The organism is Streptomyces sp. NBC_01463, from assembly GCA_036227345.1.
GTDB lineage: Bacteria > Actinomycetota > Actinomycetes > Streptomycetales > Streptomycetaceae > Streptomyces.
The window spans coordinates 4547846-4605516 of record CP109468.1 but is presented as its reverse complement, the minus strand read 5'-3'; the positions used below and the strand labels follow the sequence as shown (position 1 = coordinate 4605516).

Genomic DNA, 57671 nt, shown 5'->3' with positions numbered 1-57671 from the left:
GAGCTGGACGACCCGTCGTACGGCGAGCTCGCCCTCGTGGACCCACGGCTTGGCGACGATCCGGCCGACGCCGAGCATCGCCGCCTCGGGGTGGTTGATGATCGGTGTGGAACCGTCGACGCCGAACACCCCGTAGTTGTTCAGCGTGAACGTGCCGCCGGTCAGCTCCGCCGGCTTCAGCGTCCCGGTCCTCGCCGCTTCGGTCAGCCGGGCGATCTCCGCCCCGATCGACTCCACGTTGCGCACCTGCGCATCCCGCACGACGGGGACGACGAGCCCGCGCTCGGTCTGGGCCGCGAAGCCGAGATGGACCTCCGGCAGCCGCACGATCTCGCGCGCTTCCACGTCCACCGTGGAGTTGAGCTCGGGATAGCGGGCCAGGGCCGCCGTACAGATACGGGCGAGCAGGGCCAGCACCGACACCTTGGGACCGGCACCGGAACCGGAACCACCCACGCTGTTCATCGCGGCCCGGGCCGCCATCAGCTCGGTGGCATCGGCGTCCACCCAGCACGTGGCGTCGGGGATCTCCCGTCGGCTGCGCGACAGCTTGTCCGCGACCGCTCCCCGCACCCCGCGCAATGGAATCCGTTCCCCGGCAGGACGCACCGAAGACCCACCCGTCACAGGCGACACGGACGTCACGGGCGACGCAGGCGCAGCGGGAGCAGCGGTGACGGAAGCAGCCGTGGCGGAACCGGCCGCGGCAGTGGCGACAGCGACGGCAGGAGCCGACGTTGCCGACCGGATGGCGGACTCGACATCCGCCCGCAGGATCAGGCCGTCGGGCCCGGACCCGGCGAGCTGTCGCAGATCGAGATCGTGCTGCCGCGCCAGCTTGCGCACCAGCGGGGAGACGACAGCGACCGGCCCCTGCCTCCCGTCCGAAACCCGCGCGACCGCAACCCGCGCAGCCGGAGCAGGAGTCGGGTCAGGCGCAGAAACAGGACCAGGACCAGGACTAGTGACAGGGCCCGGGCTATGACTAGGAGCAGGCGCGCCGGGAGACGCGGAAAGGCCCTCGGGCCGGACCCGCCGACGCCGCACCGGCGGCGCCCCGGTCCCGTATCCCACGAGTACGTTCCCGGACCCGGACGGCTCCGCGCCGTCAGCACCCGGGCCCGTACGGGCACCGGAACCGGAACCGGAACCGGCATCAGCACTCGCCCCCGACCCCGACGCCTCCGCCGACCCGACAGCGACGGTCAACAGGGGTGCCCCGACAGGAAGTTCCGCCCCCTCCTCGCCGAACCGCGCGGTCACCACGCCCCCGTACGGGCACGGCACCTCCACCATCGCCTTGGCCGTCTCGACCTCGACGACCGGCTGGTCGATGGCGACGACATCGCCGATCTCCACCAGCCAGCGCACGATCTCCGCCTCGGTCAGCCCCTCACCGAGATCAGGAAGCCTGAATTCGAGTACCTGCGGCATCAGTGCTCCGCCTCCCACTGCAGTCGGGCGACGGCGTCGAGCACCCGGTCCACACCCGGCAGATGGTGGCGCTCCTGCATCGGCGGCGGATAGGGGATGTCGAATCCGGCGACGCGCAGCACCGGTGCCTCCAGGTGGTGGAAGCAGCGCTCCGTGATCCGGGCGGCGATCTCGCCACCCGGCCCGCCGAAGCCGGTGGACTCGTGGACGACGACCGCGCGGCCGGTACGCCGCACGGACGCGGCAACGGTCTCGTCGTCGAACGGCACCAGCGACCGCAGGTCGACTACTTCGAGGTCCCAGCCCTCCTCGACGGCGGCCTCCGCCGCCTCCATGCAGACCGGCAGGGACGGCCCGTACGTGATGAGCGTCGCGCTGCGGCCCTGACGGCGCACGACGGCCCGCCCGATGGGCTCCACGGCGGCGGGTGCCTGCGGCGACCAGTCCGCCTTCGACCAGTAGAGCCGCTTGGGCTCCAGGAAGACCACAGGGTCGTCGGAGGCGATCGAGGCCCTCAGCAGCCCGTAGGCGTCGTCGACGGTGGCGGGTGTGACGACATGGAGACCCGGGGTCGCCATGTAGTACGCCTCCGAGGAGTCGCTGTGGTGCTCGACACCGCCGATTCCGCCGCCGTACGGCACCCGGACGGTGATGGGCAGCGGCATCGCGCCCCCGGTCCGGTTCCGCATCTTGGCGACATGGCTGATGAGCTGCTCGAACGCCGGATAGGCGAAGGCGTCGAACTGCATCTCCACCACGGGCCGCAGCCCGTACATCGCCATGCCCACGGCCGCCCCGAGGATGCCGGCCTCGGCCAGCGGGGTGTCCGTGCACCGCTCGTCGCCGAACTCCTTCGCCAGGCCGTCGGTGATCCTGAAGACCCCGCCGAGTGTCCCGACGTCCTCACCGAGGACGTGCACGGAAGGGTCGTCGGCCATCGAGTCGCGCAGCGCGCGCCCGAGTGCCTGGGCCATCGTGGCGGGCTTGGCCTTCGCCGTCCGCTCTCCGGCCGTGGCCGCTGCGGTGGTCATCGCCCTGCACCCCTGTCGTCCGTGCCGTGCTGGTCGTGCTGGTCGTTCTCCGCGTCCAGCTCGACGCGCAGGCGGGCCGCCTGCTCGCGCAGCTGTGTCGTCTGCTCCGCGTACACATGGGCGAAGAGGTCCATCGGGTCGAGCACCGGGTCCGCGTTCATCCGGTCCCGCAGCCCGGCCGCCATCTGCTCCGCGGCCACCCGCGCCTCCTCGATGCCTTCGTCGCCGAGCAGCCCGCGCCCGGTCAGCTCCCGCTCCAGGATCCGCACCGGGTCGTGGTCCCGCCAGGCCTCTACCTCGCTGTCCCCGCGGTAGCGCGTCGCGTCGTCGGCGTTCGTGTGCGCGTCCATCCGGTAGGTCACGGCCTCCACGAGCGTCGGACCGCCGCCGCTGCGGGCACGCGCCACCGCCTCGGAGAGCACCTGGTGCACTGCTGCCGCGTCGTTGCCGTCGACCAGCCGGCCGGGCATTCCGTACCCCACGGCCTTGTGGGCCAGGGACGGTGCCGCGGTCTGCTTGGCCAGGGGTACGGAGATGGCGAAGCCGTTGTTCTGGACGAGGAAGACGACAGGGGCCCGCCAGACGGCCGCGAAATTGAGCGCCTCGTGGAAGTCGCCCTCGCTGGTGCCGCCGTCGCCGACCATGGCGAGCGCGACCACGTCGTCGCCCTTGAGCCGCGCCGCGTGGGCCAGGCCCACGGCGTGCGGCAGCTGGGTGGCGAGCGGGGTGCACAGGGGCGCGATGCGGTGCTCGCGCGGGTCGTAGCCGGTGTGCCGGTCGCCGCGCAGCAGGGTGAGCGCCTCGACCGGGTCCAGGCCCCGGGCCACGGCCGCGAGCGTGTCGCGGTAGCTCGGGAAGAGCCAGTCCCGCTCCTCCAGCACCAGGGCGGCCGCGACCTCGCAGGCCTCCTGCCCGGTACTCGACGGGTAGACGGCGAGCCTGCCCTGCTTGGTGAGGGCGGTCGCCTGCGCGTTGTACCGCCGGCCGCGCACGAGCTCGGCGTAGAGCCGCAGCAGCAGCTCGGGGTCTGCGTCGGCCACGGCGTCCGTACCGAGCACGCGGTACGGCTCGGGGTCCGGGAGCAGCGGCGCGGGATCGGTGAGCGGCTTCCAGGCCGGGGGCGGCGTGGGCCGGTAGGCGGCCGCGCCGGGCAGCTCTTGGACCGTCATGACAAGCACCTCCTGGCATCGAGGGGTATCGAGCGGCGTCTGGCGGCATCAGGGGTACCCGATGCCGAGGGGTGTCGAAATATGTCGAAATGTCGAAAGCCGTGCGAGCCGCGGATGTGGTGCGTCTCACCTACCGATTGTTCGGTCGCGAGCGCATTTTGGCTACAGGCACCGCCAGCCTGTGGACAAACGGTTCTCCACAGCCTGGGATGGGAACAGGTCGTCCAGGACGGGGAGGCACGGGAACATGGCAGCTGAACAAATGGCCGACGGGGCCGAGGAGCCCGGCCAGGTTCCGCCGGCACGCCCGCTCGACTCCATCGATCGCGCCATCCTCCGGTTGCTCCAGACGGACGGCCGCGCCTCGATACGGTCGGTGGCCGACCGGGTCCATGTCTCGCGCGCCAACGCGTACGCCCGGATCAACCGGCTCATCGACGACGGCGTGATCCGCGGCTTCAGCGCCCGGGTGAACCATGAGCGTGCGGGGCAGGGAGCCTCCGCGTACATCACGCTCAAGATCGTCCAGAATTCCTGGCGCACCGTGCGCGAGCAGCTTCAGGCGCTGCCGGGGGCCACGCACATCGCGCTGGTCAGCGGTGATTTCGACGTACTGCTGCTGGTGCACACACCGGACAACCGCTCACTGCGCGAGCTGGTCCTGACCAGGATCCAGGCCATTCCGGAGGTGCTGTCCACGCGCACCCTGCTGGTGTTCGAGGAGACGGACCTGGCCCCGGGCCCGGAACGCCCCACGGAACTCACCTGAGCCCGGGCACCCCGGCGGGCAGCCGCCGGGTCAGCGGCTCGACTTCATGCCCTCGAAAGCCAGCTGCACGACGGTGTCGGCGAGCCGCTCCCCCTCCGCGCCGCCGTCGGGCAGCGGCCGGAACCACTCCACGAGCGAGTTGACCATCCCGAAGAGCAGCCGCGTCGCCAGCCGTATGTCCACGTCGGAGCGGAGATCGCCGTCCGCCACCGCCGCCTTCAGCAGATCGGCCACGCGCTGGTCGAACTCGCGCCGCCGCTCCAGGGCCCAGCGCTCGGTCTTCGTGTTGCCCCGTACGCGCAGCAGCAGCGTGACATAGGGCAGTTCGGCTATCAGCACCTCGACGGTGCGACGGGTGACGTACTCGACCCGCGCGATCGCGCGGCCCCGCGTCGCGCCCGACTCGTCGAGGATGCCGAAGAGCCCGTCCAGGGCCCGGGTGACCGCACGCCGCAGCAGTTCTTCCTTGCCGGCGACGTGGTGGTAGATGGACGACTTGGAGATGCCCGCCGCCTTCGACAGGTGCTCCATGGACGTGCCGTCGTAGCCGCGCTCGTTGAAGACACGGACGGCGACCGTGAGCAGAGTCTCCGGGGTGTACGTGTCCCGCTTGGCCGTGGTCATGCCCGCGATCCTCCCCTACGAGTTGTCCACAGGTTTCGTGGGCCCCCTTGTCCCGACCGATCGTTCGGTTACTCTAACTCTGTCCGCCCGTCCCTGCCCAGCTCGATGAGGAGTTGGTCCGTCATGGCCGCCGAGCTCTCCCCGCACCTGCTGTCCGAGAAGCACCGCCCCACGCTGGACCGGACCCTCGAAGCGATCCGCACGCGGGAGTACTGGTCCCCGCACCCCGAGCACCCGAAGGCGTACGGCGAGGGCGGCGCCCCCGGCAGCCTGGGCGCGGCCGAGGGCAAGGCCGCCTTCGACGCCGTGCTGCGCACCCGCCTCGACCTGGACCAGCCGGGCACGGACGGCTGGACGGGCGGTGAGATCTCGCCCTACGGTCCGGAGCTGGCCGTCGAGTATCCGCACGCCGACCTGGATGTCCTGCTCCCCGCGATGCGCGCGGGAATCCCCGCCTGGCGCGAGGCCGGACCGGAGACCAGGGCCCTGGTCTGTCTGGAGATCCTGGCGCGGATCAGCGCCCGCACCCATGAGTTCGGCCACGCGGTGATGCACACCAGCGGACAGGCCTTCATGATGGCGTTCCAGGCCGGCGGCCCGCACGCCCAGGACCGCGGTCTGGAGGCGGTGGCGTATGCGTACGAGGAGCAGATCCGCGCCCCCCGCACCGCCGACTGGTCCAAGCCGCAGGGCAAGCGCGACCCGCTCGACCTGCACAAGACGTTCACCGCGTCCGGACGCGGCATCTCGCTGTTGATCGGCTGCAACACCTTCCCCACGTGGAACGGCTACCCGGGCCTCTTCGCCTCCCTCGCCACCGGCAATCCGGTCCTGGTCAAGCCGCACCCCCGGGCCGTGCTCCCGCTGGCCCTCACCGTCCAGGTGGCGCGCGAGGTGCTCGCCGAGGCCGGCTTCGATGCCAACCTGGTCGCTCTGGCCGTCGAGCGGCCGGGCGAGGGCATCGCCAAGACCCTGGCGCTCCGCCCCGAGATCAGGATCATCGACTACACCGGCTCCACGGAGTTCGGCGACTGGCTGGAGGCCAACGCCCGCCAGGCGCAGGTCTATACGGAGAAGGCCGGGGTCAACACGATCGTCCTCGACTCGACCGACGACTACCGCGGCATGCTCGCCAACATCGCGTTCTCGCTCTCGCTCTACAGCGGCCAGATGTGCACCACCCCGCAGAACCTGCTGATCCCCCGCAACGGCATCACCACGGACACGGGCGACAAGACGTACGACGACGTGGTCACCGACATCGCCGCCGCGGTCACCGGCCTCCTGGGCGACGACGCCCGTGCGAACGGCCTGCTGGGCGCCCTGGTCAACCCGGAGGTGAAGGCCCGCCTGGAGGAGGCCGCGCAGCTGGGCGACGTGGCGCTGCCTTCCCGGGAAGTGACCAACCCCGACTTCCCCGACGCGGTCGTCCGTACCCCGCTGATCGTCAAGCTCGACGGCACCAAGCCGGACGACGACTCCCCCTGCCTCTCGGAGTGCTTCGGCCCGGTCTCGTTCGCGGTCGCGGTCGACTCGACGGCGGACGCGCTGGAGCTGCTGCGCCGCACCGTCCGCGACAAGGGAGCGATGACGGTGGGCGCTTACACGACCTCACCGGAGGTGGAGCGCGCGATGGAGGACGTCTGCCTGGACGAGTCGGCCCAGCTCTCGCTGAACCTGACCGGCGGGGTGTACGTCAACCAGACGGCGGCGTTCTCCGACTTCCACGGCTCAGGAGGCAACCCGGCAGCGAACGCCGCCCTGTGCGACGGCGCCTTCGTCTCGAACCGCTTCCGCACCCTGGAAGTCCGCCGCCAACGCTGACCCCGGCACCAACCGACGGGCCCTCCCCATCCGGGCCCTTTCCGCTGTGGGCCCCTCCGATCCAGGCCCTTCCCGACCCAAGCCCCTCCGGCTGTCGGCCCTACCCGATCCAGGCCCCTCCCGCTGTGGGCCCTAACCGACCCAGGCCCCTCCCGCTGTGGGCCCTACCCGATCCAGGCCCCTCCCGCTGTGGGCCCTAACCGACCCAGGCCCCTCCCGGTGTGGGGCCCTAACCCCAGTCCCCTCCCCTCCCCTCCCCTCCCGGCCCTCATCCGGCCCCTTCGTCCCACCCAGCCCCTCCGGCGTTTGAGGAGCGGGGTCCGGGGCGGAGCCCCGGTTACGGGAAGGGGCGGGTAGGGGAAAAAGCCCCGCCGCAGGCGACCCCACCCACCCCCTCCCGCACACCCAGCCGCGACCGCAACCAGTCCCCGGACCACCCCGGTCCGGGCTCCGGACCACCCCGGTCCAGGGACTCGGACCACCCCGGTCCGGGCAACAGCCCAGGGTCAGGCCTACGCCCCGCCCCCAGAAATCTCCGCATACCGCTGCACCCACGCATGCATCGCAATCGCCGCAGCAGCCCCCGCATTGATCGACCGCGTCGACCCGAACTGCGCGATCGAGCACACCATCGAGGCGTGCTTACGGGCCTCTTCGGTCAGCCCCGGCCCCTCCTGCCCGAAGAGCAGCACGCAGCGCCGAGGCAGCTCCGTCCGCTCCAGCGGCACGGCACCCGGCAGATTGTCGATACCGATGATCGGCAGCCCCTCGGCCTCCGCCCAGGCGGTCAGATCGGCGGTGTCCGGGTGGTGCCGGACATGCTGATACCGGTCGGTGACCATCGCTCCGCGACGGTTCCAGCGCCGCCGCCCCACGATGTGCACCTCCTTGGCGAGGAAGGCGTTCGCGGTACGGACGACGGAGCCGATGTTGAAGTCGTGGCCCCAGTTCTCCACCGCCACATGAAAGTCGTGCCGCCGCAGATCGAGATCGGCGACGATCGCCTCACGGGTCCAGTAGCGGTAGCCATCACCGACATTGCGCCGGTCGCCATGGGCAAGCAGCTCGGGGTCGTACCGCTCTCCGACGGGCCAGGGAAGCGGATGCGGCCCGACCCCGATCTCCGTCCCGAACCCCTCGTCGTACTGAGCCGGCTCACCCATCTGGGCCGGCTCATCCACACCGTCGGCACCACCGACAGCGCCAGGGCCACCCGCACCACTGACACCACCGGCACTGTCCGCACCACTCGCACTACCCATCTCGCTGCTCACCCGACGAGCGTATGGCCCCCGTCGCCACTGTGCTGCGGTGCCTCCCGCCGGTCCGCACCGTCCCGTGGCCCCGGCACCTCGCCACGCCGCCCCTTCCCGTTCCGGCGCCGCACCAGCAGGTCCCGCCCGAGAGCCGCCCGGCCTCCGAGCCACACCAGGAAGACGGTCGGCAGGAAGACGGCATCCGCCGCGATCATGGCCATCGAGAAGAAGGGGAGCCCCAGCAGCAGGGCGATACCGGCGTGCTCGCAGATCATCACGACGAGCAGCACGTTCTTGACGCGCCGGTTGAACAGCGTGAACGGGAAGGCGACCTGCACGATGACCGTGGCGTAGGTCAGCACCATCACCATCACCCCGCTGGAGGCGAGGATGTCGGAGAGCGCCGGCCAGGGCGTGAAGTAGTGGAGCTTGAGCGGGTAGTACAGCGCCGTGCCGTCCTGCCACCGGGAGCCCTGGATCTTGTACCAGCCCGCGGTCGAGTAGATCAGGCAGACCTCGGCCATGATCACGACGAGCGTCGCGTTGTGGGCGAGGTTGGCGACGACATCGAGCAGGGTGCGCGGCTCGCTCTGCGGTGCGTACCGGCTCACGGCCCACCAGACGCCGTGGCCGATCCACAGGATCCAGAAGAAGACCGGCAGCCAGGAGGTCCCGCCCAGGTTGTCCGTCACCGTGGCCCCGAGAAGAACCGCGCCGAACGCCACCCACAGCAGCGGACCGGCCAGGTCACCCGCCCGCGGTTCGCCGTCGACCGGGCGCCGGGCACGGCGAGCGTCCAGGGACCAGACCTGCCCGCACCGGGTGAGCACCAGGTAGATCGCCATGAGGTGGATGACGTTGTCGCCGCCGTCGCCCATGAAGATGCTGCGGTTCTGCAGCGAGAGAACACCGGCCATGAACAGCACGGACATGGCACGGGTGTGCCAGCCGACCATCAGCAGCGCGGCGGAGACCAGCGCCAGCCCGTACACGAACTCGAACCAGACCGAGCTGTCCGACCACATGAGCGTGGTGAAGGCCTGATTGCCGGAGATGAGCTGGTGCGCCATGTCCCAGCGCCACGGAGCATCGGGGCCGTACATCTCGTGCCGGTGCGGAAACTCGCGCAGCAGGAAGAGCAGGTACGTGGCGGAGAAGCCGATCCGGATGACGGCGCTCTGGTACGGGCCCAGGGCCGAGGCCGTGATGCGCTGAATGCCGCGGGGGAGCCCGCGCTCGGAACCGGACCGGCGAGAGGAACCAGGCCTGCGGTCGAGGCCGGGGCTGCGTCCGGGACCGGGCTTGCTGTCGGGGCCGGGCGTGCTCACTGGTCCGCCTCCTCGGAGGCGGCCGAGCCCTTCGGGAGGTCGGCCGCGGTGACGGTCCACCAGGGCAGAACCCGGTAGGACGGCTTGGTGCTGATCTTCTCGCCGCTCCACGCGGGAGCCGCTACGGACCTGATCTCGGACCTGACCTGAATCCTCAGTACGGTGCCGCCGTAGTCGTGCTCACTGAGGCGCAGCATCACGATGCGCCGGATGTACTGCTCGGAGAGCCGGCCGCGCATGCCGTTGGCGCGGTTCTCGTTGTCGTGCGAGCCGAGGTAGAAGTCCCATCCCCGGCGGAGTTCGTTCTGCTGGACGTGGCTGGGCAGCAGATTGCCGCGTATCGCCTCACCGTCCTCGCCCGAGAGGCTCATCCAGGGCGTGGTCCGACGGCTGCCGGGGCCGGCTATCTCGGCCCGCACGTGCACGGCGATGTTCTGCTGGAGCGGATTGGGAGCGAACAGCTTCCAGTTCTGCTCGAACTCGGGGTAGACCCATTGGTCGACCGCCTCGCCGTACTGCTTGGTCAGCGTGTTGGAGGGGGCGACGTGCAGGAACACCATGCCGAGCTGGACACAGGCGAACAGCCCGATCACCGACAGCGCCACGGATGCGGCGACCTGATACGGAAACGAGAGCCCGGCCATACCGACCCGGGGCTCAGGGGCCGGCTCAGGGGGTGGCTCCGGGCCGGAATCGGGAACTGAACCGGGACAGGAGCCGAGACCGAGGCCTCGACCGGAGCCGCGCTCGGAGTCGTGCCCGGGACCCGCATCAGCACCCGGGTCCGCCACATCGGCACGCACATCAGCCTCGGCAAAGGTGCGCGTCTCGGGAACGGTCTGCGCCTCGGGAACGGTCTGCCGCTCAGGAACCTCACGCGGCTCGGAACCCTTCCGTGGCTCGGAATCCTTCCGTGGCTCGGAATCCGTACGCGGATCAGGGTCGGCCGCGCCGTCACCCCCACCGCCGGCGCCACCGCTGACGCCCCCGCCGACGTCCTTGCCGTCGTACGAATCCATCCCGCCCCGATCCCCGTCGATCCCGGTCAGTTATCCACAGGGTTGACACCCTACGGGCCGCAGACTCACCATTGAAGACATTGAACCGAACGATCGGTCGGTAGGGAGTCCGGGATGGCGGCAGTGACTGCGGGCCAGACAGCGCAGGCGACAGCGGGCAGTACCGATGGGGCGGACGAGGCCCTGGAGGCGGCCTTCGACGCCGCGGTGGCGGCCGACGAGCGCATCGAGCCACGTGACTGGATGCCCGATGCCTACCGCGCCTCGCTGGTCAGGCAAATGGCCCAGCACGCCCACTCCGAGATCATCGGCATGCAGCCGGAGGCCAACTGGATCAGCCGCGCGCCCTCGCTGCGCCGCAAGGCCATCCTGATGGCCAAGGTGCAGGACGAGGCGGGCCACGGGCTGTATCTGTACAGCGCGGCGGAGACCCTCGGCACCGGCCGCGAGGAGCTGCTCGACAAGCTGCACGCGGGACGCCAGCGGTATTCATCGATCTTCAACTACCCGACGCTGACCTGGGCTGACGTCGGCGCCATCGGCTGGCTCGTGGACGGCGCCGCGATCACCAACCAGGTCCCTCTCTGCCGCTGCTCCTACGGCCCCTACGCCCGGGCCATGGTCCGCATCTGCAAGGAGGAGTCCTTCCACCAGCGCCAGGGGTACGAGCTCCTGCTGGCCCTCAGCGCCGGCACCCAGGCGCAGCACGAGATGGCACAGGACGCGGTGAACCGGTGGTGGTGGCCGTCCCTGATGATGTTCGGCCCGCCCGACGACGCCTCGTCCCATTCGGCGCAGTCGATGACCTGGAAGATCAAGCGGCACTCCAACGACGAGCTGCGGCAGCGCTTCGTGGACATCTGCGTCCCGCAGGCCGAGGTCCTGGGCCTCACCCTCCCCGACCCGGACCTCCGGTGGAACGAGGAGCGCGGTCAGCACGACTTCGGGGCGATCGACTGGACGGAGTTCCAGGAGGTCCTGAAGGGCAACGGGCCGTGCAACGAGCAGCGCCTCACCCAGCGCCGCCGGGCCCATGAGGAAGGCGCCTGGGTGCGGGAAGCCGCCGCCGCGTACGCACAGAAGCACACGGACGTACCGGATGCACCGAACGGGGAGGCGACAGCATGAGCAGCTCGACCGACTGGCCGCTGTGGGAGGTGTTCGTGCGCTCACGGCGCGGGCTGTCCCACACCCACGCCGGCAGCCTGCACGCACCGGACGCCGAAATGGCCCTGCGCAACGCCCGCGATCTGTACACCCGCAGGTCCGAGGGCGTCTCGCTCTGGGTGGTGCCCTCCAGCCAGATCACGGCGTCGTCGCCGGACGAGAAGGACACGTTCTTCGAGCCGGCCGGCGACAAGCCCTACCGGCACCCCACCTTCTACGCGATCCCGGACGGGGTGAAGCACCTGTGACCGCGGCCCTCGCCCTCGGCGACGACGCGCTGGTGCTGTCGCACCGGCTGGGGGAGTGGGCGGGCCATGCGCCCGTGCTGGAGGAGGAGGTGGCCCTCGCCAACATCGCCCTGGACCTGCTCGGCCAGGCGCGGGTGCTGCTGTCCCTGGTGGGTGACGAGGACGAGCTGGCGTACCTGCGCGAGGAGCGCGCCTTCCGCAACGTCCAGCTGGTCGAGCAGCCGAACGGCGACTTCGCCCACACCATCGCCCGTCAGCTGTACTTCTCCGTGCACCAGCACGGGCTGTACGAACAGCTGGCGGCCGGTGACGGCGAGTTCGCCGGGCTGGCGGCGAAGGCGGTCAAGGAGGTCGCCTACCACCGGGACCACGCCGAGCAGTGGACCCTGCGCCTCGGCGACGGCACGGAGGAGAGCCACGCACGCATGCAGCGCGGCGTGGACGCCCTGTGGCGTTTCACCGGCGAGCTGTTCCAGCCCGTCGAGGGCGTGGAGGTGGACTGGCAGGCACTGCACAGCCGCTGGCTGGACTCCGTCACCACCGTGCTGGAACGGGCGACGCTGACCGTACCGACAGGACCGCAGACCGGCGCCTGGACGGCGGGCGCGGGCCGGCAGGGCATCCACACGGAACCTTTCGGCCGCATGGTCGCCGAGATGCAGCACCTGCACCGCAGTCATCCGGGGGCGTCATGGTGACCTGGACACCGCTCGAGGAGGAGCTGCGGAGTCTCGCGGGCTCCGTCCCCGATCCGGAGCTTCCCGTGCTGACCCTGGAGGAGCTGGGCGTGCTCCGGGGCGTCGAGGTGCTGGCACCGGGCCGCGTCACGGTCCGGCTCACCCCGACCTACACCGGCTGCCCGGCGATAGAGGCCATGTCTACGGACATCGAGCGCGTGCTCCACGACCACGGCATGACCGAGGTCTCCGTGGTCACCGTCCTCGCCCCCGCCTGGTCCACGGACGACATCAGCGCGGAAGGGCGTCGCAAGCTCGCCGAGTTCGGCATCGCACCCCCGAGGCCGCACGCCGCCGGGTCCCCCGCCGACGGACCCGTGCCGCTCACCCTGTCGGTGCGCTGCCCGCACTGCGGCTCCACCGACACGGAGCTGCTGAGCCGGTTCTCCTCGACCGCCTGCAAGGCGTTGCGTCGGTGTGTGTCGTGTCGCGAACCGTTCGACCACTTCAAGGAGTTGTAGATGTTCCATCCGCTCCGGGTCAGCGCGATCGAGCGGCTCACGGACGATTCGGTGGCTGTCACCTTCGCCGTGCCGTCCGAACTGCGCGAGACCTTCCGCCACAAACCCGGTCAGCACCTCAATGTCCGCTACACCGTGGACGGCGAGGAGATCCGGCGCTCGTACTCGATCTGCGCACCGGCGACCGAACGGCCGGCCGACCCGTCGCTGAAGGTGGGCATCCGTCTCGTCGACGGCGGCGCGTTCTCCACGTACGCGCTCAAGGAACTGTCGGTCGGCGACCAGGTCGAGGCGATGCCCCCGATGGGGCGCTTCGTGCTCGCACCGCGTGCCGGGCGGTTCGCGGCGATCGTCGGGGGCAGCGGCATCACCCCGGTGCTGTCCATCGCGGCGACGCTGCTGGCCCGGGAACCCGAGGCCTCGTTCTGCCTGATCCGGAGCGACCGGACCGCGGCGTCCACGATGTTCCTGGACGAGGTGGCCGACCTGAAGGACCGCTACCCGGACCGGTTCCAGCTGGTCACCGCGCTTTCCCGGGAGGAACAGCAGGCGGGTCTCCCGTCGGGCCGGCTGGATCGCGAAAGGCTCACCGGACTCCTGCCGGCCCTGCTGCCGGTGGCCGAGGTCGAGGGCTGGTACCTGTGCGGTCCGCTCGGTCTGGTCCGGGCCGCCGAGGGCGCGCTGCACGGCCTGGGCGTCGACCGGACCCGCATCCACCAGGAGATCTTCCACGTCGAGGACGTCCCGGAGGCCGCCGCCCGGGCTCGCGTCGAGGCGTCCGCGCACAGCACGCTCACCGCGACCCTGGACGGCCGCTCGGGCACCTGGCCGGTGCAGGAGGGCGAGTCGCTGCTGGAGACGGTGCTGCGCAGCCGCTCGGACGCGCCGTACGCCTGCAAGGGCGGGGTGTGCGGGACCTGCCGGGCCTTCCTGGTCTCGGGCGAGGTGCGGATGGACCGCAACTTCGCCCTGGAGCCGGAGGAGACGGAAGGAGGCTATGTGCTGGCCTGTCAGTCCCATCCGGTGACCGGAGAAGTGGAGCTCGACTTCGACCGCTGACCCGCGGTGCGGCCGGACTGTTCCCTTCTTGTAGAACCTGTTCTATCTTGACGATCCGTCAGGTCCGGGTACGGGCGCAGCGGTTCGCGGGAGGCCAGGACAGTGGACTTCACCTTCACCGAGGAACAGCAGGCAGCCGCAGAGGCGGCACGAGCGGTTTTCTCGGGCGTCGCCCCTGATGCGGTGCCCAGTCCGGCGCTCGTGCCGGGGGCGGTGGCCGACGACATCGACCGGCCGCTGTGGGCCGGTCTCGCCGCCGGTGACCTGCTGAGCCTGACACTGGCGCCGGAGCACGGGGGCGCGGGCCTCGACATGGTCGCGCTCTGCCTGGTGCTCCGCGAGTCCGCCAAGGTACTCGCCCGGGTTCCCCTGCTGGAGACGTGCGCGGTCGCGATGACGCTCCAGCGTTACGGGGACCGGGCTCTGGCGGCAGAGCTCCTGCCGGGCGTCGGACGGGGAGAACTGGTCCTCACGGTCGGGGCCAACGGCCGCACCGGCCATGACCCCGCCGAACTCGCCGTCACCGCAAGGCCGGACGGCACCACCACCAGCGGCACCACCAGCGGCAACGCCGGTAGCGGGAACGGTGACGGGACCGGCGGCGGGTCGCACTGGGTGCTCGACGGGGTGCAGTCGGGAGTGCCGTGGGCTCAGGCCGCGGACTGGATCGCGGTGCCCGCCCACACCGGGGACGGCCGGGCCGTCCTGGCCCTGGTACGCCGCGGCCACGACGGCGTCACCATCGCCGAGCAGGTCTCCACCAACGGCGAACTCTTCGGCGAGGTACGGCTCGACGGGGTACGGATCGAGAGCAGCGAGCTGATCGAGGCTGCCGACGCCTGGGAATGGCTGCACTCCCTGCTCACCACCGGAACGTGCGCCCTCGCGCTGGGGCTCGGTGAGGCCGTACTGGCCATGACGAGCGAGTACACCGGCAAGCGCGAACAGTTCGGCTTCCCTGTGGCGACCTTCCAGTCCGTCGCCGTACAGGCCGCCGACCGCTACATCGATCTGCGGGCCATGGAGGTGACCCTCTGGCAGGCGGCCTGGCGGATCGCAGTCGGCGGTGCGGGCGCGCTGCCGCCGGCGGGTGATGTCGCGGTGGCGAAGATCTGGGCGTCCGACGGGGTCCGCCGGGTCGTGCAGACGGCACAGCACCTGCACGGCGGCTTCGGCGCGGACACCGACTACCCCCTGCACCGCTTCCACGCCTGGGCGAAGCAGATCGAGCTCTCCCTAGGCCCGGCGGCAGCCCACGAAGAGGCTCTGGGCGACCTGCTGGCCGCCCACCCCCTCGGCTGAGGAACCCTTCTGAAGAAGCGGGCCCGGCTGAAGAAACCGGGCTGAAGACCGGACCGAAGAAACCGGGCTGAAGAAGAGCGAGGTCTCAGACGACGAACGCGGGGTCACCGCTGTCGCTGACCATCGGGCGCCCCGCACCGTCCCAGGCGAGCATGCCGCCGTCGATGTTCACGGCGTCGATGCCCTGCTGCACCAGGTACTGGGTGACCTGGGCGGACCGGCCGCCGACCCGGCACATCACGTGCACGCGCCGGCCGTCCTCCACCGCCTCGGCCAGCTCGCCGAACCGGCCGACGAAGTCACTCATCGGGATGTGCAGGGCGCCGTCGACATGCCCGGCCGCCCATTCGTCGGCCTCCCGGACGTCCAGCACGAAGCCGTCCGCCGGCACCGCCGTGGCGTCGACCGCGGGAAGCTGGGCGAAATTCATGGGTCATGCCTTCTCTCGTCAATGCGCACCGAAGTCTCCGGAAACGCTACTGCACCAGACCGGCCAGCTCGGCCTCACGCTGCGAGACCTCGCCCAGCAACTGCTCGGCGATCTCCTCCAGCAGGTGATCGGGGTCGTCCGGCGCCATCCGCAGCATGGCGCCGATCGCGCTCTGCTCCAGCTCCTGGGCGAGCACCGTCAGCAGTTCCTTGCGCTGGGTCAGCCAGTTCAGCCGGGCGTAGAGCTCGTCGGCCTCGCTGAGCTCCGCCTCGGGCAGGGCGGGTCCGGCCGCCCACTCCTGCGCCAGTTCCCTGAGCAGCGCCTCGTCCCCGCGCCCGTACGCACCGTTGACCCGGGTGATGAACTCGTCCCGGCGGGCCCGCTCCGTCTCGTCCTGAGCCAGATCCGGGTGGGCCTTGCGTGCCAGCTCGCGGTAGAGCTTGCGCGCCTCCTCGGTCGGCCGGACACGCTTCGGCGGCCGGACCGGCTGCTCGGTCAGCATGGCCGATGCCTCGGGGGACAGCCCGTCGGAGTCGATCCAGTCATGGAACAACTCGTCGACGCCCGGCATGGGCATCACCATCGACCGTGCGTCCTGCGCCTTGCGCAGGTCCTCGGGATCGCCCGTCATGGCGGCCCGCGCCTCGGCGATCTGCGCGTCGAGCTCGTCCAGCCGTGCGTACATGGGGCCCAGCCGCTGGTGGTGCAGCCGGGAGAAGTTCTCGACCTCGACCCGGAAGGTCTCCACCGCGATCTCGAACTCGATCAGAGCCTGCTCGGCCACCCGCACCGCATGCGCCAACCGCGCCTCGGGACGCGCCTCGCCTGAGGCGGAGCCGGAGCCGGATGCAGAGCCGACGCCGGAGCCGACGCCGGAGCCGTCCGCTCCCGCAGCACCGTCGGCAGGTTCAGCCGCCCCGGAAACATCCGCAGCGTCCGTGGCGTCCTCGGCCGCCCCGGCAGGGGCCTCCGAGTGCGCCTCGGCCGGGGAGCCGGGCTGCTCGTCCTGCCGGTCGTCGTCCTGCCGGTCATCGTCGTTCCGGGTGGTCGGCACCCCGGCGGCTTCGTGGGTCACCCGTCCAGCGTATGGCCACGGCCCGCCTGCCGAGGACGCGCGGTCGGCGGAACGGGGCCTCACACCCCCAGCTCGGCGGCTATCCGCCCTGCCCCGATGGCCTGCACCAGCTCCGCGTGGTCCGCCTCGGTCCGGTCGGCGTACGTCACCGCGAACGACGCCACCGCCTCGTCCAGCTCGTCGTTCTTTCCGCAGTAGCCCGCGATCAGCCGCGGGTCGGCGCTGTGTGCGTGGGCGCGCGCCAGCAGGGCACCGGTCATCCGGCCGTAGTCGTCGACCTGGTCGGCCGCGAGTGCCGCCGGGTCGACGCTGCCCTTGCGGTTCCTGAACTGCCGCACCTGGAACGGCCGCCCGTCCACGGTCGCCCAGCCCAGCAGGATGTCGCTGACGACCTGCATCCGCTTCTGCCCGAGCACCACCCGGCGGCCCTCGTGCTCCACCTCCGGCACGCCGAAGCCCACGGCGGGCAGATAGGGCGCCAGCACCGACGGCCTGGCCTCCTTCACCTGGAGGACCAGCGGCTCACCCCGGTGATCCAGCAGCAGAACCACGTACGACCGGGTTCCCACGCTCCCCGTGCCGACCACCCGGAACGCCACGTCATGGATCGCGTACCGGGCCAGCAACGGCACCCGGTCCTCGGAAACGGTCCCCAGATAGTCACCGAGCCCCGCCGCCACGGCTGCGGCCTCCTGGTCCGGCACCCGGCGCAGCACCGGCGGCGCGTCGACGAAGCGGCGCCCGCCGTCCGCGGAGTCCTCCGTCGACTTCGCGGCGAAGCGGGCGCTCGTGTTGTTGCGCGCCTTCTCCGACACCCGCTCCAGCGTGCCGAGCAGATCCCGCGCGTCCGTGTGCGAGACCAGTTCCTCGTCGGCGATGGCGTTCCACGCGTCGAGCGCGGGGAGCTTCGCCAGCAGCCGCATCGTCCGCCGGTACGCGCCCACCGTGTCGTAGGCGCCCCTGCGGCAGGTGTCCTCGTCCGCCCCGGCCTCGCGGCCCGCGAGCACCAGCGAGGTGGCCAGCCGCTTGAGGTCCCACTCCCACGGGCCCGCCACGGTCTCGTCGAAGTCGTTCAGGTCGATGACCAGGCTGCCCCGCGCATCGCCGTACAGCCCGAAATTCGCCGCGTGCGCGTCGCCGCAGAGCTGCGCGGCCACCCCGGTGACGGGCGTCCCCACCAGGTCATGGGCCATCAGCCCGGCCGAACCCCGCAGAAAGGCGAACGGCGTGGCCGCCATCCGGCCCACCCGTATCGGCGTCAGACCCGGCACCCGGCCCTGGTTCGACTCCTCGACCGCCCGCACCGCGTCGGGCCGGCCCGACGGAAGCACCAGAGAGCCGTGCGACGAGCGTGGCACGCGCTCGCGCAGCGCCTTGCCCGCGTCTCTCAACGACGACGGCCCGCTCCGGTCCGCCCCGCCCCCGCGGGGGGCGAACCCGGGCACGGCCGGAATGCGCGGACCGTCCTCGACCGCCCGCTGTACCGGCACGGTCACTTCGCTCTCGCTCATGGCGCGCAGCCTCCCCCGACCTCGCCCGGCACCACCGTCCGGCGTCCCGGTCCAACATCAACTGCCGATGACGGTACCGCCGTCCGCCGATATCCGTCTGCCCCTGTGGACAACTGAACAGCCGACCGGAACACCTGTGGAAAACGCCCGCCCCCGCACTCCCGCCGAGGCCGACACCCAGCCGACGCCTCCAGCCGAGGGGCTGCGTAATCGCCTGGTCAGACGGCCACGGCCTCCTCGATCTCCTCTTCCGTCTCCTCTTCCGTTTCCGTCCCCGCCCCGGCCTGTTCTCCGCGCCGCCGCTCCCCCGCAGCCGGTGCGGTGGCCGCCACGGCCACCCGCCGCTTCCGCTCGGCCAGCCCCGCCAGCGCCATCGCGAGGATGCCCACCACGAACCAGAGCGCGAGCACCAGCAGATGTCCGCCGAGGGCGTGCCCGCCGAAGTACACATGGCTGCGGACACCTTCGACGAAGCCCGCTCCGTTCCAGAACGCGTGCAGTGCGCCGAAGAACCCCGGCTGCAGCTCGGGCCGGAAGATGCCACCGGAGCTGGTGAAGTTCAGCATGACGAACAGCACCATGACGCCGAGCGTGGTCCACCGCTTGAGGAAGGTGTGCAGCCCGACACCGATCAGCAGAATGCCTGCCGCGTAGAGCCACGCCATCGCCCACAGGCCCCCGAGTCCGCGGTCCACGAGGCCGAAGAGCGGACCGGCGAACACTGCCCCGATCACGCTCACCACGAGCGAGGCGGCAACGGCCAGCGCCGCCCGGATCCGCAGGGGCAGCACCGCGCCCGCTCCGCCGATCACGGCGACGGACGCGTACGAGCCGATGCTCACCGCGACCAGCAGGAAGAAAATCCCCTGCCCGGTCGGGTCACCGTCAGCGGTGGGTGCCGTGTTCGTGACCTTCAGCGGCGCGCCCTGTCCCGCCGCCACCTCGGTGAAGACCTTCTCCACCACGGTCGCGCTGGTGTCGGAGGACGCGGTGGCCACCAGCAGTTCGGGGCTCCGGCCCGGCACATAGGCGCCATAGCTGTCCTGCGTCCTCAGGTGGTCGACCGCCGCGGCCCGGTCCGGGACCGTACGGACGCTCAGCGCCCCGTCCCCCTTGTCCTGGAGGGTCTGGGCCAGCACCTGCGCACTCGGCCCCGAACCGACCACGTCCACCCGCAGATCGTGCGGCTCCGGGGCGTGGAACGCCCCGAGATAGGCGAGCCCCATGCCCACACACATCAGCAGTGGCGTGACGAGATGGCTCAGCACATGACGCAGGGCGGCGGCATGGGAGCCGGCAGCGGCACTCGGGCCTGTGGACATCGGAACTCTCCAGACGAACGGCAGGTGGTTGGCTTTTACAACTCACATTCCGTTGTACTATACAACTGAACTCGAGGAAGGCGGCTCATGCCAGGCACCCCCGGAGAACGCGAGGAGTCGCTGGACGTCATCCAGCGCGAACTGACCGCCTTCGCCCGCCGGGCGCGCGCCGCCGCGGCCAGACTCCATCCCGAGCTGCCCCTGGTGTCGTACACCCTGCTGGCACACATCGACGACCGGCACGGCTGCCGGGCCACGGATCTGGCGGCGCACTACATGCTCGACAAGTCCACGGTCAGCCGACAGCTCGGCACCCTGGAGAAACTGGGCCTGGTCGAGCGCCACCCGGATCCGGACGATCACCGCATCCAGGTGCTTCACCCCACCGAGGCCGGCACACAGGCACTGGCCTCGACCCAGGCCAGCCGGCGTGCCGCCTACCAGGAGCGGCTCGCGGAATGGACGGCCGACGACCTGGCACGGTTCGCCACGTACCTGCTCCGCTACAACTCGGCCGGGGACCCCGCAGGCCCGCAGCAGCCAGCGGACTGACCCACAGCCCTCCGCGCGCCCCCGCGCAGCGCCACGACCGGGCCCGCCCTAGCAGTCGCCGAGGTCGTTCCTCAGATGGGTCTCCGCCCAGCTCCCCAGCTCCTTGAGCGCGGGCTCCATCGCGGCACCGGCCTGCGTCAGGCGGTACGACACCCGCAGCGGCGGTCCCTCATCGACCTCACGGACCACCAGCCCCGCCCCCGCCAGCTCGGTCAGCCGGTCGGAGAGCATGCGCTCACTGATGCCCGGAATGGCCCGCCGCAGATCGGCGAAGTGCACTGGCTGCTGCATCAGTACGGAGACGATCGGCCCGGTCCAGCGCTTACCGAACAGCTCGAAGACGCGGCTGATGCCCACGTCCACCCGCTTGCACGCCTGCTCGCTGTGATCCGCCATACGCCCAGGGTACTGCGTCGACGTGAGGGACTTACTATTCGTAAGCCACTATGTTATTACTAGGTACACACGAAAAATTGGCCCGCCGCACCGGCCCGCCCCTCACCGAACCGTGGAGACCCCCATGGCCACACTCCTGCACCTCGACTCCGCCGTATTCCCCCAGGGTTCCGCGTCCCGCGAGGTCACCGCCGCCTTCGTGCAGACCTGGCGCGAGCAGCACCCCGACGGTCAGGTCGTCTACCGCGACCTCGCCGCCGAGCCCCTGCCGCACCTCAACGCGGAGTCCGTCGCCGCCGGCGTCGAGCACCCGCTGCGCGCCGAGCTCGCCGCGGAACTCGCCGCCGCGGACGCGGTCCTGATCGGGGCCCCGATGTACAACTTCACGATTCCGTCGACGCTGAAGGCCTGGCTCGACCACGTGATCATCGTCGGCCACAACGTCGGCCCCGAGAGCCCGGTGGCCGGCACCCTGATCACCGTCGTCGCCAGCCGGGGCGGCTCGTACGCCGCGGGCACCCCGCGTGAGGACGCCGAGTTCGTCCAGAACTACCTGGAGAAGCTGCTGACGTCCATGTTCGCCGCCGAGGTCGACTTCATCGTGCCGGAGCTCACCCTGGCCCACACCAACCCGCAGATGGCCGAGCTCATCCCGCTCGCCGACACCTCCCGCGCCAAGGCGCTCACGGACGCCGCGGAGAAGGCCAAGGCGCTCGCGTCCCGCCTCGCCGCCTGAGTACTGGCGCAGAGCACAGAGCGCCCCACAGAGGCGCGGTACGCAGGGCGCAGAGCCCCACACGGGCGCACGGCGCAGAAGACGAGGAAGGGGCGGGGTCCGCGGACCCCGCCCCTTCCTCGCGCCTCACACAGTCGCCGTATCTCACACAGCTTCCCGTTCCGGACGTTTCACGTGAAACCGAACCCCCGGAACCGGGCTGCCCCGCCCCCGGAACCGCCCGGCCCGGCAAGAACCGGACCCAACTGAAGAAGCCCCACAGACCAGAGGTCTGTGGGGCTTCTCTCTTGTGCGCGAGGGGGGATTTGAACCCCCACGTCCCTAAGGACACTGGCACCTGAAGCCAGCGCGTCTGCCGTTCCGCCACTCGCGCATGAGTGGTGTTTCCAAGCTCTCCCTTGTGGTGCGAGCGCCTGGCGACAAACGGAAGATTAGCACGCTGGACAGGGTGGATTCACATCCGTTTGTTTCGCCGAACGTCCGGAGGGAACCGGGAACCCGGAGCAGCCGCCCCCCACTCCTCCTGAGTGCACCCAAGGTGCGGGACACTGTCAGGAGGCCGCCTCTACGATCCGTGTGAGGGGGGACACTCATCCACTCTGCAGACAAGGGGAACCAGCCGATTTCCCGACGCGTGGATACGATCAGTAAGCAGTACAGGGCCGACGACACCGGAGGAGGTGCCCCATGGGAGTCATGAAGCGTTTCGAGCAGCGTCTCGAAGGTCTGGTCAACGGCACCTTCGCCAAGGTCTTCAAGTCCGAGGTCCAGCCGGTCGAGATCGCGGGTGCCCTCCAGCGGGAGTGCGACAACAACGCCACCATCTGGAACCGCGAGCGGACCGTCGTCCCCAACGACTTCATCGTCGAGCTCAGCGCCCCCGACTACGAGCGCCTGAGCCCGTACTCGGGCCAGCTGGGCGACGAGCTCTCCGGCCTGGTCAGGGACTACGCCAAGCAGCAGCGGTACACCTTCATGGGCCCCATCAAGGTCCACCTGGAGAAGGCGGACGACCTCGACACCGGTCTCTACCGTGTGCGCAGCCGCACCCTGGCGTCGAGTTCGTCACAGCAGGAGCCGCCCGGCCAGCACGCCCAGCAGGGCTTCCCGAACCACCAGGGGCAGCAGGCGGCACCGCCCGCCCGTCCCGGCCAGGGACGGCCCCAGGCGCCCGGCGGCTACGGGTACCCGCCCAGCTCCCCGCCGCCCATGCCCGCGGCCCCGCCGCCGGGCGCCGGGCATGCCGGAGCGCAGGGCCCCGGCCGGCGCCCGCCGGCCACCCCCAGCCCCCTGCCGAACACGCAGGTGCGACGCTGGATCGAGATCAATGGCACCCGTCATCAGATCTCCCGCCCCACGCTGGTGATGGGACGCAGCACCGACGCCGACGTGCGCATCGACGACCCCGGTGTGTCCCGTCGGCACTGTGAGATCAGGACCGGAACGCCCTCGACGATCCAGGATCTCGGGTCCACCAACGGCATCGTGGTAGACGGGCAGCACACAACCCGCGCTACGCTCCGCGACGGCTCGCGGATTGTCGTGGGCAGTACCACCATCGTTTACCGGCAAGCCGAAGGGTGAAGCGGGGGCAATGTCAGAGCTGACCCTGACGGTCATGCGGCTAGGTTTCCTGGCTGTTCTGTGGCTGTTCGTGATCGTGGCCGTCCAGGTCATTCGAAGTGACCTGTTCGGAACGCGCGTCACGCAGCGCGGCTCACGCCGCACTGCTGCCGACGCGCGGCCTCCACAGGCGCGCCAGACCGCTGCGGCACCGCCGCAGCAACGCCAGCAGCCCGGTCGCCAGCGCCGCGGGGCGCCGACCAAGCTGGTCGTGTCCGAAGGGACGCTCACCGGCACCACGGTGGCGCTCCAGGGCCAGACCATCACCCTGGGCCGGGCCCATGACTCAACGATCGTGCTGGACGACGACTACGCGTCCAGCAGGCATGCCAGGATCTACCCCGACCGTGACGGCCAGTGGATCGTCGAGGATCTCGGGTCCACCAACGGCACGTATCTGGACCGGACCCGTCTCACCACCCCGACGCCTGTTCCGCTGGGCGCGCCGATCCGGATCGGCAAGACCGTCATCGAGCTGCGGAAGTAGTACGACAATGAGCGAGCGGAGCGAGCGAGCCGCGGCGGTCCGGGCAACGGACCCGGCCAGGCTCCCGACCGGAGGGTGGGCAGTGTGGCTCGAGACCGGCTGTACCCCGAACCGACGGGCGAGGTGCGCATGAGTCTGTCCCTGCGCTTCGCCGCCGGATCGCACAAGGGCATGATCCGGGAGGGCAACGAGGACTCCGGCTACGCCGGTCCGCGCCTTCTCGCCATCGCCGACGGCATGGGCGGCCAGGCGGCCGGCGAGGTCGCCAGCTCCGAGGTGATCTCCACGCTCGTCCAGCTCGACGACGACGTGCCGGGCTCCGACATCCTCACCTCGCTCGGTACGGCGGTCCAGCGGGCCAACGACCAGCTGCGCATGATGGTCGAGGAGGACCCCCAGCTGGAGGGCATGGGCACCACGCTCACCGCTCTCCTCTGGACCGGTCAGCGGCTCGGCCTGGTCCACGTCGGCGACTCGCGCGCGTACCTGCTGAGGGACGGCGTCCTGACGCAGATCACGCAGGACCACACCTGGGTCCAGCGGCTGGTCGACGAGGGCCGGATCACCGAGGAGGAGGCGACCACCCACCCGCAGCGCTCCCTGCTGATGCGCGCGCTGGGCAGTGGCGACCACGTCGAACCCGACCTCTCCATCCGTGAGGTCCGGGCCGGCGACCGGTACATGATCTGCTCCGACGGCCTCTCCGGCGTCGTCTCCCACCAGACGATGGAGGAGACGCTCGCCAGCTACCAGGGCCCGCAGGAGACCATCCAGGAGCTGATCCAGCTCGCTCTGCGCGGCGGCGGTCCGGACAACATCACCTGCATCGTCGCCGACGTCCTCGACGTCGACAGCAACGACACCCTGGCCGGACAGCTCAACGACACCCCGGTCATCGTCGGCGCGGTCGCGGAGAACCAGGCCGCCCAGCAGAACGACGGCGGCGCCATGGAGACCCCGGCCGGACGCGCGGCCGGCCTCGGCCGCCCCGTCCCGCCGCCCTCGGGCGGCTTCGGCCCTCCCGGCAGCGGTGACGACGTCGGCTACGGCGGCATGCCGGACGGGTCCTTCGGGGCCTATTCCGACGACGACTTCGTCAAGCCCGGCGGCGGCCGCAAGTGGCTCAAGCGGTCGCTGTACATCGTGCTCGCCCTGGCCGTCATCGGCGGCGGGCTGTACGGCGGCTACCGCTGGACCCAGACCCAGTTCTACGTCGGCGCGAAGAACGACAACGTCGCGCTGTACCGGGGCATCAGCCAGGACCTCGCATGGGTGTCGCTCTCGAAGGTCGAGAAGGACCACCCCGAGATCGAACTCAAGTACCTCCCGCCCTACCAGCGCGAGAAGGTCGAGGCGACGATCGCCGAGGGCAGCCTGGCGCACGCCCAGGCGAAGATCACCGAACTCTCCGCACAGGCCACCGCCTGCAAGAAGGACGCCCAGCGCCGCGCAGCCGAGAAGAACGCCCCCAGCGACGAGGGCCAGGCCGGCGGTACGGACGCGGACGCCACCAAGACGTCCTCGACGTCCGGCACCACCAAGACCAAGCAGACTTCAGCGACTCCCACTCCTGGTCCCAGCCTCTCGGAGGAAGAGAAGAAGCTGGTCCCGCAGTGCGGTAAGCAGTAAAGCCGTAGGGGGCCTTCAGCACCATGAGCGTTGTCACCAACACGACCACGATCGGCGCGATCGACGCACCGAGCCGGCGCAACACCGAACTGATGATGATGGTCTTCGCCATCGCCATCTCGGTGTTCGCCTACGCCAACGTGGGACTTGCCATGGACGGCAAGATCCCCTCGGGCATGTTCGGCTACGGGGCGGGACTCATCCTGCTCGGCGGCGTCGCCCACCTCGTGGTGCGCAAGTTCGCGCCCTACGCCGACCCGCTGCTGCTGCCACTGGCCACCCTGCTCAACGGGCTGGGCCTGGTACTGATCTGGCGGCTGGACCAGTCTCCGAGGCTGATCCAGCGTGCGGAGTACCTGTACGGGGCGTACAGCCCGGACGCGCCCAAGCAGCTTCTCTACTCGGCGATCGGCGTCGCTCTCTTCGTCGCCGTGCTGATGGTCCTCAAGGACCACCGCATCCTGCAGCGGTACACCTACATCTCGATGGCTGCGGCCCTGGTCCTGCTGGTCATCCCGATGTTCTTCCCCGCGGTGAACGGCGCGAAGATCTGGATCAGCCTCGGCCCGTTCTCCATCCAGCCGGGTGAGTTCGCCAAGATCCTCATCGCGATCTTCTTCTCCGGGTACCTCATGGTGAAGCGCGACGCACTGGCCCTGGCCAGCCGCCGCTTCATGGGGCTGTACCTCCCGCGCGGCCGCGACCTGGGCCCGATCATCACCATCTGGGCCCTCTCGATCCTGATCCTGGTCTTCGAGACCGACCTCGGTACGTCGCTGCTGTTCTTCGGTCTCTTCGTCGTCATGCTGTACGTCGCCACCGAGCGCACCAGCTGGATCGTGTTCGGTCTGGCGATGTCCGCGGTCGGCGCGGTGAGCGTCGCGTCCTTCGAACCGCACGTGCAGGACCGCGTCAACGCCTGGCTCGACCCGTTCTCCAAGGCGACGATGGAGCAGAGCGACCAGATCGCCCAGTCCCTGATGTCCTTCGGCTCCGGCGGCACGCTCGGCACCGGACTCGGCCAGGGCCACTCGGACCTGATCATGTTCGCCGCCAACGCCGACTTCATCCTTTCCACCGTCGGCGAGGAGCTGGGGCTGGCCGGAATGATGGCCGTCCTGCTGATCTACGGTCTGATCGTCGAGCGGGGCGTGCGCACCGCGCTCGCCGCCCGCGACCCCTTCGGCAAGCTCCTGGCGATCGGCCTCTCCGGCGCCTTCGCGATCCAGGTCTTCGTGGTGGCCGGCGGAGTCATGGGCCTCATCCCGCTGAGCGGTATGACCATGCCGTTCCTGGCCTACGGTGGTTCGTCCGTGTTGGCCAACTGGGCGCTGATCGCCATTCTGATCCGGATCAGCGACACCGCCCGCCGCCCCGCCCCGGCCCCCGCTCCCTCCTCCGACGCCGAGATGACCCAGGTGGTCCGACCGTGAACAAGCCCCTGCGCCGGATCGCGATCTTCTGCGGCGTCCTGATCTTCGCCCTGCTCGCACGGACCAACTACCTGCAGTACGTGAAGGCCGACGAGCTCAACACCCGCGACGAGAACCGCCGCGTCCGCATCGAGCGGTACGCCCACGAGCGCGGCAACATCATCGTGGACGGCGGCAAGTCCATCACCGGATCCACCGAGACCACGAGCAGCGACTTCAAGTACAAGCGGGTCTGGCAGGACGGCCCCATGTGGGCCCCCGTCACCGGCTACTCCTCGCAGGCCTTCGACGCCTCGCAGCTGGAGAAGATCGAGGACGGCATCCTCACCGGCAACGACGACCAGCTCTTCTTCGACCGCACGATGTCGATGTTCACGGGCGAGAAGAAGCAGGGCGGCAACGTCGTCACCACCCTCAACAGCGCCGCCCAGAAGGCCGCCTTCGAGGGGCTCGGCAACAAGAAGGGCGCCGTCGCCGCGCTCGACCCGCAGACCGGCGCCATCCTGGCGCTCGCCAGCACCCCGTCGTACGACCCCTCGACCTTCGCGGGCAACTCCGACAAGGACTCCAAGGCCTGGCAGAAGCTCCAGAAGGACAAGGACAAGCCGATGCTCAACCGGGCGTTGCGCGAGACCTACCCGCCCGGTTCGACCTTCAAGATCGTCACCGCGGCCGCCGCCCTGGAGAACGGGCTCTACACCGACATCGACGCCAAGACGAAGTCGCCGGTGCCCTTCCGCCTGCCCCAGACCACCCAGGACCTGCCGAACGAGGGCAGCATCCAGTGTGAGAACGTCCCGCTCCGGGAAGCGCTGCGGATTTCCTGCAACACCGTCTTCGGCAAGATCAGCGATGACCTCGGCAACCAGAAGATGATCGACCAAGCCAATAAGTTCGGCTTCAACAAGGACGTCTTCACCCCGGTCCGCGCCACCGAGAGCGTCTACCCCAAGGACAACCCGCCGCAGAACGCGATGGCCGGCATCGGCCAGGCGTCCAACCGCGCCACCCCGCTCCAGATGGCCATGGTGGCCTCCGCGGTCGCCAACGACGGCAAGCTGATGCAGCCGTACATGGTCGCCAAGCGGCAGTCGCCCGGTCTGGACGACATCTACACCCACGAGCCGGAGCAGCTCAGCCAGCCCCTGTCGGCCGAGAACGCCCAGAAGCTCCAGGAAATGATGAAGACCGTCGTCGAGTCGGGAACGGGCAGCAACGCCAAGATCCAGGGCGTCACCGTCGGCGGCAAGACGGGTACGGCCCAGCACGGTCTCGGCAACAGTGAGAACCCGTACGCCTGGTTCATCTCGTACGCGAAGACCGACAGCGGCTCCCCCGTCGCCGTCGCCGTGGTCGTCGAGGACAGCAAGGCCACCCGCGACGACATCTCCGGTGGCGGCCTGGCGGCCCCCATCGCGAAGAGGGTCATGCAGGCGGTCATCGACAGCAAGAAGTGACGCCCGTCACGCCGGACGCCATATCCGCACGTTGGGATACCGGTCGGATATCAGGTACGGGCTGCGGGCTGATCACGTAGTGCGCGGCCGGTAGCGTATGCGCGAACAGCACACCGCCGGACCGCACACCGGTGCGGTCAGGACTGACGGAGAGGGCTGGAACAGTTATGGAAGAGCCGCGTCGCCTCGGCGGCCGGTACGAGCTGGGCTCGGTGCTCGGCCGTGGTGGCATGGCCGAGGTCTACCTCGCTCACGACACCCGGCTCGGCCGCACCGTAGCTGTGAAGACGCTCCGGGCGGACCTCGCCCGCGACCCGTCCTTCCAGGCCCGGTTCCGCCGTGAGGCCCAGTCCGCCGCCTCGCTCAACCATCCGGCGATCGTCGCGGTCTACGACACCGGTGAGGACTACGTCGACGGGGTCTCGATCCCGTACATCGTCATGGAGTACGTCGACGGGTCGACGCTCAGGGAACTGCTTCACTCCGGCCGCAGACTGCTGCCCGAGCGCACCCTGGAAATGACCGTGGGGATCCTCCAGGCGCTGGAGTACTCGCACCGCGCCCAGATCGTCCACCGCGACATCAAGCCGGCGAACGTCATGCTGACGCGCACCGGCCAGGTCAAGGTCATGGACTTCGGCATCGCCCGCGCCATGGGCGACTCCGGCATGACGATGACCCAGACCGCGGCCGTCATCGGCACCGCCCAGTACCTCTCCCCGGAGCAGGCCAAGGGCGAGCAGGTCGACGCGCGCTCCGACCTGTACTCCACCGGCTGCCTGCTCTACGAGCTGCTGGCCGTCAGACCGCCGTTCGTCGGGGACTCGCCCGTCGCGGTGGCCTACCAGCACGTACGGGAAGAGCCTCAGCCGCCCAGCAACTTCGACCCCGAGATCACGCCCGAGATGGACGCGATCGTGCTGAAGGCGCTCACCAAGGACCCCGACTACCGCTACCAGTCGGCCGACGAGATGCGCGCCGACATCGAGGCCTGCCTCGACGGCCAGCCGGTCGCGGCGACCGCGGCGATGGGTGCGGCCGGTTACGGCGGCTACGGCGGTTACGACAACGACCAGCCCACCACCGCCCTGCGCGCCACGGACCAGAACGGCGAGCGGACGTCGATGCTGCCGCCGGTCAACCCGGACGACGGCGGCTACGGCTACGACGACCGCCCCGACCGCCGGCGCCAGAAGAAGAGCAACACCTCGACGATCCTGCTGGTCATCGCGGGCATCCTGGTGCTGATCGGCGCGATCCTCATCGGCAAGGCCGTCTTCGGCGGCGACGGCGACAGCGGCGACGGCACGTTCAAGGCGCCGAACATGGTCGGTTCGACCTTCAAGGAAGCCCAGCAGCTCGCGGACAACACCAACACCGTGGTCAAGCAGGGTCCCAAGGAAGAGTGCGAGGACCAGCCCGCGGGCAAGATCTGCCGGCAGAACCCGACGAAGGACCAGCAGGTCTCGGAGGGCGACACCATCACGGTCTTCGTCTCCAGCGGCGCGCCGAAGATCGAGGTGCCGGACGTCACGGAGAAGTCCGAGGAGAGCGCCCGCAAGAACCTCGAGGACAAGGGCTTCACGGTCACGGTCACCTCGGTCGAGTCCGCCGACGCCGATCCCGGCACGGTCCTGAAGCAGTCCCCGAAGGGCGGCGCCAAGGCCGAGAAGAACTCCGAGGTGAAGCTCTCGGTCGCGACCGAGAAGCTGCTCTCCATGCCGCCGGTGACCGGCCGCTCGTTCGACGACGCGGTCGCCCAGCTCAACGGGAACGGCTTCACCAACATCGGCAAGAGCGAGGTCGACTCCGAGAAGCCGGCGGGCGAAGTGGTCGATCAGAACCCGGCAGCCGGCGAGAAGGTGGGCAAGGACACCGCGATCGTCCTCAAGGTGTCCAAGGGCCCGACGCAGCCCGCGACGGTGCCCGTCCCCGAGGTCAGGGGCGGGAAGGTCTCCGACGCCAAGGCGAAGCTGACCCAGGCCGGCTTCACGCAGATCAAGTTCGCCGACGGCAGCTCGCCCGACGACAACGCCACCGTCGTCAACATCGACCCGCAGCCGAACACCCAGGCCGACCCGGCCACCACCGTCATCACACTCACGACGATGGGCGGCAACGGGAACGGCGGACTCCTGGGCGGCGGGAACGGCCAGTAGGACGCACGGTCCAGTACACACAGGGCCCCGGTCACCTCAACGGTGACCGGGGCCCTGTGTCTGTCTGCGACCGGGTCAGCGCAGCTCCGCCGGCTTCGTACGGTCGCGGTCGACCTTCTCCGTACGCACCAGTTCGCCCCACACGATGTAGCGGTACTTCGACGTGAAGACGGGGGTGCACGTCGTCAGCGTGATGTAGCGGCCGGCCTTCTTCGCGCCGGAGCCCTTCGGCACCGCCTGGAGCACGTCGACGTTGTACTTCGACGTCTCGGGAAGCTCCTTGAAGACCTTGTAGACGTACCAGGTGTCCTTGGTCTCGAAGACGACCGCGTCCCCGGTCCGCACCTTGTCGATGTTGTGGAACTTGGCCCCGTGGCCGTCGCGGTGGGCGGCCAGGGTGAAGTTGCCGGTCTTGTCCGAGGGCAGCGCAGATTTCACCGGATCGGTGTAGTAGCCGGCGATGCCGTCGTTGAGATTCTCGGTGTCGGTGCCCTTCTTCACGAGCACCTCGCCGTTCCTCATCGACGGAACGTGGAGGAAGCCGATGCCGTCCTTGGTGTCCAGGGCGCCGGGGCCGCCCGCCCAGCGGTCGCGGACGGTGTGGCTCTGCGCGGTGGCCTCGCGGTCGGCGAGCACGTTCGTCCACCAGAGGGAGTAGACGACGAACAGGCCGAGCACCAGACCTGCGGTGATCAGGAGTTCGCCGAAGACGCTGACGGCGGTCGCGACGGGATGGCGGCCCCTGGGTCGCACCGGGGGCGCGGACTCGCCGGTCTGCTCTTGGTCCTCGGTCCTCGCTGCCACCGCACCGTCCCTGTCGTGATGTCGTTCGGCCCGCTCACTCCACGAGCGCGTCGGGTTTCCCCTTGCTGCGCGGCCGTTCGTCGACCATCTTGCCCCAGACGATCAAACGGTACGTACTCGTGAATTCGGGCGTACAGGTCGTCAGGGTGATGTACCGCCCGGGCTTCTTGAAGCCGGACTGCGGCGGCACCTCGCCGATGACCGACACGTTGGACGGCGAGGTCTGAGGCAGGACGCTCGTCATCTCGTACGTGTAGTAGGCGTCCTGGGTCTCGACCACGACCTTGTCGCCGGGGTTCAGCCGGTTGATGTAGCGGAACGGCTCGCCGTGCGTGTTGCGATGACCGGCCAGCGCGAAGTTGCCCTGCTTGTCCGACGGCATCGCCGTGCGCAGCGGTTCCTCCCCGTAATGGCCGACCATCCCGCGGTCGAGCACCTTCTCCTTGCTGATGCCCTCGGCGATCGGCGTGACGACGTCGAGCTTCGGGATGTGGATGATGGCGAAACCCTGGCCCGGTGCGAACACTCCGGGGCTGCGTTTGCCGTGGGCCCAGTCGTCCTGGATCTTGTGCGTCTCCTTGCCGGCGATCTGTTCGGCACGCACGTTCGTCCACCACAGCTGGTACGTGACGAACAGCAGCATCAGCACGCCGAGCGAGATGAACAGCTCACCGACCACCCGGCTGACGACGACCGCGGGGCTGTCCTTGGCCGCCTTGGCCGCACGGCGCGCCTCGACCCGCGACATCGGCTTCGCCGGGGCCGCCGCGCCGTCCGCTCCTGCCGCCCCGGTCACCGGCTGCGCGTCCCCGCGCCGGTGGCCGCGGCCCTTCGCCGCACGACGCCGCTCGGCCCGGCCACCGGTGGCCGCGGACCCGGGATCGGTATCCCGCTCCGGCTCCGGCTCCGGCTGCGAGTCCGGGCGGACCGTCGTCACCGGCAGGACGGCCGTGACCGCTTCGTCGGCGACGACTATTCGCCGGGGCTCCGCCTTCCGCAGCGCGACGGTCTCCTCATGGCGGGGCATCGGAACAGCGGGCGCCGTGGGAACCGGCTCTGCCGGCACGGCGGCGGGCGGGGACTGCGCGGGCGAGCGCCGCACGGACTCCTGGTGGCCGTACCAGTCCCGCTCGTACCCTTCGGGGTCGTACCACTCGCTCGGCTGGCCCTGGCCCGCCTGTGGCCCCTGTGACGCCTGCGTCGGGGTCCCTGCGGCGACGGGCTCGGCCGCCCCGCCGCCGTCCGCGGCAGACTGCTCCGCGGGGATGTTGTCCGCCCGGAACCAGGGGGACGCGTGCCGCCCCGGCAGCGGATCGTTCAGTGGGTCCACCAACTGGTCGACCGCCGCCTCGAACGCGCCTGAGGCCTCGTACGCACCGGGGTCGTACGGGCCGTCCTGTCCGGCGTCGGATCCGTGGCGGGGTGGGGTCACGCGACGGCCTTGCCCACCACCGGCGCGAGTCCCGCCGACCTCTCGACGGCGCCGGTGTCACCGCACTGTGCCAGCCAGTTCGCCAGCATCAGATGGCCGTGTTCGGTGAGCACCGACTCCGGATGGAACTGCACTCCCTCGACCGCCAGCTCCCGGTGGCGCAGCCCCATGATGATGCCGTCGGCCGTCCGCGCGGTGACCTCCAGCTCATCGGGGACCGTGTCCGGTTCGGCGGCGAGCGAGTGGTAGCGGGTCGCGGTGAACGGGGAGGGCAGGCCGGCGAACACGCCCCCGCCCTCGTGGATCACCGGGGAGGTCTTGCCGTGCAGCAGCTCGGGGGCGCGGTCCACCACACCGCCGTACGCCACCGCCATCGACTGCATGCCCAGACAGACGCCGAAGACCGGGACACCGGTCGCCGCGCAGTGCCGCACCATGTCGACGCAGACACCCGCGTGCTCGGGGGTGCCGGGGCCCGGCGAGAGCAGGACGCCGTTGAAGCCGTCCTGCGCGTGGGCCGTGGTCACCTCGTCGTTGCGCAGCACCTCGCACTCGGCGCCCAGCTGGTAGAGGTACTGCACGAGGTTGAAGACGAAGCTGTCGTAGTTGTCGACGACCAGGATGCGGGCGCTCACCGGACGGCCCCCATCGCGCTCGTGCCGTCGCCGTCCACCGTCACATCGCCGAACGGAAGCAGCGGCTCCGCCCACGGGAAGACGTACTGGAACAGCACGTAGACGACCGCCAGGGCGAGCACGAGCGAAATGACCCCACGCACCCAGACGTTGCCCGGCAGATGCCGCCAGATCCAGCCGTACATGCTGACCCCTCCATTCGGTACGGGACCAGACTAAAGGGCCCGGGCATCGCCGTGGGTCAGCTGTGGAAAGCCGCGGGCCCACGGCGGGTCAGCTGCGGAGGGCCGCCGGCCTGCCGTCGGTCACCGGCTGCGTCGCGTCCAGGTGCGCCCAGGCGATCAGCCGGTGGCTGCTGCCCCATTCCGGCTCGCAGGTGGTCAGCGTCAGATAGCGGCCGGGCCCGTCGAAACCGGACTTGCGGGGGACCGGGTCGATGACCCCGACATCGCTCGGCACGGTGCGGTACGGCTTCTTGTCGATGCGGTACGTGAACCACGTCGTCCCGTCCGTCACCAGCACCGCGTCGCCGGGGCGCAGTTTCGGGAAGTCCTTGAACGGGTCTCCGTAGGTGCGGCGGTGCCCGGCCACCGCGAAGTTGCCCGTCTCGCCGGGGCCGGCCGTGCCGCGGTAGTGGCCCAGCCCCTTCTGCAAGGTCTTGACCTCGGTGTTCTCCAGGACGGGCCGCTCCCAGCTCTTGCCGAAGCGGGGTATGTACAGCATCGCGAACGGCTTTCCGTCGCGGAGGGCCTTGTGGTCCGGGGCTTTCGGGTCGGGCGTCTCCGGTGACGCCGACGGGGCGGGCGCCGGTGCGGGTGCGGGCGTGACCACCGCTCCCTGGGCCCACTGCTTCTGCAGGGCGTCGATCTGGCCCTCGGTCGCACCCGCGGCCTTCACTCCCGTCCAGAACAGGACGTACACCACAAAGAGAACGATCAGGGCGCCGACGGTGATGCACAGCTCGCTGAACGTCCTGACGATCAGTCGCACCGACACCGGTCGGCCTCCCCGCAGCTGCTCGCTACTTCACCGGCTCCGCATAGTGGAGATCCACTGTGCCCGAGTAGCCGGGAAGAGTCACCGCCTCGTGCTCGTCGACTTTCCAGCCGAGCCCGTAGGCCTTCACGTAGAGCAGGTAGTTCTGGATCGCCGGGGAGGCGTTGAGCGCGCGCTCCAGCTTCCCCGGGTCGCCCACGGCGGTGATCTTGTACGGCGGTGAGTAGACGCGCCCCTGGAGGATCAGGGTGTTGCCGACGCAGCGCACCGCGCTGGTGGAGATCAGCCGCTGGTCCATGACCTTGACGCCACGGGCGCCGCCCTGCCACAGGGCGTTCACCACGGCCTGGAGGTCCTGCTGGTGAATGACCAGGTCATTGGGTTGCGGATCGGGGTAGCCGGGGCTCGCGGTGGCGTTCTGCGGGGCATCGTCGAGGGTGACGGACACGGCCCGGCCCGAGAGCTTCGAGGTGCCGGCGGCCCGCTCCAGCGCCTTCAGCCGGGCGTCCTCCGCCTTGGTGCTGCCGTCGTCGCGCTGGGCGAGGGTGTCGATGTCCTGGCGCACGGAGGCGGCGGACTCGTCCAGAGCGGCGTTCTTCTCGCTGCGCTGCTGAATGAGATCGGAGAGTTTCAGCAGCGAGGAGTCCGTACGGATATTGGTGCCCTTGGCGGTGTTCGCACTGGTCACGAAGATGAGTCCGGCCAGGGCGAAAACGGCAGCCGTGAGCACTTTGGCCGGATGCCGGAAGGTGCGCCGGACCGGCCCTGGGGGAGAGTCGGCAGAATTGCTCAACGTACCCTTATCTCCTTCGGCGCCACGGAAGCACTACGCTAACGGACGCCCGGGGGAGGCAGCATTCCCCCTCGCGCCCAGCCCCGGCGCCAGCCACAGTTCCCTGCGCGGTCACGCAGCGCATCGACAGGAGAGTTCCTCGTGCCGAAGTCACGTATCCGCAAGAAGGCCGACTTCACGCCCCCTCCGGCGAAGCAGGCAACCAACATAAAGCTGACCAACCGCAGTTGGGTCGCGCCGGTGATGCTGGCGCTGTTCCTGATCGGTCTGGCCTGGATCGTCGTGTTCTACGTGACCGACGGCGACCTGCCGATCGATTCGCTGGGGAACTGGAACATCGTCGTCGGCTTCGGCTTCATCGCCGGCGGCTTCGGTGTCTCGACCCAGTGGAAGTAGCTCCGCGGACCGTCTAGCACCACAGCGGGCACCCGTCCCGCAACCCTTGCCCTGAGTTACCCACAGCGTTATCCACAGGCGGGGGAAAAGGTCAGACGATCTGTGGATAACTCCTCGGCCGTTGACGCCGGTGTGACTGCAGCCACCCTCGACGCGGGCGGCACGCCCCTTGTCCTCGCTGGAAAAACCCAGCTCAGTGACAAGGGGCACAGTTGTACCCGCTGCATGCACAAGATCGCGTGCACGCTGTGGACAACTTCGATCACAAACGGTCGATAACGGCCCCGGTGGCTTCGTGCGCAGCCGTATCCGCGTCGGCATCCGCATCCGCCTATCGAGCCGCGGAGCCGTTTACGTCAGCGAGGCCGTTCTCGCGACGACGATCAGGATCACCACGAGCAGCACCGCGGCACAGGTGCCGAACTGCACCAGATTCCGCCGCTCCCGTGGCGCGTGCACCATGCCGATCCCGATCAGCGCACCGGCGACCAGCCCGCCCACATGGGCCTGCCAGGCGATGCCGCCCCAGGGGTTGAAGGTGATGACCAGGTTGAGCGCGAGGAGCGTGAAGACCGGGCGCATGTCGTAGTTCAGCCGGCGCATCAGGACGACGGTGGCGCCCAGCAGACCGAAGATGGCACCCGAAGCACCCAGCGAGGGCTGGTTCTCCGCGGCGAGCCAGTAGGTCAGGGCGCCGCCCGCCAGCCCGGAGATCAGATAGAGCGCGAGATAGCGGGCGCGGCCGAGCGCCGCCTCCAGCGGACCGCCCAGCCACCACAGTCCCAGCATGTTGAAGGCGATGTGCCACACCTCCTGGTGCAGGAACATCGACGTCACCAGCCGGTACCACTGGCCTTCGGCGATGCCCTCGGGCGGACCGCCGTAGTAGAAGTTGGCCCGGCCCAGCAGCACCAGGTCGTCGACCAGGGCCTTGTTGGCCAGCACCGCGACGAACACCGCGAGGTTGATCCCCAGCAGGATCTTGGTGACCAGCCGGGGATCGGCCGCGACGGTGCCGCCGGCGACCGTGCGCGGACTGTTCGCCGCCGGGTGGTGTCCCGTACCCGACCCCTCGCGCACGCAGTCGGGGCACTGGAAGCCGACCGAGGCGCTGACCATGCAGTCGGGGCAGATCGGGCGCTCGCAGCGGGTGCAGCGAACCGCCGTCTCACGGCCCGGGTGGCGGTAACAGCTGACCGGACCGTCGACGGACGGGCTCGGGTCCTGGCCGCCGGGCGGCTGCTGGTCCATCGGTCCCATCACTCCCGGCCCCTCGGTCCTCGTCGTCGCGGCGGCGCGCACGCCACCGCCCTGCGCATCCGCTCTCTCATCAAGTACGGACGGGCAGGGCGGTTGGTTCCCGAACGGAAGGACCGGAGAGTGACCGGCCGGTGACGAAAGGCGATCAGCGCTTCTCGACGACGACCGACTCGATGACCACGTCGTCCAGCGGGCGGTCGGTGCGCGCGTTGGTCGGGATGGCCGCGATGGCGTCGATCACCTTCTGGCTCGCCGGGTCCACCACCTCGCCGAAGATGGTGTGCTTGCCGGTCAGCCATGCGGTCGGCGACACGGTCAGGAAGAACTGCGAGCCGTTGGTGCCCGGGCCCGCGTTGGCCATGGCCAGCAGGTACGGCTTGGTGAAGGCGAGGTCGGGGTGGAACTCGTCACCGAACTCGTACCCCGGACCCCCGGTGCCGTTGCCCAGCGGGTCGCCGCCCTGGATCATGAAGCCGCTGATGACCCGGTGGAAGACGGTGCCGTCGTACAGCCGGTCCGTGGACTTGGCCCCGGTCGCGGGGTGGGTCCACTCGCGCTCACCGGTGGCGAGCTCGACGAAGTTCCTGACCGTCTTCGGCGCGTGGTTCGGCAGGAGCCGGATCTCGATGTCGCCCTGGTTGGTCTTCAAGGTGGCGTAAAGCTGCTCGGCCACGATCTGCCTTCCGTAAGTCTGGTCTGACGTCCACCGATCCTCGCACGGTCCACCCCGCCCGGCGCCCGGCCCGGCCGCGCCGCACGGAGCCTTCGCACCCCTGCGCCCCCTCGCACGCCGTCCGCCTGCGGCTTCCCATACTTCGCGCCGAACGGGGCACAAGAACAAATGCGGCCAAGTGTGTGACCAATCGGCGCGTGGCGGACCGAACCGTGGCATTGTCATCGGGAGGCTCCCCTTGCACCTGCTTGTCCCACGGCATCCTGCATGACTCGAATGACCCGGATGCCCGTCCCACGTGCCCCACAGGCCCCCTGCAGGCATGATCTCGAATTGGGTGGAAAGGCGGAGTACCTACCCGCCACCAAGGAGGAGGATCCCGTGACCCGCATCGACAGCGTGCGCGCCGCAACCGACTCGGCGAAGGACAGCGTGCAGCACGCCGCGGTAGTGGTGGCGCCCTACGCCGACTCGGCCAAGGAGCAGGCCGCTCACTACGCGAACGAGGCACGCACGCTGCTCGCGCCGAAGGTGTCGAAGGCAGCGCAGCAGGCCCGAGTCCAGTACGACGCGCACCTCGCACCACGACTCGAACTCGCCCTCGCACACGTGCCCCCCAAGGTCGACGAGGCGGCACAGCGCGCCGCGCGGGGCACCCGTAAGGCCGCCAAGAGCGCCGCGGACTACACCGTGCCCCGCTTCGAGCACGCCCTCGCCGCCGCCCAGCCCGTGGCCGAGGAGGCCACAGCCCGCAGTTCGGCCGCGCTGGCCGCCCTGCGCGGACAGGTCACGGCGAAGGAGATCAGGAAGCTCACCAAGAAGCACGACCGGCGGGCCAGGGCCGGCCGGGCGTTCAAGGGTCTGGCCGTGGCCGGCCTCCTGGCGGGCGGCGCGTATGCCGTCTGGCGCTGGTGGGACAAGCAGGCCAACCCCGACTGGCTGGTCGAGCCCCCCGCCCCCACCGAGGTCGACGACCGCGCCCCGCTGACCTCGGTCGACGGCAGCGGCGAGCCGATCCTGGACCCTGAGGTCCAGGCGAAGCAGGCCGACGCCGAGGCGGACGGCCGGGACACCGTGGACGGCAAGGACCTGGACGACCGTCCCTGACCTGCCGCCGGACCCGCTCACGAAAAATGCCCTCTGATCTGCGTTCGCGCAGATCAGAGGGCATTTCGTATGTGGAGCCTAGGAGATTCGAACTCCTGACATCTGCCTTGCAAAGGCAGCGCTCTACCAACTGAGCTAAGGCCCCGAGAAGCAGGCAGCACCCGACGCTCGGCGTCGTGGGCCACCGCCGCAGACCAGAGTACCGGGTCACCCCCTGATTCCTCCAAAAAGATGGGGGCTCCCGGTCGGCAACCACGCTCCGTAAGATGCTCGTCGAGGTTCGCAGCAGCGAAGCCGCAGCGAAGGGGAGACGCCATGGATGCAGCGCAGCAAGAGGCAACGGCGAGAGCCAGGGATCTTCAGCGCAGTTGGTACGGGGAGCCGTTGGGCGCGCTCTTCCGCCGGCTGATCGATGATCTCGGTCTGAACCAGGCCCGGCTCGCCGCGGTGCTCGGGCTGTCCGCCCCCATGCTCTCCCAGCTCATGAGCGGTCAGCGGGCGAAGATCGGCAACCCCGCGGTCGTCCAGCGCGTCCAGGCGCTCCAGGAACTCGCCAGTCAGGTCGCGGACGGCAGCGTCAGCGCGGGAGAGGCCACCGACCGCATGGAAGAGATCAAGAAGTCCCAGGGCGGCTCCGTGCTCACCGGCACCGGCCAGACCACGACGACCGGCGGCGCCCCCACCGTGCGCCGTGTGGTCCGCGAGATCCAGTCGCTGCTGCGGTCCGTCGCGGCCGCCGGTGACATCATCGATGCCGCGGACTCCCTCGCCCCGACCCACCCGGAACTGGCAGAGTTCCTCAGGGTCTACGGCGCAGGGCGCACCGCGGACGCCGTGGCGCACTACGAGGGCCACCAGAACTAGACGCCGGACCGGACGGCGGCGGCAGTGGCAGCAGAACGCACGGACCGAGACGGGAACGGGGAGCGGGCGCAGCACAATGGGTGAGGTCTTCGCTGGTCGGTACGAACTGATCGATCCGATCGGACGTGGTGGGGTCGGTGCTGTCTGGCGTGCCTGGGATCACCGGCGCCGCCGTTATGTGGCGGCCAAGGTCCTCCAGCAGAGCGACGCGCACACGCTGCTGCGCTTCGTGCGGGAGCAGGCCCTGCGGATCGAGCATCCGCACGTGCTCGCCCCGGCGAGCTGGGCGGCGGACGACGACAAGGTCCTGTTCACGATGGACCTGGTCAGCGGTGGCTCGCTGGCCCATGTCATCGGTGACTACGGCCCGTTGCCCCCCAGGTTCGTCTGCACGCTCCTCGACCAGCTGCTGTCCGGGCTGTCGACGGTGCACGCCGAAGGGGTCGTCCACCGGGACATCAAGCCGGCGAACATCCTGATGGAGGCCACCGGAACGGGACGGCCGCACCTGCGGCTCTCCGACTTCGGGATCTCCATGCGCAAGGGCGAGCCGCGCCTCACCGAGACGAACTACGTGGTGGGGACGCCGGGTTACTTCGCCCCCGAGCAGATGATGGGCGCGGAGCCGGACTTCCCCGCCGACCTCTTCGCGGTCGGCCTCGTCGCCCTCTATCTGCTCCAAGGCCAGAAGCCCGACTCCCAGGCGCTCGTCGAGCACTTCGCCTCGTACGGGACGCCGAGCGCCCCGCAGGGCATCCCCGAACCGCTGTGGCAGGTCCTCGCGGGGCTGTTGCAGCCGGACCCGCAGGCCCGCTTCCGTACGGCCACGGGCGCGCGCAAGGCCCTCACCGCCGCCGTCGAGATGCTGCCCGAACCCGGGATCGACGACGAGCCGGTGGAGGTCTTCGACCAAATCGGCCCGCTGCCCGCCGGGTTCGGCCCCACGGGCCCCGAGCAGGCCTCCCGGACCTCCCACACCTCCGAGGCCCCTCAGACCCCCCAGGCATCCCCTCAGGCCTCTCAGGCACCTCAGGCAACGGGGCAGCAGCCGTACGCGCAGCCGCAGCCGCCCTCCGCGATGTCGGAGACGGGCAGCTTCCACCTCCCGCCGCCCCCGCAACACCCCACGCCCGCGCCCCAGGCGATGACGCCCGTCGCGGCGCATCCGGCCCAGCAGGCCGCCCCCTACCCCGCTGCCGTACCGGACGCCTCGCAGGCCCCCACCGCCGCGGTGCCGCACGACCAGCCGCTCACCCGGGCCTACACCGCCCAGCACCCACAGGCCCCACAGGTCTCCCATGCCCCGGTGGCCTCCCACGCGGCCCCGGCCCCGCAGACGCGTCCGGGACCGTCCCCGAAGGTGGCGGTCCCGGTCCTGCTGGTGGCGCTGATCTGTTTCGCCGTGGGCATCTGGGCGCTGACCCAGGCCTGAGCGGAGCCCGGCCCGTGAGGGGGGCCGGGCCGCTACCAGGCCTGCGGCGGCCCTCCGTACGGTGACTGCCCGCTACCGGCGCTGCTCGCACGGCGGCGCGCGAGCAGTGTCCAGGCGCCGAGCGCGATGACGAGCACCGCGCCGGCGCCGATGCCGGCCGCGCCGACCAGCTTCATCGTGTCGCTCTTGCTCTCGGCCGCCTGCAGATCGCTCTGGCCGTTCTTCGCCATGTCCTTGTCGTCCTGCGTGACGGAGAAGATCCCGGCGTCACCCTTGTACGGCGTCCCCTTGGCCTCGCCGTCCACCTTGACCGTCAGCGTGAGCGGGAACGGCTTCTTGCCGTAGGCCGTACCGACCTCCGGGCTCAGTGAGACGGACAGGTAGTACCAGCCGGCGAAGCGCATGGCGCTGACGCTGCTGTCGGAGTCGAACCTGTTGTTGTACGCCACCGGCGGCACCGGGTCGAGGGAGACGGAGGCGGGCTTGCCCGAGTACGCCATGGGCGAGACGTCGTCCACATGGCCGTGGGCCGGGTTGTCCAGGGACATCGCGAGCGCGTTGCCGATGTACTCGTTCTCCTCGGTGCCCGTGCTGTTGCCGAGGCCGGCGGTGGCGAAGACCTGCTGCCCCCAGTCGACCGGGACCCGGTAGAAGAGGGTCTGGCCCGGCGTGATCTCGTCCTTCCACTCGCCCGTCTCCAGGCTCGTGGCGTCGTAGTAACTGCTGCCGCCCTGCCTGCGGTTGTCGGCCGCCGCGGCAGGCGGTTCCGGCGAGGCGGACGGCCATTCCTCCGGGGCGTTCGTCGGCATCGAGCCGCCCTCGGCGAGCTCCGGCTCCGTCTCGTACCGCAGCTCCAGGTCCCAGTCCTCCGGGCCCGAGGTGTCCTTGCTCTCCCGCTCGACCAGGACGTTGAACGTACCGGCGCCCTGGCAGGTGCTGCTGTCCTTCTCCACGGTCCGGTAGGCGTACGCGGCGATCGGCCGCGGGTACTCCGCGGACTCGAAGTGGGCGTCCTCGGAGCTGCACCGCAGGTCGGAGTTGTCCCTGATGCTGACCGTGACGCCGTCCCCGTAGGCCACCTTGCCGCCACCCTTGGGCACCACGACGGCCGAGACGTACGCGTTCGTCGTCGCCGCCAGGTTCAGGCGGTAGTAGAGCTTCTGGCCGGCCTTGATCGTGCTCTTGTAGACCGAGCCGGCCTTGAGCTCCGACGCCTCGGTGTTGACCTCGGCCCCGGTCACCGGCTTCGCGCCCGGGTCGAAGGCGTACGCGCCGTTCGCCCCGTCCGCGTACGCCTGTCCCGGCAGCGCCGCCACCGCGCACATCGCCGCGAACGCGGCCAGTGCCACCCGGCCCCTGCTGCGCTGCCTCATCACGCGCTTCCCCTCGTCGTCCGTGCGGCTGACCCGCGGCGGCTGCGTACATATACGAACACGGCGACCAGTACGGCCATGACGCCCGCCCCGGCAGCAGCCGCGATGCCGGTCCATCCTGCCCCTCCCGCACCACCGCTGTCTGCGGACGCGATCGAATCGCCCCTCTTGTCCGCATCCTGGCCCGCCTCGCCGCCCGCCTTCCCTGCCGCGGCGGGGGCGCCGTGCTCCGGTCCGGTGCGTGCCTCGCCGAGCACCGACACCCGCAGCACCAGACCGATCTGCGGATTCTCCGCGATCTCGGCGGCCTGCGCGCCCAGCGTGACCGAAATGTAGAACTCGCCCCCGGCGTGCACCGGCTGGACGTCGGTCCGGTCCTCGTAGCGGTTCGTCCAGGCGACCGGGACACCACCCATCGCGACCGCCGAAGGACGGCCGCTGTACATCGTGCTCGTGCTGAACTCGCCGCCCCCGGTGAGCGGATGGCGGGCCGGCGTGTAAAGCCGGGTCGCGCCGTAGGAGTACGTGGCGGCCGTCCCGTCCACCGTGGGCTCGTTCGCGAACTCCACGTCGTAGCGCACCTGCTGGCCCCAGCTCGCCGGGACCTTGTACCAGAGCGTCTGGGAGGGCAGGATCCGGTCGCGCCACACGCCCTGGGCGATGGTCCGGGCGTCGTTGAACCCGGTGCCGCCGCGCACGTCCCGCGGGTTGCCCGCGGGCAGCGTGGCCTCCTTGCCGCCCCGGCCGTACTCCGTCTGCGACTGGGCGGGCGTCACGCCCTTCGCCAGCGGCGCCTCCGCCCCGAGCACGAGCTCCAGCGGCCAACGTGCGGCGTCCGAGCCCTTCTTGCTCTCCCGCTCCACCACCAGCCGGTACCGGCCCGCCCGGTCGCAGGTACGCGTCCCCGTCTTCGAGCGGATGCGGGCGACCGCCGACGTCAGCGGTACGGCCCCCTCCTTCTGCGCGAAACGCTCGGTGTGCGTCCCGCAGGAGCCGTGCTCGTCGTACTCGATCCTGGTGCTCAGCGCGTCGAACGTGTCCACGGCCGCACCCGGCTGCGGCACCGCCGTCGCCGCGAGGTCCACCGTGGACTCGGAGTCCAGATCGGCGGCGTAGTAGCGCTTCTCGCCCGGGCCGATGGTGTCCAGATACTGCCCCGGTACGAGCACGGGCGCCCGGTCCGCGGTGGCCGCGCCCGCGACGCGCCGGCCCCGGAGGCGGTAGCCGTCCGCGGAGAGCTGCGAGGCACGCTGGAGCTGGCGGGCCAGCGCCTTGGCGTCGGGTGCGTCGTAGTAGCGGCCGTTGCCCGCGTTCGCGATGCACTCCAGTTGCTTGCGGGCCGCGCCCTTCACCTGGAAGCCGACCGTGTCGATCCGCAGCCCGATCCCCTCCCTGCCGAGCTGTTCGGCGACCTCGCAGGGCTGCGACGTACCGCAGTTGTCCTCTCCGTCGGAGATCAGCAGGACCGTGCGCGTACCGATGGCGCCGCCCGTGGGTTCCGGCAGGTCCTGGGCCGCTTTGCGCAGCGACAGGCCGATGGGGGTGTCGCCCCGGGGCCGTACGCCCGCGACGGCCCGCTTCACCGCGGCCCGGTCGAGCTTCTGCACCGGGCGGACCAGCCGGGTGTCCGTGCAGCCCTGCGGGTGGTCGGCGCCGTACACCCGCAGACCGGTCGGATAACCGTCGGGCAGACCGTCCACGACCGTGCCGACGGCCGTGCGGGCACTCTCCATCCGGGTGTGCCCGGTCCCGTCGTCGTCCCCCATCGAGCCGGACGAGTCGAGCACCATGACCAGGCTGCCGCTTCCGTCGGACCGGGCCGCGTCCACCGCGGCGCCGGCACCGGGCGGACCCGCCAGGGCCGGCAGCGCGCCTGCCACCAGGGCGAACAGCGCCCCGCCGATCAATGTCCCCGCCCGCGCAGTGCGGTGGTGTGTGCGTGCCGTCACCCGTGCCCCCTCGACCGAAACCTCAGCTCGTTTGCTCAAGCAACCTATTGATTTGCTTGAGTGAACTCAAGAGCACAGGCGTCACGGTCCCGCAACAGCACGAAGCCCCGGCCGCATCAGCGACCGGGGCTCGCAACAGGCTGTTCTGTCTCACACACCCGAACCTGCGGGCACGGAGTCAGTCGCCTCCGTCCACAGATCCTGCTCGGCGCGATCCGCCTGGATCTGGCGGTACACGAGGAGCCCGCCGATGGCGGCCAGTGCGACCAGGAGAAGCTTCTTCACCGCGCGACCTCGTCTTTCCTTGGCGTAGGGGACTTCTGCTGCCCGACTATACACATCGGCCGATATCGACCGGTGACCTCCCCGCAACCCAACTGGCGCCTGCCGAAGAGCGATCGCCCGAAGACTGTGCATCCGCGGCCGCCGGGTTCCGGCACCCCGGGAACACCGCCCGGAGCCGGCCCGGACACCGCCTCCGGGGACCGGTTGCACCATACGAGTGGTGTTCATCTGAAGATCGGCGCATCGGCGCCGTCGGTCCACGAAATCGGGAGCCGGATCCACATCATCAGAAAGGTAAGCAAAACGGACCACCTGAAAGTGAGGGGCCATGAGCACCTTCAAGGCCAAGAGCATCTGGACCGCCTTCATCACCGCGTTCTTCGCACTCCTGGCGTCGCTGGGCCTGGCAAGCTCCACCGCCGCGGCCACGGAAGCCACGGTCACGGAGCCGGCGACCACGACCCAGCAGCACACGGGGGCGGCCACGGCAACCGTGACCACACCGTCCGTGCGATGGACCCTTCCGCGTGACCGGGCCCTGCCGCCCACGATGAAGCAGCGGATCCGCGCCGAGGCCCACGGCTCCTCACCCGCCACCCGGCACCTGTCCGCAGACACGACGGACACCGCGAACACCACCAGCACCGCCCGCGCCTCGCACGGAGCCCCGGCGGGGGACGCGTCCCTCCTCCCGCCCTGAGAGCGGCGCACCTGAAGCCCAGAGCCCCCGGGCCGGTTCACACCGGACGGGGGCTTTCCCGTGCCCCCGCACACATCTCCGTCCCGCACACAGCCCCGTCCCGTCCCTGCGCCCGCTCACGCCTCCTCCCGTGAGGCCGCGTGCGGGGCTTTCCGGGTTCGGGGGTACTTTCCGTGCGTCAGCATGTGACCGGGGCAGCCCCGGTGCGTACGACAGGGACACGCGGCGGCACGCAGCCGCGCACAGCGGCACAGGGTCAGCGCGGGGGCCAGGCGCCGGGCGCTCTCCCCGCCCACGTCGGACACCCCCGCACACGCAGAAGGCCCGGTCCCTCCGAAGAGGAACCGGGCCTTCTGTTGTCACTGTGGGGCTAACAGGATTTGAACCTGTGGCCTCATCCTTATCAGGGATGCGCTCTAACCAACTGAGCTATAGCCCCGCCGCGCTTTTGTGTCGCGCTGACGTGAAGAAGATTAGCGCACGTCGGGGCCAGTCCCAAAATCGATAGATGCGTCGCTACTCGTCCTCGGCCAGCGTGAGCTCGACACCGCCCACGAAGCCGGCCGACAAGTTGTAGATGAAGGCGCCCAGCGTCGCCAGCGCGGTCGCCAGCACCACATCGATCACCGCGATGACCGAGGTGAAGATGAGGACCCGCGGCAGCGACAGGAACGACTGCAGGTCGAAGCCGTTGCCCTCGTTGGAACCGGTCGCCTCGCTGATCGTGCCGCCCACGGTGGAGAAGACGCCCATCGCGTCCATCACCATCCACAGGACCGCCGACGCGATCACCGTGCAGATGCCCAGTGCGATGGACAGCAGGAAGCTGACCTTCATCACCGACCACGGATCCGCCTTGGCCACCCGCAGACGCGCCTTGCGGGTGCGCGGAGTGGTCCGCGCCCCCGTCCGGGGTCTGCGGGTCGCCTGTGCCGTGCCTGCGCCCGGCATGCCGCCCTGCTGGCCCCCGCGGGGCCGGCCGCCTCCCTGGGTCCCGCCCGGGGGCGAGGGGTAGGCCTGCGGCGGGTGGTAAGGGCCCGCCTGCCCCGGTGCGGGTTCCCGCTCACCGGGCAACGGCCCGGTCGCGTAACCCTCGTACTGGGGCTGAGGGCCCCGGGTATCCGTCACAGTGCCCCCTTGGGAGTCCGTGGCAGGGCCACGGGCACCGTTACCTCCGGTTTCGGAAGCTGCCGGACCGGCGCCCGTGGCTCCACTCACGCTCTACTCCTCGTGCTCCCCGGTCGAGGACGTGTTGCCCTCGACAGTGCCGTCGACCGTGCTCTCGGCAGTCGCCTCGGCCGTGGTGGCCTCGGCTGTCACTGCCTCGGTCGTCTCGCCTTCGGCATCGAGGTCGACGGCTCCGTCGACCTCTTCGGCCTCGCGGCCTGCCTCGGCGTTGCGAGCGATACCGACAACGGCGTCGCGCTTGCCCAGATTGATCAGTTGGACGCCCATGGTGTCACGGCCCGTCTCCCTGACTTCATTGACTCGCGTACGAATCACACCACCGCCGAGCGTGATGGCGAGGATCTCGTCCGTCTCCTCGACCACCAGCGCACCGACCAGCGAGCCCCGGTCCTCCACGATCTTGGCGGCCTTGATGCCGAGGCCGCCGCGACCCTGGACGCGGTACTCGTCGACGGGGGTCCGCTTCGCGTACCCGCCGTCAGTGGCAGTGAACACGAAAGTACCGGGCCTGACGACATTCATCGAGAGCAGTTCGTCTCCCTCGCGGAAACTCATGCCCTTGACACCCGAAGTGGCACGGCCCATCGGCCGCAGCGCGTCGTCCGTCGCAGTGAACCTGATCGACTGGGCCTTCCTGCTGATGAGCAGCAGGTCGTCCTCGGACGACACCAGCTCCGCACCGATCAGCTCGTCGTCGCTGCCGTCGGCCGTCTCGCGCAGGTTGATCGCGATGACGCCGCCGGAGCGCGGGGAGTCGTAGTCCTTCAGCGCGGTCTTCTTCACCAGACCGCCCTTCGTGGCCAGGATCAGATACGGCGCCGCGTCGTAGTCGCGGATCGCCAGGATCTGCGCGATCTGCTCGTCCGGCTGGAAGGCCAGCAGGTTCGCCACGTGCTGACCGCGCGCGTCACGGCCGGCGTCCGGCAGCTCGTACGCCTTCGCCCGGTAGACCCGGCCCTTGTTGGTGAAGAACAGCAGCCAGTGGTGCGTCGTCGACACGAAGAAGTGGTCGACGATGTCGTCTTCCTTGAGCTTCGTGCCGCGCACGCCCTTGCCGCCGCGCTTCTGCGAGCGGTAGTCGTCCGTCTTCGTGCGCTTCACATAGCCGCCGCGGGAGATCGTGACGACGATGTCCTCCTCGGCGATCAGGTCCTCGATGGACATGTCGCCGTCGAAGGGCACCAGCTTGGAGCGCCGGTCGTCGCCGAACTTCTCGACGATCGCCGCCAGCTCCTCGCTGACGATCTGCCGCTGCCGCTCGGGCGACACCAGGATCGCGTTGTACTCGTTGATCTTCGCCTGGAGCTCGTCGTGCTCGGCGGTGATCTTCTGGTGCTCCAGAGCGGCCAGCCGGCGCAGCTGCATCTCCAGGATCGCGTTCGCCTGGATCTCGTCGATCTCCAGCAGGCCCATCAGGCCCTCGCGCGCGATCTCCACGGTGTTGCTGCGCCGGATGAGGGCGATGACCTCGTCGATGGCGTCCAGGGCCTTGAGCAGACCGCGCAGGATGTGCGCGCGCTCCTCGGCCTTGCGCAGCCGGAACTTCGTACGCCGGACGATGACCTCGATCTGGTGCGTCACCCAGTGGCGGATGAACGCGTCGATCGACAGGGTGCGCGGCACGCCGTCCACCAGCGCCAGCATGTTGGCGCCGAAGTTGCTCTGCAGATCGGTGTGCTTGTACAGGTTGTTCAGGACGACCTTGGCGACCGCGTCCCGCTTCAGGACCACGACCAGGCGCTGGCCGGTACGCGACGAGGTCTCGTCACGGACGTCCGCGATGCCGCCGACCTTGCCGTCCTTCACCAGGTCGGCGATCTTCTGCGCGAGGTTGTCGGGGTTGGTCTGGTACGGAAGCTCCGTGACCACCAGGCACTGGCGGTTCTGGATCTCCTCGACCGCCACGACCGCGCGCATCGTGATCGAGCCACGGCCGGTGCGGTACGCCTCCTCGATGCCCTTGCGGCCCACGACGAGCGCGCCGGTCGGGAAGTCCGGTCCCTTGATGCGCTCCATCAGGGCGTCCAGGAGGTCCTCCTGCGAGGCCTCGGGGTGCTCCAGGTACCACTGGGCGCCGGAGGCGACCTCGCGGAGGTTGTGCGGCGGGATGTTGGTCGCCATGCCGACCGCGATGCCCGCGGAGCCGTTGACCAGCAGGTTCGGGAAGCGCGCCGGCAGGACCGTCGGCTCCTGGTTGCGGCCGTCGTAGTTGTCCTGGAAGTCGACGGTCTCCTCGTCGATGTCCCGGACCATCTCCATGGACAGCGGCATCATCTTGCACTCGGTGTACCGCATGGCGGCGGCCGGGTCGTTGCCCGGGGAACCGAAGTTGCCGTTGGAGTCCACCAGCGGCATGCGCATCGACCAGTGCTGCGCCAGGCGCACCAGGGCGTCGTAGATGGAGGAGTCGCCGTGCGGGTGGTACGTACCCATGACGTCACCGACGACGCGGGCGCACTTGTAGAAGCCCTTCTCGGGCCGGTAGCCGCCGTCGTACATCGCGTACAGCACCCGGCGGTGGACGGGCTTGAGACCGTCCCGCACGTCGGGCAGGGCACGCGACACGATGACGGACATCGCGTAGTCGAGGTAGGAGCGCTGCATCTCCGTCTCGAGCCCGACGGGCTCGACACGCATGCCCACGCCCTCGACGGGCGGGACCTCTTCGGGCGTCACGGGGACAGGGGTGTTCTCGTCGGCCATTGCTGGTCAAAATCCTTTCGCGCTGCGGCTGCGGCTTGCTTGTACGGCCGACTCAGATGTCGAGGAAGCGGACGTCCTTGGCGTTGCGCTGGATGAACGAGCGCCGCGCCTCGACGTCCTCACCCATCAGCACCGAGAACAGGTCGTCGGCCTGCGCCGCGTCGTCGAGCGTGACCTGACCGAGCACACGGTGGTCGACGTCCATCGTGGTGACACGCAGCTCCTCGGCGTTCATCTCGCCGAGACCCTTGAAGCGCTGGATCGAGTCTTCCTTGATCCGCTTGCCGTTCTGCTTGCCGAGCGCCACCAGGGCGTCGCGCTCGCGGTCCGAGTACGCGTACTCGAAGTCGTCCCGGCCCCACTTGATCTTGTAGAGCGGCGGGCGCGAGAGGTAGACGTGCCCGGCCTCGACCAGCGGACGCATGAAACGGAAGAGGAACGTGAGCAGCAGGGTGTTGATGTGCTGACCGTCGACGTCGGCGTCCGCCATCAGGATGATCTTGTGATAGCGGAGCTTCTCGATGTCGAAGTCCTCGTGGACCCCGGTGCCGAAGGCCGAGATCAGCGCCTGGACCTCGGTGTTCTGCAGGATCTTGTCGATCCGGGCCTTCTCGACGTTCAGGATCTTGCCGCGGATCGGCAGGATGGCCTGGTACATCGGGTTACGGCCGGACTTCGCCGAACCACCGGCGGAGTCACCCTCGACGATGAAGATCTCGCACTTCGTCGGGTCGTTGGACTGGCAGTCGCTCAGCTTGCCCGGCAGCGAGGCGCTCTCCAGGAGCCCCTTGCGGCGGGTCAGGTCACGCGCCTTGCGGGCCGCCACCCGGGCGGTCGAGGCGGCGATGCCCTTGCGGATGATGTCGGCGGCCTCGTTCGGGTTCCGGTCGAACCAGTCCGTCAGCTGCTCGTGGACGACCTTCTGCACGAAGGTCTTGGCCTCCGTGTTGCCCAGCTTGGTCTTCGTCTGGCCCTCGAACTGCGGCTCGCCCAGCTTCACCGAGATGATCGCCGTCAGACCCTCGCGGACGTCCTCACCGGTGAGGTTGTCGTCCTTCTCGCGCAGCAGCTTCTTGTCGCGCGCGTACCGGTTGACCAGCGAGGTCAGTGCCGCACGGAAGCCCTCCTCGTGCGTACCGCCCTCGTGCGTGTGGATCGCGTTGGCGAAGGAGTAGACACCCTCGCTGTACTGCGTGTTCCACTGCATGGCGATCTCGGCCGAGAGGAGACGGTCCTTGTCCTCGGCCTCGATGTCGATCACCGACTGGTGGATGACGTCGCCCTTGCGGGAGTTGAGGTACTTGACGAAGTCGACGATGCCGTTCTCGTAGTGGTACGTGACCGTGCGGGTCGTCTCGTCCTCGGGGACCTCGGTCGCCTCGGCGCTGTCGGCGCCGGCCGTGGCCTTCGCCGACTCGCGCTCGTCGGTCAGCTTGAGGGTGAGGCCCTTGTTGAGGAAGGCCATCTCCTGGAAGCGCCGCGAGAGGGTCTCGAAGGAGTACTCGGTCGTCTCGAAGATGTCCCCGTCGGCCCAGAAGGTGACCGAGGTGCCCGTCTCGTCGGTGGCCTCGTTCTGGGCCAGCGGGGCGGTCGGGACGCCGAACTTGTAGTCCTGGGTCCAGCGGTAGCCGTCCGTCTTGACCTCGACGGCCACCCGGGTGGACAGGGCGTTGACGACGGAGACGCCGACGCCGTGCAGACCACCGGAGACGGCATAGCCGCCGCCGCCGAACTTTCCGCCCGCGTGCAGGACGGTGAGCACGACCTCGACGGCCGGCTTGCCCTCGGACGGCACGATGCCGACCGGGATACCGCGACCGTTGTCGATCACGCGCACCCCGCCGTCGGCGAGGATCGTGACGTCGATGGTGTTCGCGTGCCCGGCCATGGCCTCGTCGACCGAGTTGTCGACGACCTCTTGGACGAGGTGGTGGAGACCGCGCTCACCGGTCGAGCCGATGTACATGCCAGGCCGCTTGCGGACCGCGTCCAGACCCTCGAGCACGGTGATCGCGCTGGCGTCGTACGAGGCTGTCACCTCGCCCGAGGCGGGAGCGACGCTGCTCTCACCGGGGGTGGACGGAATGTTCTCGTTGGGGTTGCCGGAATCGGCCACGAAGCGCCCTTTCTGGCACAGCACAGGCCGTTCTCCGGGCAGGCGGGAGCGGCTGCGTCGTTCGGCTTGTATCGACGAATCCCGCAAGGACGCGGGATTGTCCACCAGTCTACCGGTAGCGCCGACCCGAATGGGGGTTTGCCGGTACCTGAGTCCGCATGTGCCGCCCTGAATGAGCGCCTGACGACTCCCCATATTCGGGAAGGGGCCTCAAGAGGCTCACACGGGCGTTGAGCGCTTCGGCCTGTCAGCTCCCCACTACGGTGAGGGACGCCCGCTGCCCGGCATACGGTTTCCACCACCACGCACCCGGGCAACACGGGTCCCCGGCCCCTCGGTGACAACCGGGACACACCCCGCCGCGACTCCCTCCCGCGCACCACGGCAGCCGCGGGCGAGCAGGGCAAAAAGGCCAGGTCAGGACGGGTGGGAGCGAGTCGGGACCGGTCAGCCGTAGGTGTCGCCGGGGCCCGTGCTGCCCGGGGCGCGCAGCGGTCCGTACCGGCGCTGCGGGCCGCCCGGGCCCAGCACCTTGATCATTCTCACGGTGCCGTGACCCAGGTCCGCGTTGAGCCGGGCCACCAGCTGCGGCGCCAGCAGCCTCAGCTGCGTCGCCCACGCCGTGGAGTCGCACTGCACCGTCAGGACCCGCTCGTCGGGGTCCTCGTCGTAACGCAACGGCACACAGTGATTGGCCAGATCGTCACCCACGATCTGCGGCCAGCGGCCCATCACACCGCCCACCGCGGCGGGCGTCTCCCAGCCGCGCTCGGTGATCAGACGGTTGATCGCGGCCCCCAGCGGCAGCGGATCCCGGCCGTCGGCCCGCGCCCCGGAGCGCAGCCCGCCACCGCGCCTGGCCTGCTTCTTCTGCTGCGCGGCCGCGCCGCGGGCCCGCGCCTGCTCCTTCGCCGCGCGCAGGGCCACCCGGGCCAGATCCACACCCGAGGGCTCCGGCTGCTTCGCCGGGTCCTTGCCGTCCCCTTCGCCGCTCACAACCGCTCCACCTCACCGGCGGACACCGCGTACCGCGCGCCCGCGAGCACCCCGGGGACGTCGTCGTCCACCGCGGCCGTCACCAGCACCTGCTCGCCCGGAGCCACCAGCTCAGCCAGCCGCTCGCGGCGCCGTGCGTCCAGCTCGGCGAAGACGTCGTCCAGCACCAGCACCGGCTCGTTGCCCTCGGTGCGCAGCAGATCGTACGAGGCCAGCCGCAGGGCCAGCGCGTACGACCAGGACTCCCCGTGGCTCGCGTACCCCTTCGCCGGCATCCCGCGCAGCCCGAGGACCAGGTCGTCGCGGTGCGGGCCGACGAGCGTCACACCGCGCTCGATCTCCTGCTTGCGCACCTCGGCGAGGGCCTCGATCAGCTGCGCGTACAGCTCCTCGCGCGTGCGCGCGGGCTCCACACCCGCGCCGACCGAGCTCCGGTACTCCAGCGTCACCGGACCGCCGCCAGGCGCCACGTCCGCGTAGGCCTTGTCGGCCAGCGGCTGGAGGGTCGCGATCAGGTCGAGACGCTGCGCCAGCAGTTCGGCGCCCACCCGCCCCAGGTGCTGGTCCCAGACGTCGAGCGTCGACAGGTCCATGGAGCGTCCACCGTGCCGGCGCGCCATCGCCGCGGACTTCAGCAGGGTGTTGCGCTGTTTCAGCACCCGCTCGTAGTCGGAACGCACTCCGGCCATCCGCGGCGAGCGTGCCGTGACCAGCTCGTCGAGGAACCGCCGGCGCTCGCCGGGGTCGCCCTTGACCAGCGCCAGGTCCTCAGGCGCGAACAGCACCGTACGCACTATGCCCAGCACATCACGCGGTCTGACCTGCGACGATCTATTGATCCGGGCGCGATTGGCCTTGCCCGGATTCAGCTCGAGCTCGATCAGCTGGGACCGCTCGCCCTGGGTGACGGCGGCCCTGATCACGGCCCGCTCGGCGCCCATGCGCACCAGCGGTGCGTCGGATGAGACCCGGTGGCTGCCGAGCGTCGCGAGATAGCCGACGGCCTCGACCAGATTCGTCTTGCCCTGGCCGTTGGCCCCCACGAACGCGGTGACGCCCGGGTCGAGAGGCACCTCGACCCGGGCGTACGAGCGGAAGTCGGCCAGCGACAGATGCGTGACGTGCATGGTGTACGCCGACCTTCCCGGCTGCTGCTCCGTGCTTCGTGGGGCGGGGCCCGACCGACCGGCCGGGCCCGCTCCTCGTTGTGGCTACTTCTTGTTCTCGACCGCGTGGCCACCGAACTGGTTGCGCAGCGCGGCGATCATCTTCATCTGCGGGGAGTCGTCCTGGCGCGAGGCGAAGCGGGCGAAGAGCGACGCGGTGATCGCGGGCAGCGGCACGGCGTTGTCGATCGCGGCCTCCACCGTCCAGCGGCCCTCGCCGGAGTCGGCGGCGAAGCCACGGAGCTGGTCCAGGTGCTCGTCGTCGTCCAGCGCGTTGACCGCCAGGTCGAGCAGCCAGGAACGGATGACCGTGCCCTCCTGCCAGGAGCGGAAGACCTCGCGCACGTCGGTGACGGAGTCGACCTTCTCCAGGAGCTCCCAGCCCTCGGCGTAGGCCTGCATCATGGCGTACTCGATGCCGTTGTGAACCATCTTCGCGAAGTGGCCGGCGCCGACCTTGCCCGCGTGGACGGAACCGAAGTCGCCCTCGGGCTTCAGTGCGTCGAAGACCGGCTGGACCTTCGCGACGTTCTCGGCGTCGCCGCCGTACATCAGCGCGTAGCCGTTCTCCAGGCCCCAGACACCGCCGGAGACGCCGCAGTCGACGAAGCCGATGCCCTTGATGCCCAGCTCGACCGCGTGCTTCTCGTCGTCGGTCCAGCGGGAGTTCCCGCCGTCCACGACGATGTCGCCGGGCGAGAGCAGCTCGGCGAGCTCGTCGATCGTGGACTGGGTCGCGGCACCTGCCGGGACCATGACCCACACGACCCGCGGGCCCTTCAGCTTGCCCACAAGCTCTTCGAGACTGTGGACATCGGCGACGTCCGGGTTGCGGTCGTAACCGATGACGGTGTGGCCAGCGCGGCGGATGCGCTCGCGCATGTTGCCGCCCATCTTGCCGAGGCCGACGAGACCGAGCTCCATCAGAGATTCCTTAAGCGTTGTGCCGATTCGTACCCTGGACCGAGCCTACGCCCGGCAGGGGACAGGACGCCGGGCATGCTCGGCGCTGAACGTGCCCGTCGGGTCCTGCCGCGATTCCTTGGACGTCGGGCAGGACCGGTGACCGGATCAGCCGGAGAGGCGGACCGGCATGATCAGGTACTTGTACGCATCATCCGCCTCGGCGTCCACGGCCGGCCGGCCGCTGAGCAGCGCGGGCTTGGTGGACGTCGTGAAGGAGAGCTGGGCGACCGGGGAGTCGATGGCGCTCAGGCCGTCCAGCAGGAAGGTCGGGTTGAAGGCGATCGAGATGTCGTCGCCCTCCAGCACCGCGTCGACGCGCTCCACAGCCTGTGCGTCGTCGCTGGAACCCGCTTCCAGGATCAGCACGCCCTGCTCGAAGGTGAGCCGCACCGGGGTGTTCCGCTCGGCGACCAGGGCCACACGCTTGACGGCCTCGACGAAGGGGGCCGTCTCGATGACCGCGACCGAGTTGAACTCGGTGGGGAAGAGCGTGCGGTACTTCGGCAGATCGCCTTCGAGCAGTCGGGTGGTGGTGCGCCGGCCCGCGCCCTCGAAGCCGATGAGGCCCTCTCCGGCACCGGAGCCCGACAGCGCCAGCGTCACCGTGTCGCCGCTGGTGAGCGCCTTGGCGGTGTCCAGCAGCGTCTTGGCGGGCACCAGGGCGACGGCGGACGCGTCGGCGTTCTCCGGCTTCCAGAGGAACTCGCGGACGGCGAAGCGGTAGCGGTCGGTGGAGGCGAGGGTGACGGTGTCGCCCTCGATCTCGATCCGCACACCGGTGAGCACGGGCAGCGTGTCGTCGCGGCCGGCGGCGATGGCGACCTGGGCCGCGGCGGAGGCGAAGACCTCACCGGGCACGGTGCCGGTCGCGGTCGGCATCTGCGGGAGTGCCGGGTACTCCTCCACAGGCAGGGTGTGGAGTGTGAACCGCGAGGAGCCGCAGGCGACGGTCGCCCGTACACCGTCTGTGGAAATCTCGACCGGCCGGTTGGGCAGGGCGCGGCAGATGTCGGCGAGCAGCCGGCCGGAGACGAGCACCGTGCCGTCCTCCTCGATCTCGGCGTCCACCGAGACCCGGGCCGAGACCTCGTAGTCGAAGCTCGAGAAGCTGAGGGCTCCGTCCTCAGCCTTCAGCAGAAGGCCCGCGAGAACGGGCGCCGGCGGACGGGCCGGGAGGCTACGGGCCACCCAGGCCACAGCCTCCGCGAGTACATCGCGCTCCACCCGGATCTTCACCGGAACCGCCTCCTGCTGTTGCTCGCTCGCCCTGCTGGCCTTCGTCGTCTGGTCGGGTCGCTCCACCGATGCCGGGGGAGGACGCCGGGGACCAGTCTGACGTACGGCACCGACACTCGGTGCTGCTCGGGGTCAAGTCGCGACAAGAGGTTCGGGGAGCTCCGGCGCCGAGTTGTGCACAGGCCCCACTTCGAAGCGGATTCCGGGCTAACTATAGGTGGCAGTAGTAGTAGGGCCTGTGGAAACCGTGGATAACGTCGTTTTCGCAGGTCAGACCCTGTTTTTTGTCCACCGACCCTGTGGGTGGCACCGGTGGACAACCCGGGGTTTCTGTGGACACCCGAAAGTTCTGCACAACCGATGCACAGGGCAGGGGGGTTTCTCCCCAGGCCTGTCCCCAGCTTTACCCACCTTCCCCACAGCCCAACCGACCCTCTTGGTGTGACGCCTTTCACTCGGTGCGGTGAAAGCGGGTGTTGCGTTGCCGAACAGTGGACAGCGGTGTGGAGAAGCCCGTCCGGACTGGGGAAAACGGCGGCCCGCCTGTGGGCCGACGGTGGACAACCTTGATCGCTCCCTGTGGACGAAAAACTTGTCCACAGGCTGTGGATCATTGTTGACCACAAATCCCCAGGCTCCTGAGCTGGCCTGATGGAGTATCGGACGCCGCGCCTGTGGAAGCAGTATGGACAACTTTTGGATCCCCAGGCTGTGGAGGGAAAATTCTCCCCAGATCTGTGGAGAACAGCCGTAACCCAGCAGGTATTCGAACAGCGCGGGCGGCCGCGCCCCCTCTTCGGGACCGCCCGGAGCGCCGGGAAGGGCCTCCGGGAGCGGTCGAGGGCGCTTCGGCGGACGCCGGGAGGGCTTCCGGAGACGTGAGGGAGGCGCTCCGGGAGATGCGAGAAGGGCGCTGTGCGGACTCCTGGAGAGTCCGCACAACGCCCTTCCGGTGCCTGCGGGAGACGGTATGGCGCCCCGTCAGCCGTTCTTGATGCGGTTGGTGAGCTCGGTGACCTGGTTGTAGATGGAGCGCCGCTCCGCCATCAGCGCGCGGATCTTGCGGTCGGCGTGCATGACCGTCGTGTGGTCACGGCCGCCGAACTGCGCCCCGATCTTGGGCAGTGACAGATCCGTCAGCTCGCGGCACAGATACATGGCGATCTGGCGTGCCGTCACCAGCACACGGCTGCGCGAGGATCCGCAGAGGTCCTCCACCGTCAGACCGAAGTAGTCGGCGGTCGCCGCCATGATGGCCGGCGCCGTGATCTCCGGAGCCGCGTCCTCGCCGCCCGGGATCAGGTCCTTAAGCACGATCTCGGTCAGCCCGAGGTCGACCGGCTGACGGTTCAGGCTGGCGAAGGCCGTCACCCGGATGAGAGCGCCCTCCAGCTCACGGATGTTGCGGGAGATGCGGGAGGCGATGAACTCCAGGACCTCGGGCGGAGCGTTCAGCTGCTCCTGCACCGCCTTCTTGCGCAGGATCGCGATCCGCGTCTCCAGCTCCGGAGGCTGCACATCGGTGGTCAGACCCCACTCGAATCGATTCCGCAGCCGGTCCTCCAGCGTCACCAGCTGCTTGGGCGGGCGGTCCGAGGACAGCACGATCTGCTTGTTGGCGTTGTGAAGCGTATTGAAGGTGTGGAAGAACTCCTCCTGCGTCGACTCCTTGCTCGCCAGGAACTGGATGTCGTCGACGAGCAGGATGTCGACATCGCGGTACCGCTTGCGGAAGGTGTCGCCCTTGCCGTCGCGGATCGAGTTGATGAACTCGTTGGTGAACTCCTCCGAGCTCACGTACCGCACCCGGGTGCCCGGGTAGAGGCTGCGGGCGTAGTGCCCGATGGCGTGCAGCAGGTGGGTCTTGCCGAGCCCGGACTCCCCGTAGATGAAGAGCGGGTTGTACGCCTTCGCGGGTGCTTCGGCGACGGCGACGGCCGCGGCGTGCGCGAACCGGTTCGACGCCCCGATGACGAAGGTGTCGAAGAGGTACTTCGGGTTCAGCCGCGCGTGCGGTTCGCCGGGGCCGGGTGCCGGTGCGGGCTGTGCGCCCATCGGACCGGTGCCGCCGCCGGGCCGGCCGGTACCGCCGCCCTGCCGGTGCTGCGGCTCCTGCATGTCGTGGCGCTCGGGGCGCTGGGACTCGTACCCCTGGCGCTCGGGCGGCTGCGGACGGTAGTCGTGCTGCGGCTGCTGCTGGGGGCGGCCGCCGTACGGCTCGCGCCACTGGTCGGCGGACGGATCGCGGTCCTGGAATCCGCCGAGCCGGGGCTGCTGCCAGGAGAGGTCCTCCTGGGTGCGCGGCCAGGCGCCGGGTTCCGGGCGCTGCTGCTGCTGGTAGTCGGGGTAGGCGGGCCGGGCCG

General features: G+C 69.8%; 52 protein-coding genes and 3 tRNA genes (2 of these 55 running past the window's edge). 21 read left to right on the top strand and 34 right to left on the bottom strand.

The annotated features are described in order from the left end of the window. The 3 genes in view from OG521_20345 to pdhA are tightly spaced (each overlapping or abutting the next) and all read right to left on the bottom strand, a layout consistent with a single transcriptional unit that may run on beyond the window. On the bottom strand, positions 1-1434 hold the 5' portion of the coding sequence (locus OG521_20345) for a 2-oxo acid dehydrogenase subunit E2 (protein WUW23008.1). The gene continues 108 nt to the left of window position 1, outside the view; 1434 of the gene's 1542 nt are visible here — the first part of the coding sequence; its start codon is at positions 1432-1434; the stop codon falls past the left edge of the window. Then, on the bottom strand, positions 1434-2465 hold the full coding sequence (locus OG521_20340; protein WUW23007.1) for an alpha-ketoacid dehydrogenase subunit beta: 1032 nt from the start codon (positions 2463-2465) through the stop codon (positions 1434-1436). Before OG521_20340 ends, OG521_20345 begins: the two co-directional genes overlap by 1 nt. Then, positions 2462-3634 carry a pyruvate dehydrogenase (acetyl-transferring) E1 component subunit alpha gene (gene pdhA / locus OG521_20335; GenBank protein ID WUW23006.1) on the bottom strand — a complete coding sequence of 391 codons (1173 nt, stop codon included), beginning with the start codon at positions 3632-3634 and terminating at the stop codon, positions 2462-2464. Before pdhA ends, OG521_20340 begins: the two co-directional genes overlap by 4 nt. A 247-nt stretch (positions 3635-3881) precedes the next feature. Between pdhA and OG521_20330 the strand changes: the two genes are divergently transcribed. Beyond that, positions 3882-4403 (top strand): Lrp/AsnC family transcriptional regulator, encoded by a 522-nt coding sequence (locus OG521_20330; GenBank protein WUW23005.1) that lies wholly within the window; start codon positions 3882-3884, stop codon positions 4401-4403. A gap of 30 nt (positions 4404-4433) precedes the next feature. On the opposite strand, the gene OG521_20325 is transcribed toward OG521_20330, so the two are convergent. Then, entirely contained in the window at positions 4434-5027 is a 594-nt protein-coding gene (locus tag OG521_20325) for a TetR/AcrR family transcriptional regulator (GenBank protein WUW23004.1), read from the bottom strand. 123 nt (positions 5028-5150) lie between these two features. On the opposite strand from OG521_20325, the gene paaN reads away from it, so the two are divergent. After that, positions 5151-6851: a phenylacetic acid degradation protein PaaN gene (paaN, locus tag OG521_20320; protein ID WUW23003.1), complete on the top strand. Its 1701-nt coding sequence runs from the start codon at positions 5151-5153 to the stop codon at positions 6849-6851. A 512-nt stretch (positions 6852-7363) separates the two neighbouring features. Here the strand turns inward: paaN and OG521_20315 are convergent. From OG521_20315 to OG521_20305, 3 genes are all read right to left on the bottom strand, one after another. Beyond that, positions 7364-8014, bottom strand: coding sequence for an rRNA methyltransferase (locus OG521_20315; protein ID WUW26742.1), 651 nt, complete (start codon positions 8012-8014; stop codon positions 7364-7366). Positions 8015-8121: 107 nt separating this feature from the next. Further along, positions 8122-9324 (bottom strand): HTTM domain-containing protein, encoded by a 1203-nt coding sequence (locus tag OG521_20310; protein WUW26741.1) that lies wholly within the window; start codon positions 9322-9324, stop codon positions 8122-8124. Between the two features lie 107 nt (positions 9325-9431). Next, complete coding sequence (locus OG521_20305; protein ID WUW26740.1) at positions 9432-10226, bottom strand: DUF5819 family protein; 795 nt, start codon at positions 10224-10226, stop codon at positions 9432-9434. Between the two features lie 342 nt (positions 10227-10568). Here OG521_20305 and paaA point away from each other — a divergent pair, with 342 nt between their 5' ends. The 6 genes from paaA (at position 10569) to OG521_20275 (ending at position 15428) form a co-directional block, all read left to right on the top strand. Beyond that, complete coding sequence (gene paaA, locus OG521_20300; GenBank protein ID WUW23002.1) at positions 10569-11582, top strand: 1,2-phenylacetyl-CoA epoxidase subunit A; 1014 nt, start codon at positions 10569-10571, stop codon at positions 11580-11582. Then, entirely contained in the window at positions 11579-11869 is a 291-nt protein-coding gene (gene paaB / locus OG521_20295; protein WUW23001.1) for a 1,2-phenylacetyl-CoA epoxidase subunit B, read from the top strand. Before paaA ends, paaB begins: the two co-directional genes overlap by 4 nt. Continuing rightward, entirely contained in the window at positions 11866-12567 is a 702-nt protein-coding gene (gene paaC / locus OG521_20290) for a phenylacetate-CoA oxygenase subunit PaaC (protein ID WUW23000.1), read from the top strand. Before paaB ends, paaC begins: the two co-directional genes overlap by 4 nt. Next, positions 12561-13067, top strand: coding sequence for a phenylacetate-CoA oxygenase subunit PaaJ (paaJ, locus tag OG521_20285; protein ID WUW22999.1), 507 nt, complete (start codon positions 12561-12563; stop codon positions 13065-13067). Before paaC ends, paaJ begins: the two co-directional genes overlap by 7 nt. After that, positions 13068-14126, top strand: coding sequence for a 2Fe-2S iron-sulfur cluster-binding protein (locus tag OG521_20280; GenBank protein ID WUW22998.1), 1059 nt, complete (start codon positions 13068-13070; stop codon positions 14124-14126). Between the two features lie 102 nt (positions 14127-14228). Continuing rightward, the gene (locus OG521_20275; GenBank protein ID WUW22997.1) at positions 14229-15428 is read left to right on the top strand and encodes an acyl-CoA dehydrogenase family protein; all 1200 of its coding nucleotides are present in this window, start codon (positions 14229-14231) and stop codon (positions 15426-15428) included. Positions 15429-15513: 85 nt separating this feature from the next. Here OG521_20275 and OG521_20270 read toward each other — a convergent pair whose 3' ends face one another. The 4 genes from OG521_20270 to OG521_20255 form a co-directional block, all read right to left on the bottom strand. Beyond that, positions 15514-15858 (bottom strand): rhodanese-like domain-containing protein, encoded by a 345-nt coding sequence (locus tag OG521_20270; GenBank protein ID WUW22996.1) that lies wholly within the window; start codon positions 15856-15858, stop codon positions 15514-15516. 46 nt (positions 15859-15904) lie between these two features. Further along, on the bottom strand, positions 15905-16933 hold the full coding sequence (locus OG521_20265) for a hypothetical protein (protein ID WUW22995.1): 1029 nt from the start codon (positions 16931-16933) through the stop codon (positions 15905-15907). A gap of 59 nt (positions 16934-16992) precedes the next feature. Further along, entirely contained in the window at positions 16993-18444 is a 1452-nt protein-coding gene (locus OG521_20260) for a DUF2252 domain-containing protein (GenBank protein ID WUW22994.1), read from the bottom strand. 218 nt (positions 18445-18662) lie between these two features. Further along, entirely contained in the window at positions 18663-19766 is a 1104-nt protein-coding gene (locus tag OG521_20255; protein WUW22993.1) for a hypothetical protein, read from the bottom strand. A gap of 87 nt (positions 19767-19853) precedes the next feature. Here OG521_20255 and OG521_20250 point away from each other — a divergent pair, with 87 nt between their 5' ends. Next, entirely contained in the window at positions 19854-20318 is a 465-nt protein-coding gene (locus tag OG521_20250) for a MarR family winged helix-turn-helix transcriptional regulator (protein WUW22992.1), read from the top strand. 48 nt (positions 20319-20366) lie between these two features. On the opposite strand, the gene OG521_20245 is transcribed toward OG521_20250, so the two are convergent. Continuing rightward, positions 20367-20714 (bottom strand): helix-turn-helix transcriptional regulator, encoded by a 348-nt coding sequence (locus OG521_20245; protein WUW22991.1) that lies wholly within the window; start codon positions 20712-20714, stop codon positions 20367-20369. A 124-nt stretch (positions 20715-20838) separates the two neighbouring features. Between OG521_20245 and OG521_20240 the strand changes: the two genes are divergently transcribed. Then, positions 20839-21450: an NAD(P)H-dependent oxidoreductase gene (locus tag OG521_20240; GenBank protein WUW22990.1), complete on the top strand. Its 612-nt coding sequence runs from the start codon at positions 20839-20841 to the stop codon at positions 21448-21450. 290 nt (positions 21451-21740) lie between these two features. Here OG521_20240 and OG521_20235 read toward each other — a convergent pair. Beyond that, positions 21741-21823, bottom strand: a tRNA-Leu gene (locus tag OG521_20235). A 314-nt stretch (positions 21824-22137) separates the two neighbouring features. On the opposite strand from OG521_20235, the gene OG521_20230 reads away from it, so the two are divergent. The 6 genes from OG521_20230 to pknB all read left to right on the top strand — a co-directional run bounded on the left by OG521_20230 (position 22138) and on the right by pknB (position 30238). After that, positions 22138-23034 carry a DUF3662 and FHA domain-containing protein gene (locus OG521_20230; protein WUW22989.1) on the top strand — a complete coding sequence of 299 codons (897 nt, stop codon included), beginning with the start codon at positions 22138-22140 and terminating at the stop codon, positions 23032-23034. A 10-nt stretch (positions 23035-23044) separates the two neighbouring features. Continuing rightward, on the top strand, positions 23045-23560 hold the full coding sequence (locus OG521_20225; GenBank protein ID WUW22988.1) for an FHA domain-containing protein: 516 nt from the start codon (positions 23045-23047) through the stop codon (positions 23558-23560). Between the two features lie 129 nt (positions 23561-23689). Next, a complete protein-coding gene (locus OG521_20220; GenBank protein WUW22987.1) occupies positions 23690-25189 on the top strand; it encodes a Stp1/IreP family PP2C-type Ser/Thr phosphatase in 1500 nt (499 codons plus the stop codon). A 23-nt stretch (positions 25190-25212) separates the two neighbouring features. Next, positions 25213-26622: an FtsW/RodA/SpoVE family cell cycle protein gene (locus OG521_20215; protein WUW22986.1), complete on the top strand. Its 1410-nt coding sequence runs from the start codon at positions 25213-25215 to the stop codon at positions 26620-26622. Continuing rightward, a complete protein-coding gene (locus OG521_20210) occupies positions 26619-28079 on the top strand; it encodes a penicillin-binding transpeptidase domain-containing protein (protein WUW22985.1) in 1461 nt (486 codons plus the stop codon). The genes OG521_20215 and OG521_20210 overlap by 4 nt, the downstream gene beginning before the upstream one ends. 167 nt (positions 28080-28246) lie before the next feature. Continuing rightward, complete coding sequence (gene pknB, locus OG521_20205) at positions 28247-30238, top strand: Stk1 family PASTA domain-containing Ser/Thr kinase (GenBank protein ID WUW22984.1); 1992 nt, start codon at positions 28247-28249, stop codon at positions 30236-30238. Positions 30239-30313: 75 nt separating this feature from the next. On the opposite strand, the gene OG521_20200 is transcribed toward pknB, so the two are convergent. The 6 genes from OG521_20200 to OG521_20175 all read right to left on the bottom strand — a co-directional run bounded on the left by OG521_20200 (position 30314) and on the right by OG521_20175 (position 34898). Next, positions 30314-31042 carry a class E sortase gene (locus tag OG521_20200; GenBank protein ID WUW22983.1) on the bottom strand — a complete coding sequence of 243 codons (729 nt, stop codon included), beginning with the start codon at positions 31040-31042 and terminating at the stop codon, positions 30314-30316. A gap of 34 nt (positions 31043-31076) precedes the next feature. Further along, the gene (locus OG521_20195; GenBank protein ID WUW22982.1) at positions 31077-32474 is read right to left on the bottom strand and encodes a class E sortase; all 1398 of its coding nucleotides are present in this window, start codon (positions 32472-32474) and stop codon (positions 31077-31079) included. Next, a complete protein-coding gene (locus OG521_20190) occupies positions 32471-33109 on the bottom strand; it encodes an aminodeoxychorismate/anthranilate synthase component II (protein WUW22981.1) in 639 nt (212 codons plus the stop codon). The genes OG521_20195 and OG521_20190 overlap by 4 nt, the downstream gene beginning before the upstream one ends. Then, positions 33106-33294, bottom strand: coding sequence for a hypothetical protein (locus OG521_20185; GenBank protein WUW22980.1), 189 nt, complete (start codon positions 33292-33294; stop codon positions 33106-33108). The genes OG521_20190 and OG521_20185 overlap by 4 nt, the downstream gene beginning before the upstream one ends. An 88-nt stretch (positions 33295-33382) precedes the next feature. Next, positions 33383-34105, bottom strand: coding sequence for a class E sortase (locus tag OG521_20180; protein ID WUW22979.1), 723 nt, complete (start codon positions 34103-34105; stop codon positions 33383-33385). Positions 34106-34130: 25 nt separating this feature from the next. Further along, entirely contained in the window at positions 34131-34898 is a 768-nt protein-coding gene (locus tag OG521_20175; protein ID WUW22978.1) for a DUF881 domain-containing protein, read from the bottom strand. Positions 34899-35039: 141 nt separating this feature from the next. Between OG521_20175 and crgA the strand changes: the two genes are divergently transcribed. Beyond that, positions 35040-35294: a cell division protein CrgA gene (crgA, locus tag OG521_20170; GenBank protein ID WUW22977.1), complete on the top strand. Its 255-nt coding sequence runs from the start codon at positions 35040-35042 to the stop codon at positions 35292-35294. 351 nt (positions 35295-35645) lie between these two features. Here the strand turns inward: crgA and OG521_20165 are convergent, their stop codons facing one another. Together OG521_20165 and OG521_20160 are read right to left on the bottom strand one after the other, a co-directional pair. Continuing rightward, positions 35646-36545, bottom strand: coding sequence for a rhomboid family intramembrane serine protease (locus OG521_20165; GenBank protein ID WUW22976.1), 900 nt, complete (start codon positions 36543-36545; stop codon positions 35646-35648). Positions 36546-36699: 154 nt separating this feature from the next. Further along, a complete protein-coding gene (locus tag OG521_20160; protein ID WUW22975.1) occupies positions 36700-37227 on the bottom strand; it encodes a peptidylprolyl isomerase in 528 nt (175 codons plus the stop codon). A gap of 381 nt (positions 37228-37608) precedes the next feature. Between OG521_20160 and OG521_20155 the strand changes: the two genes are divergently transcribed. Then, positions 37609-38334, top strand: coding sequence for a DUF5324 family protein (locus OG521_20155; protein WUW22974.1), 726 nt, complete (start codon positions 37609-37611; stop codon positions 38332-38334). A gap of 72 nt (positions 38335-38406) precedes the next feature. On the opposite strand, the gene OG521_20150 is transcribed toward OG521_20155, so the two are convergent. Continuing rightward, positions 38407-38479, bottom strand: a tRNA-Ala gene (locus tag OG521_20150). A gap of 170 nt (positions 38480-38649) precedes the next feature. On the opposite strand from OG521_20150, the gene OG521_20145 reads away from it, so the two are divergent. After that, a complete protein-coding gene (locus OG521_20145; protein WUW22973.1) occupies positions 38650-39198 on the top strand; it encodes a DNA-binding protein in 549 nt (182 codons plus the stop codon). 76 nt (positions 39199-39274) lie between these two features. Further along, the gene (locus OG521_20140; GenBank protein ID WUW22972.1) at positions 39275-40630 is read left to right on the top strand and encodes a protein kinase; all 1356 of its coding nucleotides are present in this window, start codon (positions 39275-39277) and stop codon (positions 40628-40630) included. Between the two features lie 32 nt (positions 40631-40662). Here the strand turns inward: OG521_20140 and OG521_20135 are convergent, their stop codons facing one another. The 3 genes from OG521_20135 to OG521_20125 form a co-directional block, all read right to left on the bottom strand. Beyond that, the gene (locus OG521_20135) at positions 40663-42003 is read right to left on the bottom strand and encodes a hypothetical protein (protein WUW22971.1); all 1341 of its coding nucleotides are present in this window, start codon (positions 42001-42003) and stop codon (positions 40663-40665) included. Continuing rightward, entirely contained in the window at positions 42003-43952 is a 1950-nt protein-coding gene (locus tag OG521_20130; GenBank protein WUW22970.1) for a VWA domain-containing protein, read from the bottom strand. Before OG521_20130 ends, OG521_20135 begins: the two co-directional genes overlap by 1 nt. Positions 43953-44102: 150 nt before the next feature. Next, on the bottom strand, positions 44103-44237 hold the full coding sequence (locus OG521_20125) for a DLW-39 family protein (GenBank protein WUW22969.1): 135 nt from the start codon (positions 44235-44237) through the stop codon (positions 44103-44105). A 328-nt stretch (positions 44238-44565) separates the two neighbouring features. Here OG521_20125 and OG521_20120 point away from each other — a divergent pair, with 328 nt between their 5' ends. Further along, positions 44566-44937 (top strand): DUF6344 domain-containing protein, encoded by a 372-nt coding sequence (locus OG521_20120; GenBank protein WUW22968.1) that lies wholly within the window; start codon positions 44566-44568, stop codon positions 44935-44937. 365 nt (positions 44938-45302) lie between these two features. Here the strand turns inward: OG521_20120 and OG521_20115 are convergent. The 9 genes from OG521_20115 to dnaA form a co-directional block, all read right to left on the bottom strand. Beyond that, positions 45303-45376, bottom strand: a tRNA-Ile gene (locus OG521_20115). Positions 45377-45453: 77 nt separating this feature from the next. After that, positions 45454-46065, bottom strand: a complete 612-nt coding sequence (locus OG521_20110) for a DUF3566 domain-containing protein (protein WUW22967.1) — start codon at positions 46063-46065, stop codon at positions 45454-45456. A 93-nt stretch (positions 46066-46158) separates the two neighbouring features. After that, positions 46159-48828, bottom strand: a complete 2670-nt coding sequence (gene gyrA / locus OG521_20105; protein WUW22966.1) for a DNA gyrase subunit A — start codon at positions 48826-48828, stop codon at positions 46159-46161. Between the two features lie 52 nt (positions 48829-48880). Then, complete coding sequence (gene gyrB / locus OG521_20100; protein WUW26739.1) at positions 48881-50914, bottom strand: DNA topoisomerase (ATP-hydrolyzing) subunit B; 2034 nt, start codon at positions 50912-50914, stop codon at positions 48881-48883. A gap of 477 nt (positions 50915-51391) precedes the next feature. Beyond that, positions 51392-51940, bottom strand: a complete 549-nt coding sequence (locus OG521_20095; GenBank protein ID WUW22965.1) for a DciA family protein — start codon at positions 51938-51940, stop codon at positions 51392-51394. Continuing rightward, positions 51937-53067: a DNA replication/repair protein RecF gene (gene recF / locus OG521_20090; GenBank protein WUW22964.1), complete on the bottom strand. Its 1131-nt coding sequence runs from the start codon at positions 53065-53067 to the stop codon at positions 51937-51939. Before recF ends, OG521_20095 begins: the two co-directional genes overlap by 4 nt. A gap of 84 nt (positions 53068-53151) precedes the next feature. Further along, positions 53152-54030: a decarboxylating 6-phosphogluconate dehydrogenase gene (gene gnd, locus OG521_20085; protein ID WUW22963.1), complete on the bottom strand. Its 879-nt coding sequence runs from the start codon at positions 54028-54030 to the stop codon at positions 53152-53154. A 147-nt stretch (positions 54031-54177) separates the two neighbouring features. Beyond that, entirely contained in the window at positions 54178-55308 is a 1131-nt protein-coding gene (dnaN, locus tag OG521_20080) for a DNA polymerase III subunit beta (protein ID WUW26738.1), read from the bottom strand. A 981-nt stretch (positions 55309-56289) separates the two neighbouring features. Next, positions 56290-57671, bottom strand: partial view of a chromosomal replication initiator protein DnaA gene (dnaA, locus tag OG521_20075; GenBank protein ID WUW22962.1) — the 3' portion only. The gene runs 421 nt beyond the window's last position; the window shows 1382 of its 1803 coding nt (coding positions 422-1803); its start codon lies beyond the right edge, outside the window — the gene reads right to left on this strand; the stop codon is at positions 56290-56292.

Coding starts and splice junctions, on each gene's coding strand:
- paaB (WUW23001.1), top strand. CDS start 11,579: ATGAGCAGCTCGACCGACTGGCCGCTGTGGGAGGTGTTCGTGCGCTCA.
- OG521_20185 (WUW22980.1), bottom strand. CDS start 33,294: ATGTACGGCTGGATCTGGCGGCATCTGCCGGGCAACGTCTGGGTGCGT.
- OG521_20140 (WUW22972.1), top strand. CDS start 39,275: ATGGGTGAGGTCTTCGCTGGTCGGTACGAACTGATCGATCCGATCGGA.
- OG521_20165 (WUW22976.1), bottom strand. CDS start 36,545: ATGGACCAGCAGCCGCCCGGCGGCCAGGACCCGAGCCCGTCCGTCGAC.
- OG521_20245 (WUW22991.1), bottom strand. CDS start 20,714: ATGGCGGATCACAGCGAGCAGGCGTGCAAGCGGGTGGACGTGGGCATC.
- OG521_20120 (WUW22968.1), top strand. CDS start 44,566: ATGAGCACCTTCAAGGCCAAGAGCATCTGGACCGCCTTCATCACCGCG.
- OG521_20325 (WUW23004.1), bottom strand. CDS start 5,027: ATGACCACGGCCAAGCGGGACACGTACACCCCGGAGACTCTGCTCACG.
- OG521_20340 (WUW23007.1), bottom strand. CDS start 2,465: ATGACCACCGCAGCGGCCACGGCCGGAGAGCGGACGGCGAAGGCCAAG.
- OG521_20330 (WUW23005.1), top strand. CDS start 3,882: ATGGCAGCTGAACAAATGGCCGACGGGGCCGAGGAGCCCGGCCAGGTT.
- OG521_20230 (WUW22989.1), top strand. CDS start 22,138: ATGGGAGTCATGAAGCGTTTCGAGCAGCGTCTCGAAGGTCTGGTCAAC.
- recF (WUW22964.1), bottom strand. CDS start 53,067: ATGCACGTCACGCATCTGTCGCTGGCCGACTTCCGCTCGTACGCCCGG.
- OG521_20220 (WUW22987.1), top strand. CDS start 23,690: ATGAGTCTGTCCCTGCGCTTCGCCGCCGGATCGCACAAGGGCATGATC.
- OG521_20250 (WUW22992.1), top strand. CDS start 19,854: ATGCCAGGCACCCCCGGAGAACGCGAGGAGTCGCTGGACGTCATCCAG.
- OG521_20270 (WUW22996.1), bottom strand. CDS start 15,858: ATGAATTTCGCCCAGCTTCCCGCGGTCGACGCCACGGCGGTGCCGGCG.
- gyrA (WUW22966.1), bottom strand. CDS start 48,828: ATGGCCGACGAGAACACCCCTGTCCCCGTGACGCCCGAAGAGGTCCCG.
- OG521_20260 (WUW22994.1), bottom strand. CDS start 18,444: ATGAGCGAGAGCGAAGTGACCGTGCCGGTACAGCGGGCGGTCGAGGAC.
- OG521_20280 (WUW22998.1), top strand. CDS start 13,068: ATGTTCCATCCGCTCCGGGTCAGCGCGATCGAGCGGCTCACGGACGAT.
- OG521_20315 (WUW26742.1), bottom strand. CDS start 8,014: ATGGGTGAGCCGGCTCAGTACGACGAGGGGTTCGGGACGGAGATCGGG.
- OG521_20240 (WUW22990.1), top strand. CDS start 20,839: ATGGCCACACTCCTGCACCTCGACTCCGCCGTATTCCCCCAGGGTTCC.
- OG521_20215 (WUW22986.1), top strand. CDS start 25,213: ATGAGCGTTGTCACCAACACGACCACGATCGGCGCGATCGACGCACCG.
- OG521_20135 (WUW22971.1), bottom strand. CDS start 42,003: ATGAGGCAGCGCAGCAGGGGCCGGGTGGCACTGGCCGCGTTCGCGGCG.
- paaJ (WUW22999.1), top strand. CDS start 12,561: ATGGTGACCTGGACACCGCTCGAGGAGGAGCTGCGGAGTCTCGCGGGC.
- pdhA (WUW23006.1), bottom strand. CDS start 3,634: ATGACGGTCCAAGAGCTGCCCGGCGCGGCCGCCTACCGGCCCACGCCG.
- paaA (WUW23002.1), top strand. CDS start 10,569: ATGGCGGCAGTGACTGCGGGCCAGACAGCGCAGGCGACAGCGGGCAGT.
- paaN (WUW23003.1), top strand. CDS start 5,151: ATGGCCGCCGAGCTCTCCCCGCACCTGCTGTCCGAGAAGCACCGCCCC.
- OG521_20255 (WUW22993.1), bottom strand. CDS start 19,766: ATGTCCACAGGCCCGAGTGCCGCTGCCGGCTCCCATGCCGCCGCCCTG.
- OG521_20225 (WUW22988.1), top strand. CDS start 23,045: ATGTCAGAGCTGACCCTGACGGTCATGCGGCTAGGTTTCCTGGCTGTT.
- gnd (WUW22963.1), bottom strand. CDS start 54,030: ATGGAGCTCGGTCTCGTCGGCCTCGGCAAGATGGGCGGCAACATGCGC.
- pknB (WUW22984.1), top strand. CDS start 28,247: ATGGAAGAGCCGCGTCGCCTCGGCGGCCGGTACGAGCTGGGCTCGGTG.
- OG521_20145 (WUW22973.1), top strand. CDS start 38,650: ATGGATGCAGCGCAGCAAGAGGCAACGGCGAGAGCCAGGGATCTTCAG.